Raw genomic sequence first — 57,671 nt, forward strand, 5'->3', positions numbered from 1 at the left:
GGATCAAATATATGTACTGGATGATGGCGTTGTGAGCCAGGCTGGAGACCATCATAGCCTGGTTGCGGAGCAGGGGTTATATCGGGTGCTATTTGGTCATCAGAGCTGAATGTAAAATTAACAAAAAATTCCTATTTTGTGTTAAGTAAATATTAAGACATAATCTACTATTATTACTGCAAATATCAGATTGCATTATTATTTTAGAGAGGGAAGGATGATGAAACTACGAATGCTAAGCGTTGTTGTAACAGCTTTGATGGCAACCAGTGCGTATGCGGATGACCACCAAGAAGGCGTTTATTTGGGCGTTTTTGGTGACTACTATAAGGCTGATTGGGAAAACAGCCGGGATGCAGCTGGCGTCACCGTTGATGATTCAATGGGGTGGGGTGCCGAGCTGGGATATCGTTTTAGCAAATATTGGAGTGCTCGTCTTGAGTATGCTGACATGGACTTTGATTTATCAGGGTTACGTAGCGACTCTGCAGACGGTGATAGAATTGGTATTGATGGCCTTTACCACTTTAATGGTGGCCCTTTCTATGCACTATTTGGTCTGAAATCGATCGATGTGTTGGACAATAATACCTTTGCCAATGTAGGCGCAGGTTATCGTCATCACTTCAGCGACAACTTTGCTGCTAACTTTGAAACGGCTATTTATCAGGGGATTGACCGGGGTTACACCGATGTGGGTGCAAAGCTTGGTATTAACTACTTCTTTGGTGGTGTGAGTAGCAGCAAACCTGTTGAACCTGCACCGGCGCCGCAACCTGAGCCTGTTGTAGCTGCGCCTGTTGATACGGACAAAGATGGCATTTATGACATGGATGACCAGTGTGCCAATACACCAATGAGTGATGCAGTTGATGCACAAGGGTGTACTCTGTACGAAGATAAAGAGGTGACTGTCAGCCTGTTGGTACGTTTCCCGAACAATAACTCAAGCGTATCACAGCAGTATCTTAATGATATTCAAGCTGTTGTAAGCTTCCTGAAGGAGCACCCAGAAACCACAGTGGTACTTGAAGGGCATACTTCTGCTGTGGGTAAAGCCGACTATAACAAATGGTTGTCTAAGAAGCGTGCCGATGCTGTTGCAAAACAACTTGTCGAGAAAGGCATTGATGAAATGCGCATCACAACAGTGGGTTACGGTGAAGAACGTCTGAAAAATACCGATGACTCCGCGCAAGCGCACGCTGAAAACCGTCGTGTTGAAGCAAAAGTAAAATCTGTCGAGCGTGTTAAAGTAAAGCGCTAATCCCTGTTTATTCTGCTCTGGCCCGGAATTATCCGGGCCTTTTTGTCTCTTTTCCTTGCTTTAAGCCATTCATGTAAACGTTGTTTTAAACTCTGTGTATTCACAGAGGTTATAATCAATATAAGACGGCAAAGTGGCCGTTTGATTTTCATCTATACTCTAAGACCTTATAATAAATCATCATATTTTACATATAAGCAATTTTTTTTAGGGTTTTTAACCCTAAAAATTAATTACCTGTTCACGTCACCAAGAGGGCATAATTGTGCTTCAAGAATATCGTAACCATGTTGAGGAGCGCGCAGCGCAAGGGATTGTTCCCAAACCGCTGGATGCGCAGCAAACCGCAGAACTGATCGAATTATTGAAAACGCCACCAGCAGGTGAAGAAGAGTTCATCGTCGATCTGTTTATCAATCGTGTACCACCCGGTGTGGATGATGCAGCCTACGTTAAAGCGGGCTTTTTAGCGGCAGTTACACAAGGCAAAACGACCTCTCCCCTAATCTCTAAAGCTTATGCCGCAGAACTGCTGGGCACTATGTTGGGTGGTTACAACATTGAGCCGATGATTGAATTGCTGGACGACGCAACATTAGCGCCTATCGCGGTGAAAGGCTTATCACACACCTTGCTCATGTTCGATGCCTTCTATGATGTTGAGGAAAAAGCCAAAGCAGGTAATGCATTTGCTAAGCAGGTCATTGAATCCTGGGCAAACGCCGAGTGGTTCCTGGAAAAGCCAGCAGTCGCAGATAAAATCTCTGTGACGGTCTTTAAGGTGACGGGCGAAACCAATACGGATGATCTATCTCCGGCACCGGATGCCTGGTCACGACCCGATATTCCGCTGCATGCGCTGGCTATGCTGAAAAATGAGCGGGATGGTATTACGCCTGACAGAGCGGGCGAAATTGGTCCGGTCACCCAATTAGAAGTGCTGAAGCAAAAAGGCTTGCCGCTAGCCTATGTCGGTGACGTTGTTGGAACTGGTTCTTCGCGTAAATCAGCAACTAACTCTGTGCTATGGTTTATGGGAGACGATATTCCGTTTGTGCCAAATAAGCGAGTGGGTGGTGTGTGCCTCGGTGGCAAGATTGCGCCTATTTTCTTCAACACCATGGAAGATTCGGGCGCTTTACCTATTGAGCTGCCAGTTGATGATCTGAACATGGGTGACCAGATTGATATCTACCCATACGAAGGGGTCGTTAAGCGCCATGGTAGCGATGAAGTGATCACCACATTTAGTTTGAAGTCAGAGGTGATCCTGGATGAAGTACGTGCCGGTGGCCGTATTCCTTTGATCATTGGCCGTGGGCTGACTGACAAAGCTCGGCATGCGCTGGGATTGCACCAGGAAGATATTTTCTGTAAACCTAAATTGGTCGAGGACTCAGGTAAAGGGTTCACATTGGCGCAGAAAATGGTTGGTCGAGCCTGCAATATGCCAGGGGTACGCCCCGGTCAGTATTGTGAGCCAACAATGACGACTGTGGGCTCGCAGGATACCACAGGACCAATGACACGAGATGAATTGAAAGATCTGGCATGTCTGGGCTTTTCGGCGGATCTGACTATGCAGTCATTCTGTCATACCTCGGCTTATCCTAAGCCTATTGATGTGAATACCCACCATACTCTGCCGGATTTCATCATGAATCGCGGTGGTGTATCGCTGCGTCCTGGTGATGGTGTGATCCACTCATGGCTGAATCGCATGTTGCTGCCAGATACTGTGGGGACAGGTGGTGACTCCCATACCCGCTTCCCATTGGGAATTTCATTCCCGGCCGGATCGGGTGCCGTGGCATTCGCAGCAGCAACCGGTGTGATGCCACTGGATATGCCAGAATCCGTATTGGTGAGGTTTAAAGGTGAGATGCAACCCGGGATCACGTTACGCGACCTGGTTCATGCGATCCCCTACTATGCGATTAAGCAAGGCTTACTCACGGTCGAAAAGAAAGGCAAGATCAACGAGTTCTCTGGCCGTATTCTTGAAATTGAAGGGGTTGAGCACCTGACCGTAGAGCAGGCATTTGAATTGTCCGATGCTTCGGCTGAGCGCTCGGCTGCGGGTTGTACGGTTAAGTTATCCCAGGAGTCGATTGAAGAGTACCTGAATTCCAATATTGTCATGCTGAAGTGGATGATTTCTGAGGGGTATGGTGATGTCCGTACCATCGAGCGCCGTATCACCAAGATGGAAGCATGGTTGGCGGAACCTGAGCTGATGGTGGCAGATGCCGATGCAGAATATGCGCACACTATTGAGATTGATTTGGCTGAAATTAAAGAGCCTATTCTGTGTGCGCCAAACGATCCGGATGATGCGCGTCTGTTGTCCGAGGTAAGCGGTGAAACAATTGATGAGGTGTTTATCGGTTCTTGCATGACCAACATAGGTCACTTCAGGGCCGCAGGTAAACTGCTCGACAATTTTGGTGCCCGGTTACCCACACAGCTTTGGGTTGCACCGCCGACTAAAATGGACAGAGATCAACTAACAGACGAAGGGTATTACGGTATTTACGGCCGTGTTGGCGCGCGTATTGAAACGCCGGGATGTTCTTTGTGTATGGGTAACCAGGCTCGGGTCGCGGACAAAGCAACCGTGGTTTCGACCTCTACACGTAATTTCCCTAACCGTTTAGGGACCGGTGCCAATGTTTACCTGGCTTCGGCAGAGCTTGCTGCGGTTGCGGCAATTTTGGGTAAGCTGCCAACCCCGGCGGAGTATCAACAATACGCAGAGCGGATCAACGCCACAGCTGCGGATACCTACCGCTATCTGAATTTCCACAAAATGCCTCAGTACACTAAAAAAGCGGATGATGTGATTATTCAGCAGGCCGTTTAATCAGCGCCCGATTCTTCAAGCCGGTACAGCTAACGTACTGGCTTGTTTACGAACTTTGGTCTGGCTAGTAGAAAATCGTACCCAGTTAATAGTCTTTTCTGCATGATTTTTATGAGACCTTTTATTTTTTAATCGTCTTTTTACCTTTTATTGGGCGTGTGTTAACCACTTGACTATCAATCCAATTGATTTAAAATTGTTCATAAATGTAAGAAGCTGTAACCAAGGAGTGGTGAGTCAGTCCTTGTGTTGCTTTCTTCCCTCTCTGCGCAAGGTTTAACTTATGAAAAAATTGCTCATTATGGCGTGCTGTGTGATGACTGGCACGGCTGTAGCTGCACCTAATCCCTCTTTTAGTGAAATTCGCCTCGGTTTCGAATCAATCGATTACAGCGAAGCGCTCAATGATTTGAGTGGGTTGGGCAGTTTGTCCCAGGATGCAAAGGTACGCAACCCAACGATCCGACAACTTTCCTACTCAGGTATCAACGATGACTGGGGTATTTATATTGGCAGTGCTGCAACCATTTACTCAGGCCTAGATACAGAAACTTGGTATGTGAATGGGTTTACCGACCCGAATGATAGCTCAGTGACACATAATTTTGGGGCTGTACAGCATAACGATTTTAAAGCGAAGTCAAATGAGATTGCAATGAGTGCCGCCTATAACATGACGCGCGCGTTGCAGGTCACTTTTGGTGGTCGGGTATTTACGACCAGCTTTACTCGCTCAGACTTTCGATTTGCACAACCTGGAGCAGAGCAGTTTGATCAGGTATTGCAGTCGGCACCTCGCGGCGAAAATGACCCGGTTGCGCGATTTAACCTGCCTGGACAGAACGCAACAGGGGCAGGAGCGTTAGAGGGTTTACCTGGCAATTTACAGTCTGTGATTTCAACAACGGAAGATCAGATGAGCATTATTGCCGCAGCAGGTGTTCGCTACGACAGTAAGTTACAGGATGCCTTTAGTGACTTCAGCTGGTATGCCGATGCGGAAGTCACCGTGCCTGTGTACACTCGCGTGCAAAATACCCGAACCATAGAAAGCTCACTGAGCGAAACCTTTAACGGCTGGGGCCTTCAGGCTCGCGCTGGTGTGCGTTATCAGGTTTTTAAAACCATTGCAGTTATGGCAGGTGTGGATGCAGTGTACAAAGAGCGTGACAGCATCTCAATATCTGATGGTGTTCGTCGTACCGTTCCGGATACTGAGTATACAAATCTGTCTTTTTCAGCCGGGATCCAATGGAGTTATTAATGTACAAACAAAGCAGTATCGCCTTATTACTGGCAGTAACCTTACTAGGCGGGTGTAAAACGCTGGATTCAGTGAGTAATATTGTCAGTAGTGATAAGGCAACCCCGGAGCAGATCCAGGCGGCGTACAGTAAAGCTGAGGCCGCTTATCAGGAAGCTCAGCAGGCAATGTCGTTGTCTGCTGAAGAGGCGTTAGCAGACTATGATATCGAGCGAACATCTGATGCCAACAAGTTATGGCAGTCCCTGCAGAAAGACTTTGCGGAGTTACAGGCTAACCCTGCGGAGTCACTGGAAAGTGCTTCATTGTTCTCTTCTGATACGAAAGCGGATGAGGTGATGGAAGGCAGCCAGGAAATTGTTGCGCTTATTTCCGCGGCGCACAGCGCTAAGCAAGCGATCATCAGTGTACTTGAACCAATTCGCTCTCACTTTGCCGTACTGGATAAGCTGGAGACGCAAACGCATTTCGAAAGCCGTTATGAGCGCCTGGGTGAGCAGCATGACAGACTTAAGCGCATGCTGGTGGAGGGTAAGCAGCCACAGGTGGAGGAGTACCTGCCGGAATTGCAATCACAACTTCATACTCTGGAACAGGACGCCGCTGAGCACTATTTTCTGGGTCAAGTACTGGATAAAGTTCGTACACTGGCAAACTCAGAAAAAGCAGACAGGTTACCAAGGGTCTACCTGGACGTGAAAACACTGACCGAGTCGACTCAGGGTTTTATTCGCCAAAACGTGCGTGCGTACGATGACATCAAAGGTCAGGTCAAGCTGACTGAGTTACAGATCCAGAGAATAGACCAATTGTTCAATGAGTATCTGAAGAGAAAGGCCGCCGTGGATGACAAGCAAATTGAAGCGCCACTGTTAGAGCTGGAAAGCCAGTTATTCAACATGACGCAAAAAGCAGGATTAGGTGATCTACGCCATCTTAGCTTTAGTGAGCAACTGGAGGCAATTAGTAGCAAGTTGTAGTAACCAGCCTATTATGTGCTCCGGCAAGTGGTTGCCGGAGCCTGTTCAACAAAAAACTAAAAGTTCTTAATGAGGGCATCGACCTCAATCGGGAAGACAATATAAACTCAATAGGGAATACAATGACATTACTTACTCAAGGGCGCTGCATAAAGCTTTCGCTTGTGACTGCGTTATCACTGGTATTAGCTGGATGTGGAGGGGGCAGTGATGCACCTGCACCCGTTACAGATAAAGCACCAGATCCAATACCTTCAGATAAAAACAATCCGCTTCCAACTGTGAGCATTGCGGATGTTGGAGAACAGCTTGAGCAGAATGCATTTTCGCTGACTGCCAATGCCAGTGATGATGGCTCGATTGCGGGTTATGCCTGGACGTATAGCTCTTCTTTACAGCTCACCGAGGCAGACACAAACTCCGCCACTCCCACCTATACCGTGCCGGACATAACGCAAGATGCCACCATCACGTTTACTGTTACAGTCACCGATGACAAGGGGGCAACTAATAGTGCCAGCAAAGACGTGCTGATAAAACGCAAAGTGAATTCAGTGACATTGAATGGCATCGTAACGGATCAGCCCATCAGCAATGCCAATGTGGTGGTCAGTGCGGGGAGTGCCCAGGCAGAGGTGACGGCCTCTGGGGAAGGCCTTTACACTGCTACCCTGACTGTAGACGAGAGTGAAGTAAACAGTCTGGTACGTGTTTCTGCTACTGGGGTGGGGGCACAGGACGTGGTTGAGTTTGTCTCAGTATTGAACTCAGTCGCGACACTGACAGAGCAAGCCGGTGAAGATGGTATTCTCGACAAAGAAGAGAACTTTGGCGTTAATATTACCAATGTGACCACCGCCGAGTATGCCCTGATGACACGGACCGGTGCGCCGCTGACGACCGATGTCGAGCTGGATCAGGCGTTGCTTAATGTGGATGCCGACGAGAAAATCACTTTGGCGTCTCTGATCAAGATTGTAGTTGATAACGACAACTACTCCTTGCCTGAGGGGGTGAGCTCGACCTTAGATCTGGTTGATGATGAGCAAACGGCCCAGGCGTACGAAGATGATGTGAATGCATCGGACCCTAACCTTATCGAAGACACCAAGAAAGAGATCAAAGAGGACGATGACCTGATTGACGACTCAGTTGCCTCACTTAATGGTGACTTCATTCTGCAGGCAGTGAAAAACTATGACGCACGGCCTTATCATGTCAGCCTGAATGAAGATGGAACGGGCTCTGTATCGGCCATTAACACAGTTGACATTGAGAGCTGGAAGCAGGAAAACAGTACAGTCTCGATCACGCTGAAACAGCCGCTACACATTTCCACCTGGGAAAATAATCATGACGTCTCTGTGTTCATCAACTCACTCGAAATGACCATATTGGCAGAAAATGACGTATTCAGAACGGTCGATATCGTAGAACTGGGGTCAACAATCACAGCCGGAGATATGCCAGGCACGGAAACGTACGAGCGGAAGTACACCAGTAACCTGCTGAGTAAGTTGAAGACGGCGCAACCCACCACGGAGGAGTTGGTGGGTGTATGGTACATGGATATCACCGACGCCGATGGTAATACAGAAAAGGATCCCCCACAGCACTTTGAGTTTAAAGCGGATGGCCAAATCGTTGCGCTGGACGACCTGGATGTTGATGAGGAGATAAACTGGCGTCTGGACGGCAACACCCTGGTGATTGATTATCAGGATCCAGAAGAGTCGGGCACTATTACATTCTGGTTTACCAAAAAACTGGGGGCAGGCTATCAGGTGGTGACTCTGGATACCAGTGACGTTGAGTGGCCGGATACTGAATTTGGATTATTTGTTAAGGCACAGCCTGACGCACGTTGGACTGAAGAAACTGTGGCAGGGCGCTGGCATGGCTTTATCGGTAAAGAGCAGGAACGCTTCTATACAGATCAGTTCAGCACCGGGGAGTTGTACATTAATACATTTGATTATGCGTACACATGGAACCTGGCTGAAGAAGGAAAAGTGTTTTATCGTAACCGCTACTGGCAAGGCGACCAGTGGGTCGGTCATTGTGATGTGGCTGCAAGTAACTGCTCTGTCGAAGCGCGTGTTGCGCACCGTCTCATTGCCATTGCGGATGACCACTACTATGTCACACGTATCTTTGAACGCTTTGACCGCGAGGGAAATCCAACGTACTTTGATTCAAGCTTGTTTATTTACCAGTACAATCCAACCATCTCACAGACAGAGTTTTTACCCCGAAACCTGGAGCACAGTCGCACAATGTGGGCACGGGATGAGGAAGCCAAATCTTGGGTGTCTGTCGATTTCGGCAGAGTAGAAAAGCCGACAGAGCCAGGAGAGTGGCATAACCAATTGGTCATCGGTTATGAAAGTTATACCTACACTCTGAGCGATGGCAAGTTGGCCTTTACCCGAGACGAGCAGCCTCATTATGTTGAGTTACTGGATTACAATGCCGAAAGAATGCAGGTGTGTGTCTATGAGGCAAGCAAAGGCTGTCAGGAAGCCAGCAAACAAGACTGGTACTATCACCCTACTGTATTTGAAGTACGCACTGAAACAGACGGCAACGGGTATCTGTCACCGGACTGGCAGCAAGTGGTTGAAGGACACAGCACCATATTAAATGTAGAACCTAACTCGGGTTATAGACTGGATACTATTGAAGGCTGTAACGGTGAGCTTGCGGGGTATGACTACATGATCCCAGCGGTGACTGAGTCATGTCAGGTATCCGCGACGTTTAAAATACGGGAAAGCTTAGCAGCTGAAGCCGGGATCACCGATCCCGTATTAGCTAAATGTGTTGACGATAGTGATGCACCGGATCTGAGCTCGGTGCGCCAATTATTCTGTGGCTATCAGAATGTTGTTATGTCAACGACAGGACTCGATAAACTGACTAATTTGCATTCACTCTCCCTAACACTGGATTTGGACGGTGCACTTGATCTGTCTGCACTGACACAGCTTAACTACCTGGAGTTATTTAATATTGAGTCCGTTGAGTCCATCGTTGGGATAGATCAACTCACTAACTTGCGGACTGTACGATTAACGATGAACTCGCCCGGTGAGCTGAACTTGTCTTTGCTGGCGCAGTTGCCCCAGCTCACTGAGCTGACAGTACATAACAGTGATATGATCAGCTCAATTGCTGGATTAGACCAGCTTACCAATGTGCAGTCATTGTCCTTAAGCGTGCAGATGGACGGTGAATTGGACTTATCTGTCCTGACGCAACTCACGCGTTTAAGCATCGAATATAGTCAATATCAGTCACTGGTTCTGCCTGAAGCCGAACAGCTCTACGCCCTGGCGCTTATCCAGGTTCAGCTGAGTGATACTGAACTTGCCGGGCTCAATTTGTCTCGCTATGCAAATTTAAGCGAACTGAATTTATCAGGGAATTTACTCACTAACTTTAGTGGAGATGATTATCCTGGGTTGACTGACCTGACTATTGAAGGCAGCAATATCGAGGGGCAGCTGGCAACACTTAAGGTGGATCTCAATGCACAGCTGCGGTACCTGGATGTCAGTGAGAACCAGTTAACGGAACTGGATATTTCAGCTAACTCGTTATTGGAACGCGTGCACATTGAGAACAACCGCTTAACTCAGCTGGTGACCGGATCTCACCCTGAGTTAACCTCACTGGGGGCCTGGAGTAACCAACTGACGGAGTTAACGGTGGCGGGTATGCCGCAGCTTGTATATCTGGATATTGAATATAATCAACTTTCACAGCTGGATGTGTCGAATAACCCTAATCTTGACACTTTGTGGTTGAACTTCAATAAACTGACTGCACTGGATTTATCTAAAAACACGCAGCTAAATAAGTTATATGCTAGTGAGTTAAAGCAGCTAAGTCATTTAGATTTGAGCCAGAATAATCTACTTGAGGTACTCTACCTCTCCAATAATGAGCACTGGGAGAGTTTTACCGTTGCCGATTTATCTATGCTTCAAACCTTAGCGGTAAACGGCAGTCCGCAGCTATATAGTGCGATCACTCAACAATCTTTACCGGCTTTAATTGAGTTGGATGTCAGTGACCTGCCTGCTTCGTTGGTCAACCTGGCAGATTTCCCGATGCTGAAAACGCTTAGCTGGCGTTCAGGCGGGTTAACAACGATAGATTTGGCTCAGCTCCCGGAATTAATCTCCCTGGATTTATCGGATAACCCGCTGGAAACACTTGATGTTAGTCAGAGTAAGCGCCTGGAATGGCTGACTCTGGAAAATACATCACTAACCAGCCTTGATACCGGCAATCTGAGTGAACTTAGCTGGTTGGCAATTTCCCGCTCACAAATAACAGCGCTGGATCTGCAGCAAAATCACAAGTTAGATAATGTGAATGCTGATAATGGGGCTCTAGAGTCTGTGACGGGTCTGGAAGTGCTGGAGAACCCTACGGCATATCTGAGTTTCTATAATAACCCGCTGAACATGGAGACAGTTACTTACTTTACTCAGCTTCGGGAGCAGGGATATAGCAATCTTTATTTTAATCAGCAATATACTGCCAGAATGGAGTCATTGGGTAACGGCGGATTTAGCCTACTCGAAATAACGCTGCAATTCGGAGAAGTGACGTATGTTGACCTGTATCCGGATACGGGCTTTCAGGTTGGCGATGCGACCGGTTGCCCCGGAGAGTTGTCAGGAACCAGCTTCTTGCTGGGGCCATTAGTAGCCAATTGCACGCTGCAGGTAGAGTTTGTGCCAGTGCAGTAAAGTACCAGCCTTTTCAGGCGAATTTAAGTGCCTTTGATGGCACACGTGTTTAAAAGCAGAGCTTTGTTTTCAAAGCTCTGCTTTTTTCTCACTGGTTAGAAGCATACCAGACTCGGTGTGTTGGACGGTATAACTGGTTTTTAGCCTTTTCAATGTTTGTTCTGTAAAGGGGGGCGTTATTTGTTCTATCAGTCGGTTGGCTGTTTGATCTACTAAAGAGAATTATCTAAATGCCCTATTTAGGTATCGCATTTGGAGAGCTGTGGGACCTGCCTTTAACCGAGTTAGATCTGCCCAGGGCTTACTACTGGACATGGCATACTGGCTCGGTCCACTGCAAGGCGACTGTGTGTTGCAGGTGGAATTTGTGCCCTTGTTATAATCGTCTGGTATTGCGGTTCTTTGAAATGTAAACGACATTGTCACAGAGCTGATGCCAAAACCAGGCATTGCTCACAAAGTCCAGTTTTTTGCACCAGCCCTTTCCCTTCATCATAGTATTATCAATAGGTTACATTGTTAATCACCCGCAATAAAAAATAATTGCCTTTTATGCATCTGTTGAAAAAATAGAAACGGTGTTAATATGAATGTTGAAAATGCGCTACAACAGCGATTAGACACAACATAATACTACGAGGATGGATAGCCTCGATGCAGGAAGTATAATAATGATTAGAATTAAGGGGTTAATGGCTACAGGCCAAAGTGGGTGGCCACTTACTGTGGCTTTAGCGTTCGCACTGAGCGGGTGTGGAGGGGGCAGTGACAACACGGGGTCAAACTCAGGTTCTGACTCTGACTCAGGTCAAGGCACTGTCATACCTAAACAGAATCAGGCGCCGGTGGTGAGCATCGCAGCTTTGTCTGAACAAAAAGAGCGCCTCGCATTTTCACTAACAGCCAGTGCAAGCGACCCGGATGGTAAAGTGGCCAGTTACGCCTGGTCTCACAGTTCGTCGCTTTCTTTGACAGAAGTAGGCACGGACACGGCCACGCCGACTTACACGGTACCAGATATCCACGAAGATACGACTATTACCTTTACGGTGATGGTGACTGACGATCAGGGGGCGACTCAGCAATCTAGTCAAAGTGTGCTGATCAAACGTAATACAGCGTCAATTACCCTGAATGGACGCGTGACGGATGAACCGATTGCTTATGCTGATGTGGTCATGTCTGCGGGCGGTTCTGAGGTACAGGTCAAGGCAAACGGAGAAGGCCTGTATTCTGCAACATTGGTTGTCGATGAGAGTGAGGCAAACTACCCGGTCATGATTTCAGCAACCGGTGTGGATGCACAGAGCCAGGTTGAGTTTGTTTCTGTGCTGAATTCCATGGCACAGTTGGTGCAACAAGCGGGTGAAGATGGCGAGCTTGATAAGACAGAGAACTTTGGCGTTAATGTCACGAACGTTTCGACTGCGGAATATGCGTTAATGACGCGCGCAGGCGCTGCGCCGACCAGCGATGCCGAATTAAACCAGGCGTTATTAAATGTCGATGCCGACGAAAAAATGTCGCTGGCTTCGTTGATTAAGATTGTTGTTGATAATAGTGATTATAGCCTCCCAGAAGGCGTGAAGACGACATTGGATTTAGTCGACGATGCGCACACAGCTCAACAATTTGAGAATGACATCAATGCTGCAGATCCCGCGTTGATTGAGTCGACGAAGACTGCAATAAAGCAAGATGTTGACTTGATTGACGATACTGCAGCCCCTGTTGAGGGCGAGTTCATTCTGCAAGCGGTGAAACACTTCAATGCTGCTGCATATCATGTCAGCTTGAGTGATTCTGGAAAAGGTACGGTGTCCGCAATCAATACCGTGGAGATCAAAAGCTGGAAACAAGACAACAACACAGTCCAGATCACCCTGGCGGAGCCGTTACACATCTCAACCCGGGAGAGTGATCCAGAGCACTCTGTCTACATTGATTCATTGGAAATGACGATCTTGGCGGAAAATGCCGTGTTCAGAACGGTCGACATTGTTGAACAGGGCATCGCTGTGTTCGGCGGGAATGACCCATATACAGAACCATATGAAAAAGCCTATACCAGTAATTTGCTGCATAAAGGGATGACTCTGGCCCTGCCTGATGACGAAGAGATGCAGGGGGTGTGGCATATTGAGGTGCGCGAAAGCGATGGTCAAACTGGTCGTGGTTTCCCGGATCAGTATCAACTAGAGCAGAATGGAGAAATCTCTACCCCCATTGTGGATCCCAAGCGAGAGGTACTGGCCTGGCGGGTAAATGGCAATACGCTTGAGGTCGACTATCGAGCGGGCGAGCACACTGTGACAGAGGTGTTCTGGATAACCAAAAAGCTCGGAGCGGCTTATCAATATGTCAGCCTGGCCAAGGGGGAGGCTGGCATGGCAGATACGCGCTATGGGATCCTGGTCAAACAGCAGCCGGAGGCGGTATTCACCGACAGCAACGTGGTTGGCCGTTGGCAGGGTTTCATTGGCATGAACCAGGCTGCTTTCGATATGGATCTATTTAGCAGCGGTGAGCTGTATATTGATACTTTTGATTGGGAATATGCCTGGCATGTCGACAAGGGTGAGTTAATACGAGAACGCTACAGATATGACGAAAATTACGGTATAAGCACCTCAGAGTGTAAGCCAAATATGCCAGACTGCACTTTGCAGGCTAAAGTTACACACCAGTTAGTAGCACAATCTGATGATTACTATTATGTAAGTCGTCAGTTTGAGCGGTTTGATAGTGAGGGTAACACAACCTCTTTGTATCATAGTCTGCTGATCTATCACTATACCCCTGAAATAGTACAAACAGAGTTTTTGCCAAGTAACCTGGAAGATATTCACGATATGTGGGTAAAAGACGAGGATTTGGGTTGGTACAAAGTCATGTTTGGACCTATGTTTTGGAGCATAGAATATCCAGATAGTGTTAAAAACCAGTTGATTATCAATGATGTCGTGCATCAGTATGAATTAGAAGATGGCAAGTTAGCGTTCATGCTCGACGAACAACCGCATTATGTGGAGCTCCTGAATTATGACGTTAGGGGTATGCAGATCTGTCTTTATGCTGCCAGCCAGGGGTGTCAGGAGTCTGATAAGCAACAGTGGTATTACGATTTTGATGGTTACGAGATCACGACTCAGACAATAGGTCAGGGCAATTTTTATCCCGCCTATCAGGAAATCCCTGAAGGACACTCTGCGCATGTCTATGTTGAGTCCGAGGCAGGTTATATGCTGCAGAGCATCACTGGCTGTGGTGGTGAGCTATCCGAGCCGCATTATTACATTCCAGCACGTGATACGGATTGTGAAATTACCGCCACTTTTGTTGAAAAACCTAATCTGGCAGAGCTGGCCGGCATCACGGATCTTCGTCTTGCTGAATGTGTAAACCAGATGTCAGTGCAGTCTCTTCAAGAAATTACCTCACTATCTTGTGCACCGGATGAGGCTATCCAGTCACTGAACGGATTGAATAATTTGAGTGGGTTACAAGACCTGACACTTGGCCTTGTGGCTGTCACCGAGTTCGACCTGTCTGGTTTGAGTCAACTGACATCCCTGAGCATTGAGGGGAGCGAACACGGTATTTCTGCCTTGACTGTGCCTCATCCTGAACAGCTACTGGAGCTGAAATTGCAAGGCGCCGGGCTGAATGATGAGACGCTTGCATCGCTAGGTTTAGCACGTTTCACCGCACTGCATCGACTGGATTTATCCGGCAATGCGCTAAGCACGTTCAATGCACAAAGCTGGCCTGATTTGACAACCCTGATATTGTCAGGCAACCGGCTTGAAGGACTTAACCTTGAGCACAATCTTCAGTTACATGACCTGAATGTCAGCATGAATTCGCTGAGTGCGCTGAGTATTGAAAACAATGTGCAGCTGCGTTATTTGGACGCCGGTTGGAACGCGTTAGCGCAGTTGGATATGACTGAGAATGCTGCACTGTACAGTGTGGAGCTTTCTGAAAACCAGTTAACACAAGTGTTGACCGGTGAGCACCCCATGCTGACCAGGTTCCGCGCTGAGTTTAATAACCTGGCTGCAATGCAGTTGAGTGGGATGCCACGATTAAATGAGCTAGAGCTGGCCTATAATAATCTCGCACAGCTGGAGCTCATTCATAACCTTGAGCTGGAAACGCTTAACATTAGCAATACACCGCTTGAACAGTTGGAGTTGTCCGCTAATCGCATGCTGAAAGTTCTTCACGCAAGCCGCATTTCGTTGGCGAGTGCGCTGGATTTGAGGAATAATTCGCAGCTTACAAGCCTGTACATTAACGAAAATACCCACTTGCAGTCTGTTATGCTGGCTGACGGGTTACAGCTTGAACATCTGGGTATATCGGATAGCCCTTTACTCGTGAGTCAGCTTGAGCAGTTTGATGGTGAGCGTCTCTCCTTCTTGAGTATCGATGGGGTGGACTCGCGTTGGGTCGATTTGGCGGAGTATCCAAACCTGACATCATTAGCCTGGCAGGGGGCTGCACTGGGGCAGATTGATTTGTCCAGCCTGACCAAACTCCGGACTTTGGATCTAAGCCGTAATCCGCTTACGGGAATTGACCTGAGTCACAATACTTTATTGGAGGAATTGATTTTTGCCTACACGTCCATTACCGAATTAGATTTACAGCATAATCCGCACCTACAATATGTCTATGTGTATGCCAATGCACTGAACTCAGTCTCCGGGGTTGAGGCGATACAAAATAGAGATGTACGGCTGGAGTTTGACTTAAACCCGCTCAGTGATGACACGGTCTCTTACCTGTTACAGGTTCAGAGCAACGGCTATGATAACCTGACTTACAGTCAGTCCTCTCTGGCAGAGATTGCTATCATAGGGCAGGGCAGCGTCGATGGATCAGTTGTAGAGCTTGAAAACAATCAGTCTCTGGAACTTATCTTGCAGCCAGATGCCGGTCATCAGGTTGGTCGTGTCACAGGTTGTCCGGGCGAGTTACTGGGCACGATTTATCGACTTGGTCCGTTGCAAGGTTTCTGTGTGTTGCAGGTGGAGCTCGTGCCGCTACCATAACCCTGTATTCACCCAGCGCTTTGCAATATAACCAGGATTGCCACAATGCTGACGCTAAAACAGGACTTTGCACGCAAAGTCCTGTTTTTGTATGCAGCAAACACTGAGCTTATGGTTTATGTATTTTTGATTTAAAAAATTGCAAAAAAAAGGCTAATTCTTCTTTTAAACCGACTAAATAAACAGATTCAAAATCACAATTCCCCTTTAAATGGATTAAGATCTCCGCCAAATTGTCATCCCTAGGCGAGAGCAAAATGACCGCAGTAAACAACCAGAATTTGCTACAACTTCGTTTTATTCAACAAACGCACATCGATGCGGTTAAACCTTCGTTTAACCGTCTGCCAGATAACCCTTATGCGGACGGCGCATTCCGTAAACGTCGCTATTCCGTATTGAAATTTGCCAATGGTGAAGTGGCTTTACAGCCGACTAAAGCTTTTGTGCAGGACGACTCAATCAACACCTTTCAGGGCAACATTGAGCGTGTTTATGAAAATCTGGAAGCAGACCTGATCCACAGTGAAGGCTTTAAGCACCTGCTGAATGAGTTTAGAGCAATGACAGGTATCAGCGATGAGCGTGATATCGAAGTGCATCAGTTCCGCATGCTGGCCATTGAGAGTGATACACCGCCAGCACCAGAAGGCGTGCATCAGGATGGTTTCGACCATGTATGTGTATGTGGTGTGTCGCATGAGAACATCGCGGGTGGTGAATTACTGGTATACGAGCACAAAGACGCTGAGCCTTGCTTTAAGATGGAGATCAAAGATGGCTTGTTTGCCCTGGTCAATGACCGTGAGGTTTGGCACAACGCGACGCCAATGAACAAACTGGATGCCACGCAGACCGGGTATCTGGACTGTTTTGTGTTTACCGCGTAAGAGGTCATTATGAATCTGAATCAAGTGCGCCGTCAGTTTCCTGCTCTGATGCAACAAGTGGCAGGCCGTTCCCCTATTTTCCTGGATGGCCCGGGTGGCTCGCAAGTGCCGCAGTCTGTGCTGAGTGCTATGTCTGCGTATCTGGGTTACTTTAACTCCAACCTGGGTGGAGCCTTTTTCTCCAGTGATAAAACCGTCGAGCTGATGGACAATGCGCGTCAGGCGGTGGCGGACTTACTCAATGCACCAGCCAAAGAGCAGATTGTTTTTGGTGCCAACATGACCAGTCTGACGTTTAGCTTTAGTCGCGCGATTTCACGCGACTGGCAGGCCGGTGATGAAGTCATTGTTACCAATGCAGATCATTACTCCAATGTTTCGTCATGGCGTCAGGCTGCCGAGGACAAAGGGGCGAGTGTGCATGCCGTGAAGGTGAATGAAGCCGATTGCACGCTGGATATGGATCATTTCCGTAGCCTGCTCAACAGTAAAACTAAGCTGGTGGCAGTGACTTATGCGTCTAATACCACCGGCTCTATCAATGACATTAAACAGATCGTTGAACTGGCGCACCAGGTTGGTGCACTGGTATATGTTGATGCCGTGCACTATGCACCCCATGAGCTGATTGATGTGCAGGCACTGGACTGTGATTTCCTGGCCTGCTCTGTCTATAAGTTCTTCGGTCCACATGTCGGAGTGGTATACGGAAAAATGGCCCATCTGGCTGGTTTTACACCGTACAAAGTCGAACCTGCAAAAGACGTGGTACCGGGCCGCTGGGAAACGGGCACTCAAAGTTTTGAAGGGCTGGCTGGGGTTGTGGCAGCCATTGACTATATTGCCTCGCTGAGTGAATTACCTGAAGATACCCCGCGACGGGAACGCCTGAGCGTGGCTTTTGCCAATACCAAAGCCCATGAAATGGCGTTAAGTGAGCACTTCTTGTCACGTCTGCAGGCATTTCCGCAAATCCGTTTGTATGGGATCAAAGACACGGCGCGCCTTGCCGAGCGGACCCCGACGTTTGCATTAACCTTTGATGGCATTGCACCGCGCACTGTGTCTGAATACCTGGGTAAACAGCATATTTGTGTGTGGGACGGTAACTTTTATGCGCAGGGCTTATGTGAGCAGCTGGGTGTGATGCAAAGCGGTGGCGTTGTACGTATCGGCTGTATGCACTACAACACAATTGAAGAGCTGGACACCTTGTTCGGACACTTCGAAGCATTACTGGCACAGTAATGCTAAAGAGGCGCCTGAGGGCGCCTTTTTTGAGCGCTCATAAATGGTCTTCAATATAATGATTGAGCTGACAGATCCGCGCGCTCATCCCTTCAATGATCTTATCTTTGATTTTTTCTCTGATCACATTGGGCAAACGTGTCAGTGCATCGGGTGTAATAGCCAGCAGAATAGTGTCTTTGCATGCCAGTGCGCTGGTGCTGCGTTCCCGGTGAGAAATAAAAGCGCCTTCGCCGAGAAATTCACCAGGGCCGACCCGGCCAATGGCATGATGTTGATCCTGGTTGTAGATAGACAGCTCACCACTGAGCACAATGTACAGTCTATTGTCTTTATCAAAACGCCGAAATGCGTGTCTGTCTTTGCTGACCAGATACAGGTGACTAAAAGATTCGAGCAGCACCTGGCGCTCGGACAGCGTAAACTCTTTGAAAAAGGTGAGTCTGTTGAGAATTTCCAACTGTTTGATCAGTGGGATATGCTCCAGTAGTTTCATGGTATAAAGTAAGTTCGGATCACTATGACTGCATAGTGCTTGCTTTTTACAATGGGGTCAAGGCAGAAGCCAGTTCAGAAACTGCCGGGCTGTCGCTCGGCAGTTAGATGCATATTTAGCAGCCCGGATCATACGGAGAGGTCGGGCAAGTTAGTCCCTGATAGGTCATACATCCAGGGTTGTACGGCGAGCTGGCATACATACCACCTGCGGCTTGTGGTGTTAGCTCCTGAGCTAATGGGGTTTTGTTATTCAGGCGTTTGAGCGATTTTTTCTGTAAGCTGATTTTCATAGTCGTTCCTTAAACGTTGTAGTTTTAGTGTGCAAAGTGCACCTATTAAAAGTACGAGCCCAAGCTTTTAGGAACAAGTGATGTTTTTTCATACAGACGACGCTTCTCTCAGGTAAAATTACGTTCCTTCAATTTACGGGTCAGGGTATTACGGCCCCAGCCAATTTTCAGTGCCGCTTCTTGTTTGTGACCATGGCACACAGCCAGCGCCGTTTTGATCAGGCGGGTTTCCAGCTGAGCCTGTACCTGAGGCCAGATGTCTTCTTTGCCCTGATGGAGTTCCTGTTCCAGCCAGTTTTGAAAGGCATCCAGCCAGTCTCCTTCGATGGTGTCCACTGCGGTGGTTTTGATTGGCTGGTTCAGTTCTTCTGGCAGATCGGCAACATTGATGACATCACCGGGTGCCATCACTGTTAACCAGCGACAGCTGTTTTCAAGCTGACGCACGTTACCTGGCCAGTGAAATGCCTGCATTACATGCAGCGCTTCGGTTGTCAGTATTTTGCAAGGGACTTTTAACTCTTTGGCACTGCGTACGAGAAAGTTCTCACTCAGTTTGGCAATGTCTTCCCGGCGTTCACGCAGCGGCGGCAGCTTAAGTCGAACGACATTCAGGCGGTGGAATAAGTCTTCACGAAACTCCCCCTGTTCTACTAGGCGCTCCAGGTCCTGATGAGTGGCCGCAATGATCCGCACGTCGACCTTAACACTGTGATGGCCGCCGACCCGATAAAACTCGCCATCAGCCAGCACTCTGAGCAGGCGGGTTTGCACATCCAGTGGCATGTCGCCGATTTCATCCAGAAACAGCGTACCGCCATTGGCCTGCTCAAATCGTCCGCGGCGTATGCTGTCTGCACCGGTAAAGGCGCCTTTTTCGTGACCAAAGAGCTCAGATTCAACGAGGTCTTTGGGAATAGCTGCCATATTTAGTGCGATAAACGGCTGCTCCCGGCGCGGACTGTGGTTGTGCAAAGCGCCTGCCACCAGTTCTTTACCTGTGCCCGATTCTCCATTGATCAATACGCTCATGCTGGAGACAGAGAGTTTACCAATGGCGCGGAAAACTTCCTGCATGGCTGGCGCCTCACCAATGATATCGGGCTGTTTTGCATTGTTGCTGGGGCGCTTCGCTTTGTTATTTTGTGAGCTGGCCTGATAAGCGCGTTCTACCAAAGAGACGGCTTCGTCTAGATCGAACGGCTTGGCAAGATATTCAAACGCCCCTTTTTGAAAGGCATTGACCGCAGAGTCGAGATCGGAATGGGCGGTCATGATGATCACCGGCAGGTTGGGGTGTTGCTCTGCGATTTCTTCCAGTAAAGCCATACCATCGATGCCGGGCATTCTGACGTCTGAGATCAATACTGCAGGCTGATCATAGGTCAGTGCGGTGAGTACATCCTGGCCATTAGAGAAACTCTCTGTTTGAAAGTCTGCACGCGCCAGCGCTTTTTCCAGAACAAAGCGAATAGATGCATCATCATCGACAAGCCAAACATTTTTCATGGTGTGATCCCACTTCTCAAAATAGGTTATGAACGCACGTCACAAGACGCGTTTATGCTTCAAAGGGCAGGTAGATGGCAAACTCAGTATGGCCAGGCCAGCTGTCGCAATCGATGAAACCATGGTGTTGCTCGACCAGTGTTTGGGCAATAGACAAGCCTAATCCAGAACCGCCTTCCTTGTTGGTTACCATAGGGTAGAACAAGGTGGCCTGCATTTCCTGGGCAATGCCCGGGCCGTTATCTGTCACTCTGATCTGCAACGCTTTTTTCATCAATTGCTTACCGCGTCTGATACGATGACGGATCCGGGTGGATACTTTTATCTCGCCTTGCACACCCAGTGCCTGTTGTGCGTTGCGGATAATGTTTAATACCACTTGCTGGATCTTCGCCTCATCCATAACCACATCCGGAATGCTCGGGTCATAGTCTTTGACCAGACGGATCCCGGCGGCACCATCGAGTTCACTGAGCCGGATCACCGATTCCAGCATACGGTGGACATTACAAGGTTCTTTGTGGGGCAACTCATTGGGGCCCAGTAGCCGGTCTACCAATTCGGTCAGGCGATCCGCTTGTTCAATAATTAACTCTGCGCACTCGTCCCGTTCTTCCTGCTGCACTTCATACTGCAATAATTGCGCCGCTCCTCGGATCCCGCCCAACGGATTTTTTATTTCGTGTGCCAGGCCACGGATCAGGTTGCGGGCAGCCTGATATTGATGGGCCTGATTAAAGGCCTGATCGAATCGCAGCTCTTCATCGATACGGCGACACTCCAGTTGGATAAATGCCCGGTTTTGCAACATAAAGCGGCGTGCAAACAGGTTCAGTGTACTGGCGCGATTATCGATGAAGACCACGTCAACCTTGTGTTGCTGGCAATCGACACCGTCTTCCAGTACGTAACGCTGGAGTCGCTTCATGTCGATCATATGATGATGAAAAATCGCTTCGAATGGCTGATTCAGTAAGCGTTTACTGCCCAGGCCAAGGAGTTCGCTGGCGCTGTTGTTGGCAAAATAGATGGTCAGGTCTTCGGTCAGTAAGATCACTGCAGTGGATAGATTTTGCCATAATTCATGTATTAATTCTGAGGAGGGTTGTGCCATATTGGATCGCCTTGCACCAAGTTGGTGCACAGCAGATTAGCACACCTATTATTATAATCAACGGTTGAGCACGCTGGCGCGGTGCAGAAAAAAGGTGGTTACTGCACTTTGGGCAACCAGCATGCCTTTGTCATCAAATACTTTCATTTGCAATTTGTGTTCCCCCCTAGGCACATCACGTAATGCAAAAGATGCGGTGCTTTGTTTGGGCCCGGTTGCTTTACCATCAAGAAACAGCTGAACCTGAAAACCGTTTGCAAAGCGCGGGGTCACCAAGCCGTTCACATACACGCTGCCACTGTTTTCACGCAGAGTTTGCTGATCGCTGGGGGCCGTAATTTTTGCCTGATAAGAAACAGTGGGTGTGGATTGCGTGGGCGTTAAAATGCTGGTGTCGGTCGCTGGCATGGTGAGCATATTGGTGTCCAGTTTTACTTTCTCAGAGCCTTTTCTTGGCACGTCTGAGTAGACCCAGTTGCCGTTTTCGTCTTTCCAGCGGTAGACTTTTTGATCTGACACCGCACTTGCGCTGAACACCAAACAGAGAATCACCCAATAAAGCCGCAACACGATTTCACCTTGCTTAAAAGACGCACATTACCAGCTATAACTTTAGTGCTTTTAGCGCAAGTTTACCATTGCATCGGCATGAAAAAAGCCCGCATTGCGGGCTTGAGAACACATATGATTTAAGAGCGCAGAGTCAGCCTGTTCTTTCACTGTCAGCGGACTGATCAGTGAGCGAATGCAGCTGAAATAAGTATTCCGGATTGCGCAGTGTGTCAGCTATATCAGCTCACACACACCAGAACACCGAAAACCAGCTTATACGCTGTAGTACATTTCGAACTCAACCGGGTGAGTTGTCATGTTTAGCTTCTCAACTTCCTGAGATTTCAATGCGATGTACGCGTCGATCAGGTCGTTGGTGAATACGCCACCCTGGATAAGGAACTCACGGTCTGCGTCCAGAGAGTCCAGTGCTTCTTGCAGTGAAGAGGCAACGGTTGGGATCTCTGCTGCTTCTTCAGCTGGCAGGTCGTATAGGTCTTTATCCATTGCATCGCCAGGGTGGATCTTGTTTTTGATACCATCAAGGCCAGCCATCAGCATGGCAGAGAACGCCAGGTAAGGGTTGGCAGTTGGATCCGGGAAGCGGACTTCAATACGACGTGCTTTTTCAGACGGTACAACCGGAATACGGATGGATGCTGAACGGTTACGTGCAGAGTACGCCAGCATAACAGGTGCTTCGAAGCCAGGTACCAAACGCTTGTAAGAGTTAGTTGAAGCATTGGCGAAAGCATTGATGGCTTTAGCGTGCTTGATGATACCACCTATGTAGTAAAGCGCGTCTTCTGACAGGCCGCCGTACTTGTCGCCAGCAAAGATGTTTTTACCATCTTTACCCAGTGACTGGTGACAGTGCATACCTGAACCGTTGTCGCCAACTACTGGCTTAGGCATGAAGGTTGCCGTTTTGCCATAAAGGTGCGCCATGTTGTGGATAACGTATTTCATTTCTTGAATTTCGTCAGCCTTGATAACCATCGTATTGAAGCGCGTTGCGATCTCGTTCTGACCTGCTGTCGCTACTTCGTGGTGGTGTGCTTCTACAACCTGACCCATTTCTTCCAGAACAAGACAGGTTGCACTACGCCAGTCACCTGACGAATCAACTGGTGCAACCGGGAAGTAACCGCCTTTAACGCCTGGACGGTGGCCCATGTTGCCTTCTTCGTAGCTTTTGTCTGAGTTCCAGCTCGCTTCTTGTGCATCAATTTTGTACATAGAGCCAGACATATCTGTTTTGAACTTCACGTCGTCAAACAGGAAGAACTCAGGCTCAGGACCGAACAATACTGTGTCGGCAATGCCAGTAGAACGCATGTAGTCTTCAGCGCGTTTTGCAACAGAACGCGGGTCACGCTCGTAACCTTGCATGGTTGAAGGTTCAAGCACGTCACAACGTACAATCAGAGTGGTCTCTTCAGAGAAAGGGTCCAGCTTAGCAGTCGTTGCATCTGGCATCAGTACCATGTCTGATTCGTTGATGCCTTTCCAGCCTGCGATAGATGAGCCGTCGAACATTTTGCCATCTTCGAAGAAGTCTTCATCGGCCTGGTGATGAGGAATAGAAACGTGTTGCTCTTTACCTTTAGTATCTGTGAAACGTAAATCAACGAATTTAACGTCATGTTCTTTAATAAGATCTAAAACCGATTGTGACATGTGTCCTCCGACTCGTAGGGTTATATTTTGTTGCAGTGCTCTGCATTTGCGCACTACTAAGCGTTATTCGTGCCAATTTTTTAACTGCATGTTTATAAAGGGTTTAGTTCATGCCCAAACAAATAAAAAACAGTTTTGCACTAATTTGGTGCGTTAAGAGTGCGGTTGATGCACCACATGGGTGCGTTATGCACGATTTTAATCTAGCATAGTTGAAACCGTATCTGGCGGGTGAGCGCGTATTTTATTTTTCGCCGAGGTGGCAAGTTATATGGACAGAATCAAGGAGCCTGACCGGCAGTGCACAGACCCGGTGAGTCGTATCTTATAAGTACATAGTGCCGTAGCTTGCTGTGATATGTCAGAGTGCAACCTGCATGAGCAAAGGCGGTGAGCAAGGTTTCAGATTATCTTGGCCTGAGCTGGGTTTTCGACTCAATAGTCAACTTCTTTCAATATGATGCGAGCCGTCATACTGACTTCACGCTTGTCTGTCAGGATTAATATTTTTGGCCAGATTCGGGGCAGGAGCTCTGGTGTACACTTGTTGCGTTAATGACTCTCCTTACTACGTGTTCTCTGCTGAGTCGGTTCATTGGACGCTGACAATTGCGTGTTTAGGCATACTGAGCAGAAAAAAACGCTGGATAAACTTTCATCTGTCACATTATTAGGGGATAATACGCGACCTTTAATTGTGGATCGGCATCTTAGGTGCGCATTTTTGCGCGATTCGACTAGGATCACTGAGGGCCAACTTCTCTGAGTAAAAATATGAGCATTGAAAAGTTAAGAAATATCGCGATCATCGCGCACGTTGACCATGGTAAAACTACCCTAGTCGATAAGCTGCTGGAACAATCTGGCACATTAGAGACACGCGGTGGCAACGAAGAGCGTGTCATGGACTCGAATGATATTGAAAAAGAGCGTGGCATCACCATCCTGGCGAAAAATACCGCCATCGAGTGGAATGACTACCACATCAATATCGTAGACACTCCGGGACACGCCGACTTTGGTGGTGAGGTAGAACGTGTACTTTCAATGGTTGACTCAGTATTGCTACTGGTTGATGCCCAAGAAGGTCCAATGCCACAAACGCGTTTCGTAACGCAAAAAGCATTTGCACTGGGTCTGAAGCCTATCGTTGTTATCAACAAGATCGATAAGCCAGGCGCACGTCCTGATTGGGTTATGGATCAGGTATTTGACCTGTTCGATAACTTAGGTGCCACTGACGAGCAGCTGGACTTCCAGGTTATCTACGCATCAGCGATTAACGGTTGGGCGACATTGGACCTGGACGAGCCGTCTGACAACATGCAGCCTATGTTTGAAGCTATCGTAGAGCAAGTTGGCCAGCCGGATGCAGATCCAGAGGGTGACTTCCAGATGCAGATCTCTCAGCTGGACTACAACTCATATATCGGTGTAATTGGTGTAGGTCGTATCAAGCGCGGTACGGTTAAAGTCAACCAGCAGGTGACCATAGTTGGTGCTGATGGCACGACACGTAACGGTAAAGTAGGTCAGGTTCTGACTTATCTGGGTCTTGATCGTCACGAAGCACAAGAAGCACAGGCGGGTGACATCATCGCTATCACAGGTCTGGGTGAGCTGAAGATCTCTGACACTGTGTGTGATGTAAACGCAGTAGAAGCGCTACCGGCACTGTCTGTTGATGAGCCGACGGTAACCATGACCTTCTCTGTAAACACGTCACCGTTCTCAGGTCAGGAAGGTAAATTCGTTACTTCACGTAACATTCTTGAGCGTCTTCAGGCGGAACTGGTACACAACGTTGCATTACGCGTTGAAGAAACAGATAACCCGGATAGCTTCCGCGTATCTGGCCGTGGTGAATTGCACTTAGGTATCCTGATTGAAAATATGCGTCGTGAAGGTTATGAGCTGGCAGTATCTCGTCCGGAGGTAATCTTGCGCGAAGTAGACGGTCAACTGGAAGAACCATATGAAACTGTGACTGTTGACGTTCAGGAAGAGCACCAGGGTTCAATCATGGAACAACTGGGCCTGCGTAAAGCAGAAATGACGGACATGGCACCAGATGGTAAAGGGCGTATCCGTATGGACTTCGTGATGCCTTCTCGTGGCCTGATCGGTTTCCAGACTGACTTCATGACGCTGACTTCTGGTTCTGGTCTGATGTACCACACGTTTGATCACTATGGTCCACACAAAGGTGGCAACATAGGTCAACGTAAGAACGGTGTACTGATTGCAAACGCAGCGGGTAAAGCGCTGACTAACGCCCTGTTCAACCTGCAGGACCGTGGTAAGTTGTTCATCGGTCACGGTGTAGAAGTGTACGAAGGGATGATCATCGGTATTCACGCACGTGATAACGACCTGACTGTTAATGCCCTGAAAGGTAAGCAGCTAACCAACGTACGTGCATCTGGTACTGATGAAGCGCAGAACCTGGTTCCGCCAATCATCATGACGCTTGAGCAGGCTCTTGAATTCATCGATGATGATGAGCTGGTAGAAGTAACGCCAGAAAGCATCCGTATTCGCAAGAAGCTACTGACAGAGAGCGAGCGTAAGCGCGCGAGCCGTCAGGCTAAGTAAGCAATTACTTGTCGAATACTAAAAAACGCCGCATTAGCGGCGTTTTTTAGTTGCTGCAGTTGGCAAGATCAGAATAACCCATAGGCTTCTGTTTCTTCCGGTTCATAGTCTTGTAAGTGATCCGGACGGAAGATGGCGCTGGGGTCCAGTACCAAGCTGTGATGCTCTCCTTGTTTAATCAGCCCTTTCATCATTTTGCGTGTTTGCGGGTCAATCTCAAATCCCATACTGGTCATTTCCTGCAGGGACTTGATGTCTGATTCATCACAGTGAATATTGTCTTCCACCTGATCGACCAGCAGGCCAATGTGTGGGCGCTGACCATCTTGCGTAGTGAAGACGATGATGGGCTTATGGTCGAGAATGATTTGGTCGCGAGCCGATTCAAACAGGCGGATCAGCTTCATAAAGGTGGTGGATTTTTCTCTTTCCAGTAATCTCAAAGCCTCTGTTTTATCGCCCTTGGCATTGATAGTGAGCAGTTTATCAGCCAGTGCATGCAGCTGATTGTGTGGTTCCTCAAAGCGCGCCAATAGCGTGCGTAAGTCATCGTTGTCGGTTTTAAAACTGTAATACCACCTACCAAAAGCGGATTGTTTTGGATCCTTGGCCTGGGTAAAAGGCTGATCGTTGTAAATGCAGCGCTCCAGCTCGGCCAGCCAGGCTTTTTGATCTTGCTCTCGCTCCTGCAGCATAGTGACCAGAGACTTGTTAATGTCGTAGGAAGACTGGTTATTTAAGATTAAACCCAGATCAAAAATGGGGGTGGGTGTGCCCATGTAGTCTTTGACGCCCATAAAGCTGGGGTTATCATTGGGCAGAGAGGTGAGGTTACCTTCATAGCGCTCGGTCAGAAGGATATCCAATATTTTTAATGAAATGATTTTTTTCCCTACCCGAAAATTGATTAAGTCCATGTCTGCCTCTGTACGTTAACTTGATGTCCTAAGCATAGACATTATTGAAAGTAAGATCGATACACTCGGGGTTTATTCTCTGTGTCAGAGAGGCCAAAAATCGTGCGTATCGTCGGGTCTTTTTTCAATACCTGCTGCATTGCGCCGGGCAGGCACGCGCGTGTGACTGGCCTGGGGCAGTAGTCGAGCGCTGAAATAAAAATGGCGGCGTTGAGAAACCCTTCAAAGATCTGCGGGCTGGTTGCTAAGTTTTGTTTGTGGATCAAAGAGCGAAATAACTCACATAATTGCGCCTGGCACTTGCTTGGGTCGGGTACCACTTCACTGATCATCAGAGCTGATTTGCTGGTCAGCTTGGCAAACAGCGCGGTGGAAGAAGTGAAAGAGACACCGGTAAAGGTGCCTTTAAACCCCCGGTGCATCGCCTTATCAATAAAAAGTGAGAGGGGCTGATAAGTGCCTATCATCGCCACGGCTGTGACTTCATTGCGCATGATCAGTTTGAGGGCTTTGTTGATATCGGCACTGTTGCGCCGAAAGCGGGCCGTTACTTTGGGTTTGAGGCCCCTGGCGGTCAGTGCTTGACGAAAGCTTTTTTCCAGCGTCAGGCCAAATTCGTCGGCTTGGATCAACAGGGCAATGGCTTTATGTCCTTGCTCATCTACCAGGTAGCGAACCTGCTCATTGGCTTCATCCAGATAGCTGGCCCGCCAGTTAAACACCGGATAGGGAGTGTTGGAGCGTAGAAAGTCAGCACCGGTAAAGGGCACCAGTAAAGGGAGTTGATGATGCGTCAGGATTGCCTGAATAGCGTGTGCCGTAGGTGTGCCCATGTTGCCAAAGAGCGCCATGACTTTGTGTTGATCAATCAGGTAACGGGTATTTACAACGGTGCGGGCGGGCTCATAGCCATCATCTAGCACCATCAGCGACACTTTGGGGTGGGACCTGTCAGGCAGGTTATTGGCATACTCAAAGTACAGCTGGGCACCTTGTCTGAGTTGTTGGCCAATGTCTTTGGCCGGTCCGCTCAGGGCAACCGACATGCCAAGCTTGAGCACCTCGTCAGCGATGAGCTTAGGGCTGCCCAGCAGGGCGATGCAACAACTCAGGATTGAGATTAATTTCAGCATGTACTTCCGCCACTATTGACCGCAAAGCGGTTTGTCGTTGTTTTTTTGTAGCCAGAACCAAAGCATCATCTAATACTTTTGGTGGGTGACGTTGTAATAGTAGCTGAATCGTAGTGACTTGGGAACTGGCTGATAATCGGTCCAAAAGCACAGGATGATTGTGACACAGTGCACTGATCAGGGCCGTGATCTGTTGCTCTCCCGCTGCGGTGTGTGCAAAGTAATTCAATTGTTGCACCAGCACAGGATCTGGCTCGTTTTGCGGCAGAGTTTTGCACAGCTCAGTGACCAAAGTGCACGAAAAGTCACGATATAACTCATTGAGCTGATTGAACAGCAGGTGCTTAAACCACTGTTGTAGTGGCTCAAGCGCGATGTTTTCAGTACAGGGTTTGACCACCAGAACGGCAAACTCACCGCTGGCTTTATCTTGTTTAAACCCCAGCTTGACGGGCCGATACTGGTGGTGCTGCCAGAATCTGAGCAATTGTGTGTTACAACCAAAACTGCTGCCGAAATAGTCAACCTGGTCACTCAGTTGCTGCTCGGCAAAGCGCAATAACTGGCTGCCAATCTGTTGTCCTTGTTGGTGTGGTGACACGGCGATCCGCACCACCCGCGCCCCGCGCTTTTGTGCCAGCTGTGCATTACCGGTTAGTTGCGCAAGTTGCTGTGCCATTAAATGCCCGGCAGGGCGTCGTGTTGCTGCCGCAATATCCTGACTGAGTGCGGCCTCAAAGCCACCTTCCAGTTTGAGCAGACACACCGCCACCACAGTCCCTTGCTGTCGGGCAAGGTATAAACGGTTATGGGGGCTGTCGAGCAGCTGACGCAGATCGTTCACAGATGTTTGATAATGTGCCAGTACCAACAAAGCAAATACCTGAGACAGGGTATCTTCATCCGCTGCTAATTGTGCGCCCGAACAAGCGCTGAACGCTAAAGAGGCCGTTGGTGTGAGCGTACGTTGATAATCACAATCCAGAGCAAATAGCTGACGTAACTGGGCTTCGAGCGGATCCCGTTCGGCATAACGGATCGGCTGGTTAAGGGATAAGCTCAGGTGCTGTGGGTAGGAGTGTGTAAGTTGTCTGGCAAAGCGCAACGTATAGCCCCGGCCATTGCCTTCATATCCAATCAAGGTACTGGAAAACACCACCTTAGGATAGGCGTTAAGTAACGCCATGAGTACCGGTACCGGAATTGCGGCAGCCTCATCAACTAGCAGCACATCACAGCCTGGGCGCTGTGCAAGCACTTGATCAGGCGGTATAAAGCGCAGATTAGCAAGCTGATTGAGTTTGTCAGTGACCGGCTCATTCAGTGCAGCACCGAGGTGAACAAAGCTATTGTGTACGGCACGGCGTTGCTGCGCGCATAAAACAAAGCTCAGCTCGGGCAGGCCAGCCGCCAGCTTGCCAAGCAGCGAGGACTTTCCCCGGCCACGATCGGCACTCAGTAATACGGGCCCGGCAGTCGATTGTTGCAAATGAGCTGCGAGCTGAGTGAGGGCGCACTGTTGTTCACTGATATCCAAAGTGGCGTGCGGTGCATCATAGCGTGGTGGTAGTAAGTCGCCCTGTGATTGGCTGATCTGCCATACAGAAGCGCGGTTTAGCAGTGTCTGCCAGCGTTGCAGGTAGGGGCTGGAGTGCGCGGTCTCGTTATAGGACAGCCAGCGCTCAAGCGCCGGATCACACCAGCTATGCCACTGTGACAGCGCCGGGGCGAGCACAATCAGCAGGCCACCTGCTTGCACTGTGCCTGCGGCGGCGGCGAGAGTATTTGGTACTAGCCCACTGTAAAGGTCATAGATGACAAAAGAGTATTCCTGGCCCAGTACCTGATGCAAATGTTCTGGCCAGCAAGCCCCGGGCAGTGTTGTGTGCTTACTCAGCACTAACGCTGTATTTTGCATGGCAGGGAACAGGCGCTGTACTTCAGTGTAGGCCCACTCCTGCTCGCCGCTGATCAGCAGCAGCTGACGGTGTCGAGCCTGCCCAAGCTGTGAGAGCAGGCGCGCAAGCTTAGAGTTCTTGCAGTCTGGCATAGGCGGTGACCAGCCACTTGCTGCCGACATCGTCAAAGTTTACCTGAATGCGTGACTGAGCACCGCAGCCCTCATAATTGAGTACTGTGCCAGCGCCAAATTTGGCATGTAAAACGCGCTGACCCAGATTAAAGTTGCTGTCCTCAAAGACGGCATGGCTCACTGACGCACTGAAGCGGCCACTTGCTACGGGTCGTGAAACCTGTGTCTTAATGCGAATTTCTTCCAGACAGTCTTCGGGAATTTCACGTAAAAAGCGTGACGGGCTATGGTATTTTTCCTGCCCATACAAACGGCGGCTTTCCGCGTGACTGATGTAAAGCTTTTCCATGGCCCGGGTCATTCCGACGTAACACAGGCGGCGCTCTTCTTCGAGACGGCCCGATTCTTCGTGGCTTTGCTGCGAGGGGAACATGCCTTCTTCTACGCCTACCATAAAGACCAATGGGAATTCCAGGCCTTTGGCTGAGTGCAGCGTCATCATCTGCACGGCATCTTCATGTTCGTCGGCCTGGCCTTCGCCAGATTCCAGTGAGGTATAGGCTAAGAACCCTTGTAGTGGCGAGGTGAACTCTTCTTCCACGGGTAAATCAAACTGACCACAGGCGTTGATCAATTCCTCGAGGTTTTCTACCCGGGCACGGCCTTTTTCACCTTTTTCAGCCTGATACATGGCCAGAAGACCGGATTGTTCTATGGTGGTTTTGGCTTGCTCGGCCAGTTCGAGTTCCATCAATTTATCGTCCAGCTGTTCGACCAGTTCAATGAAGCGACGAATGGCGGTAGCGGCACGGCCTGCAAGGTGCCCTTGCTCCAGCACGGCTTTGGCCGCGTACCACAGGGGGAGTGACTCGGCTCGGGCACAGTCTCGAATATGGCTCAGGGTTTTGTCGCCGATACCGCGTGCCGGAGTGTTGATCACTCGTTCAAACGCGGCGTCGTCATTGCGGTTGCTGATCAGGCGCAGATAAGACAGAGCATCTTTGATCTCCTGACGTTCGAAGAAGCGCATACCGCCGTAAATGCGATACTTGAGGCCTTCCTGCAACAGCGCTTCTTCCAGCACCCGAGATTGGGCGTTACTGCGGTAAAGCACGGCACAGTCGCTCAGTGCGTTACCACCCTGGAGCCAGGACTTGACTTTACCGACCATAAAGCGGGCTTCGTCCAGCTCGTTAAAGGCGGCATACACGGAAATAGGTTCACCCTGATTACCGTCGGTCCAGAGGCTTTTACCCATACGCTCAGCATTGTTCTGGATCAGGGCATTAGACGCTTTCAATATGGTGCCGGTGGAGCGGTAGTTTTGCTCAAGGCGAATCGTTTGCGCGTCGAAGTCGGTTAAAAAGCGTTTGATATTCTCAATCCGTGCGCCTCGCCAACCGTAAATACTTTGGTCGTCATCGCCCACTATCATGATGTTGCTGTCGCTGCCGGCGAGTAGTTTTAGCCATAAATACTGAATGCTGTTGGTATCCTGGAATTCGTCGACCAGCATATGGCGGAACCGCTGCTGATAATGGCGCAGTAGCGTGGGATTTTGTTGCAGTACTTCATAGCAACGCAGCAAAATTTCGGCAAAGTCGACCAGACCGGCGCGATCACAGGCATCCTGATAGGCTGTATAGACCTGCAACATCAATTGCTCGTTGACGTCATGAGCGGTGATGTCTTTGGGGCGCTGACCTTCGTCTTTGCGTGCGCTGATATACCAACTGAGCTGCTTAGGTGGCCACTTTTTATCGTCGATGTTCATTGATTTCAGCAGGCGTTTGATCATTCTCAGCTGGTCGTCGGAATCCAGGATCTGAAACGACTCTGGTAGCCTGGCTTCGCGATGATGGGCGCGCAAAATACGATGGGCCAGGCCATGGAAGGTACCGATCCACATACCACCGACCGGGTTTTGTAAGGTCTCCTCGACCCGGGTACGCATCTCTTTGGCGGCTTTATTGGTAAAGGTTACGGCAAAAATGCTATACGCAGAAGCTTGCTCAACCTGCATGAGCCAGGCAATGCGATGCACCAGCACCCGGGTTTTGCCCGAGCCTGCGCCTGCTAATACCAGCATATTTTGTAGCGGTGCGGCAACCGCCTCACGTTGTTTGTCGTTTAAGCCATCGAGTAATTCTGATACGTCCATCTTTGCGCCCATCGTCTTTATTCAGCGCAAAGTATACCTAGGGCAGGGCACAAAGCCCAGTTTGGTGCAGGTATTTTGCACATGGTTAAAATTAACCACATGAAAAATATAAGGTTTAAATTTTACTTAACCTGTTTTTATATACAGTTATTGATTCAGTACGTCTTTCAGTCGGCGTTGCATTTCATCAACCAGTCGGTCCGGCTGAAATTTAGATAAGAAAACATCACACCCCACCTTCTCTACCATGGCTTTGTTAAAGCTACCACTGAGCGAGGTATTGAGCACGATATAGAGGTCTTTCAGGCGGCTGTCGTTACGTATTTCGTAGGTTAAGCGGTAGCCATCCATAACCGGCATTTCAGCATCGGTGATCACTGCCATGAGTTCTTTGTTAACGTCTATACCCTCATCTGCCCAGTGTTGAAGTAGCTTTAGGGCTTCGTGGCCATCGGTTGCAGGTAGCACTTCGATGCCCAGCTGAGCCAGCGTATCGGAGACCTGGCGACGTGCCGTGGGAGAGTCGTCCACATGCAAAATCTTGCGGCCCTGAAATTCATTGATGATAGTTTTGTCGAGGATATTTTCGGGGATCACCACGTCGTACGCGATGATCTCGGCCAGCACCTTCTCGACATCAATGATCTCTACCAGTAACTCCTGGTCGCCGCGTTTGAGCTTGGTCAGTGCGGTGAGGTAATGGTTGCGACCCACTGAGCGCGGGGGCGGCATGATATCAGACCAGGTGGTGTTGACGATCTGGTCGACTTTACCCACCAGAAATGCCTGAATGGTACGGTTATATTCGGTGATCACTAAGTTGCTGTCACTGTCGTATTCACAATGCGGCATGCAGATCGCCTGACGTAAATCGATCACGGGAATGGACTCACCCCGAATGGTAGTGACCCCGGCTATTTTTGGATGGGCATTGGGCATCTTGTTAAGATGCGGCAACTTAACGACTTCTTTGACTTTAAACACATTGAGTGCAAACAGATGTCGGCTGTGCAAATGAAACAACAGTAGCTCGAGGCGGTTTTCTCCCACCAGTTGTGTGCGTTGATCAACGGATGCTAATACTCCGGCCATAAAGCTACCCTAATATATGTACCTTCCCTCAGTATATACTTATTAGTAAATAAATTAATACTTTCTGTGTGCACAAATTGAGCCCAATCAGGCTGAGTCAAACAATGGCGTCTGGCAAGTGTCGCACAGGGGGCTATCTTAGTTGCATAATCCTGATTATTCAGTATGGTAAATCAGAGACTTGCAATATAGGAATGACAATGCCTTTGCTATTTAAGCGTTTGTTGTTGGTATTACAGACGCACATTGATCAGGCCAGTTGGCCGCTGATTGGACTGGCGACTGTGTTGCATATGTGCGTGACCTGGGCATTGCTCTGGCTGGCACAGGAGCACGCATTATTGCCTGTTAGTACCTATATCTATTATTACGTCGTGACTACGTCGACAGTGGGTTATGGTGATTTTAGTGCCACGACCGATCTGGGGCGCTGGGTTGTGGCCTTATTTCAAATCCCGCTGGGTCTGGCGTTGTTTGGCATTTTGCTAGGCAAAGTTGGGCAGTTAATTACAATTTGGGTAAAAAGAGCAATGAAGGGCGATAAAGACTATTCACATTTGAGCGATCATATCATCATCTTTGGCTGGCACACGACACGCACTGAGCGCATGATTGAGTATATTTTGGCCGACAATAAACGCATTGAACGACGCATTGTGTTGGCTGTGTGTGACGAGATGGAGCACCCACTGCTGCGTTTTTCTGAGGTGGATTTTGTGCGTCTGCTGAGCTTTACCGATGATCAACAGTTGGCGCGCACCGGGCTAGCCAATGCGGATAAAATCATTGTTGATGGTCAGGACGATGATCAAACCTTTACCACAGCGCTGAAACTGAGTCCGATGGTGAAAAAGGCTGCCCACATCAGTGCTCATTTTAATGATGAAACCAAGGCACAGTTGTTACGCCAGCATTGCCGTAATGTGGAGTGTTCGACAGCGATGTCGGCTGAGATCCTGGTGCGTTCGATGCAGGACCCGGGCTCAAGTCGTATTCAGGAAGAGCTACTCTCTACCCTACATGGCGACACGCAGTTTAGTTTGCAGTTGCCGAAGTCGCTGACAGCTTTGACATTTGGTCAGCTCTTTATGTATTTCAAAACGCATCATAATGCGATTTTATTGGGGGTGGCGCGTGACCTTAGTGGCCGAGATATGGATTTAAATCCACCGCTGGATTACGCATTACAGGGAGGCGATGTGTTACATTATATTGCACCGCAACGCGTACTTCACAGTGAAGTGAACTGGGAGCGAGTATGACAGATCAATTGCTGCTATTAATGGGGGCCTTGTGCTTGTATTTACTGCCAATAGGACTGGTTGCTGGCAGCAAACGCACCCGGGGTCATGAAAAAAATGGCTGGCTGATCGGCACTTTGCTGTTTTCCTGGCTGGCGCTGATCTTGTACTTTTCCATGATCCCTAAAGGGGGAAAGCAGAAAAAGCGCTGACAGAGCTGCTTCCCGGTCCGGCATTGTTACTCAGTGCCACCGAGCTGGCAGATGTGCGTCCACTCAGCGTCGGTCACAGGCATAATGGACAGGCGACCGGCCTTTTTTAGCGCCAGCTCTGTGATGGTATCATCGGCTTTAATGGCTTTGAGTGTCACTGGTCGGGGCAAATGCTGTTGGTAGCATAAAGTGACACCTACCCAGCGTGGGTTGTCTGTACTGGACTTGGCATCATAATAATCGCTGCTCAGATCAAACTGATGGGGATCGGTCTCTGCTCCTTTGGTAACCGTGGCGATGCCGACCACTGCTGGAATTTTACAGCTTGAGTGGTAAATAAAGACCTGATCGCCCACCTGTACATCATCGCGTAGAAAGTTACGGGCCTGATAATTGCGTATTCCTTCCCAAAACGTACTTTGTTGTGGTGCCTGCTGTAAATCGTCGATGGAAAATGCGTCGGGTTCGGTTTTAAATAACCAGTATGCCATGTCAATTACCTTGTCAGAGAAAGCCAACCCACAGTGTATCGCACTCTTGTCCGGCCTGCTACGTGCCTGAGTTAAGCACCTGATTTAACGTGTGATGCCTCTCTTTACTTGCACAATAGTGTATAATTATAGGATTAGCTATGCAGTGTAAGAGGTGTGCAATGAGTCAGGCATTACAGGGGTTGCTGGAGCTGCTTCAGCTCGAAGAAATCGAACAAGGGATTTATCGGGGCCAGAGCCAGGATCTGGGCTTTCCGCAGGTGTTTGGCGGCCAGGTTATGGGCCAGGCACTCTCCGCAGCTAAATATACTTTGCCAGAAGGGCGCTACGTGCATTCGCTGCACTCGTACTTTTTACGTCCCGGCGATGCGGCTAAACCGATTGTGTACGATGTTGAGAATATCCGTGATGGGCGCAGTTTTAGTACTCGCAGGGTCAGCGCCATTCAGTACGGTAAACCCATTTTTTATATGACCGCGTCTTTTCAGGGGGATGAACCAGGTTTATCCCACCAGTCAGAGATGCCTGAGGTTCCGGGTCCGGAAGCGTTGCGATCATCGCTGGAGTTCTATCAGGATAAAGCAGACTTAATTCCTGAGCCACTGCGCGCTAAATTTACCCAGCCGATGCCTATCGAAATGCGTCCGGTGGAGTTTCATAATCCGTTTCAGCCTGAGGTGATGGAACCCACACGCCATGTCTGGTTTAAGGCCAATGGTGCCATGCCTGACGATCGTCGCATTCACAACTACCTGCTGGCCTATGCGTCGGATTTTGAGTTCCTGCCCACGGCGCTGCAGCCGCATGGGGTGTCCTTTATGCAAAAAAACATGCAGGTCGCGACCATAGATCATGCGATGTGGTTCCATCGTCCATTTAGAATGGATGAGTGGTTGCTTTACAGTGTAGACAGTCCCAGTGCCAGCAATGGTCGTGGACTGGTCCGAGGCCAATTCTTTAACCGTCAGGGCGAGTTAGTGGCGTCGACTATTCAGGAAGGGGTTATGCGTCAGCGCGCAGCGCGCTGACGCTACAGATGATACCTTATATAGCGTGGCGTCTTCTATAAGGTATCGCGGATGGACTGCCAGATCCTCGCTGGCAGTAAATCATTGAGGTGATCAGACAAAGTGCTGAGCGTTGGCATCGCTGTGATGGTCTGCTGCTCAGAAATACTGATAAAGCCTTGTGTTTGTAACACGCTGATCAGGTTAGTCTGCACCTTCTTATCAAAGAACTCAGGGCTCTTAATGCCGTGTAAGGTACCCAGTCGCTTAGCCAACACTTCACTTTCACTCTCCAGTGTGGTGCGGGCAATGCCTTGATCACGTAACAACAGGCTGACACTGATGGCGTAGCGTTCCAGTGTTAGATGGATCACCTTACCCAACATCTCCAGTTGTGCCAGTGCTTTGTTGTCTTTAACGACGGTCGCCAGGTGACCATCAAAGTCTATCAGGCCCTCCTGAGCGAAACAGTTTAATACGTCCTCAATGTAGTCTTCGCGTAACTCATGCATAAACCACTCTTTGGCAAACAGCGGATATAAGGTCCCCAGGCTCGCCTGACACTCAGTGACCGTGACGCTATAGCGGTTAAACAGTATTTGCGCAATAACGCTGGGAACGGCAAACAGATGCAAAATATTGTTGCGATAATAGTTAAACAGGGTGCGCTCTTTTTCCTTGATTGTAATGATCTCACCCAGTTCATCCGCCAGTACATCGAACTTATCCAGCTTAAGTGCGTGATTCAACAGTGCCTCGGCATCTTCATTTGGCGCTGTGACATTGGCGTCATAGCGTGCTTGGCTTTGCAAGGTGAGATAAAAGCGCATTTGTGTCAGCAGTTTTTGTCGGCTCAGCGCAAATTGTTCATTACACAGCAATATTATGGCCAGCAGGTTGATGGAGTTCAGTGCCGCGCTGGCATTGATGTTGGTCATGATCCGATCCGCCACCAGAGCCACCTGACCATTGAGCCACTGCGGTTTGGCGCCCTCACCCTGACCAATCGCGTCGCGCCAGTCAGCCTGATGTTCATTGAGATATTGATTGAGGTGAATGGGTTCACCGAAGTTCAGGTAACCCCGGCCATAGTTTTTAAGGTTTTTAATGGCCTTAAAGACCCCTGCGACGGATTCATTCTTTTTGCTGTTGCCTGCCAGCTCTTTGAGGTAGGTATTGATCTCCATGACATGCTCATAGCCAATGTAAACCGGTACTATAGAAATGGGTCGATCGATCCCGCGCAACATAGATTGCATCGTCATGGCCAGCATACCCGTTTTGGGCGGCAACAAGCGGCCTGTGCGACTGCGGCCACCTTCAGTGTAAAACTTGACTGAATAGCCTTTGATGAACAGCTGAGTCAGATACTCTTTAAAGATGGTGGAGTAGAGTTTGTTACCGGCAAAAGAGCGGCGAATAAAGAACGCGCCACAGCGCCGGAAAATGCCACCGGCCGGAAAAAAATTCAGGTTCACCCCGGCTGCAATATGCGGCGGTACCAGACCTTGGTGATAAATCACGTAGGTTAGCAGCAGGTAATCCATGTGGCTGCGATGGCAGGGCACGTAAATTATCTCGTGGCCTTTATCGGCCAGGTCATGCACCCTCTCGGCATTTTTTACTTCGATGCCGTTATAGAGTTTATTCCACAGCCAGGTCAATACGCGATCGCCCACGCGAACCATGGCTTCTGAATAGTTGGCGGCAACTTCCTCCAGTAGCTCCAGCGCTTTTAAGCGTGCCTCATCATGACTCAGCCCTTTAGATTTGGCTTCATCGGCGATGGCGCGTTTGACTGTGGGAGCAGCCAGCAGGGAATTGAACAGAGCTTCGCGCGACGGTAATTTGGGTCCGGTTGCAGCCAGCTTCTGACGATGAAAGTGCACTCGAGCTACGCGTAGCAGTTTATGAGGTAATTCGTCGACGTCCGATTTGTCGGTCATAAGCTGGTCCAGAGCGATGGGGGCAGAGAAGCGCACCAGGTTGTCGCGACCAGAAAACAGCACGACCATAGCCTTGCGCAACCAGCTAGGGGTCAATGAGTGGCTGAATAAGGTGCCTATACCTGGCTTTTCTTTACCAGGGTTACGGCCCCACAACACAGTCACCGGGATCACTTGTGCTTTGATGTCCGGGTGGGCACGCAATGCAGAGAAAATCGCTTTACCCTGATCAATGGCCGGGCTGGGTCCCGCGGTTTTGCTCAGCAGGGGCGTTGGATTTTTGATACCAATAAAGCGCGGCAGTGTTTTACTTCCTAAAACCTGATCTTGCATGGGGCTGGGCAAGCCCAGCTTCTTACACATCGCGTTGAGTGCAGCCAGATCTGCCCGAGAGTTGAGTCGGGCAACATAAAAAGTGGGTAAGCTCGGGTCCAGGTTGAACTGCGACACGGGGTCAGCCGGCAACAGTTTGCTTCTGACCAGTAAGCAGTTGGTCCATTGGGCCACTCGGTTGAGCCCCTGAGAAAGTAAGCGCATAGCAGTACCAGATTCGTATTTTTGCTGTATAGAATATCAGGCTTTAACTGGACTGACCATTTGTGTCAGTACAATGACAAGGACGGTGTAGGCAATCCTTTGTATAAAGTATAGACGCCCTGTGCCACTTACAGTGAGGACGAGGCATGCAGCAAATAATTTTGCAATAATTGTTGCATTTATCGCCAGTCTCATTATAATGCACAAACTTTCTGTGATTCGTCACAAGAAAGTCATACATAGGCCTGGATTTCAGGCACGTAAACAGGAACTCCGATTTGGAGTTCAATGGTAGAAATAGAAGAACAACCGACCTCTTATATTTTGAGATGGCCTCGGGGGTTTTTTTATGCTCTTTTTAAATGCTCTTTTAATTGAGGTTTAAGAATGTCAAATCAACGCATTCGTATTCGCCTAAAAGCTTTTGACCACCGTTTGATTGACCAATCAACGGCGGAAATCGTGGAAACTGCGAAACGCACTGGCGCTCAGGTACGTGGTCCAATCCCACTTCCTACTCGCTTTGAACGTTTCACTGTATTGATCTCTCCGCACGTAAACAAAGACGCGCGTGATCAGTATGAAATCCGCACCCACAAACGTCTGATCGACATCGTAGAACCAACTGACAAGACTGTAGACGCTCTAATGCGCCTAGACCTTGCTGCTGGTGTTGATGTTCAAATCAGCCTGGGTTAATCGAAAGATTAGAGAGGTTTTAGGAAAATGGCATTAGGTCTAGTCGGTCGTAAAGTGGGTATGACACGCATCTTCACTGAAGATGGTGTATCTATCCCTGTGACAGTTATCGAAGCGACTCCTAACCGTGTTACTCAGATCAAATCTGACGCAACAGACGGTTATAACGCGCTTCAAGTTACTGCAGGCGAGAAAAAAGCAAGCCGTGTAAACAAACCAGAAGCGGGTCACTTCGCTAAAGCTGGTGTTGAAGCGGGTCGCGGCCTGTGGGAATTCCGTCTTAACGGCGGTGAAGGTGAGTTTGAAGTAGGTGCTGAGCTTACTGTTGAGCTATTCAACGAAGTAAACAAAGTAGACGTTACTGGTACTTCAAAAGGTAAAGGTTTCCAAGGTGGTGTTAAGCGCTGGAATTTCAGCACGCAAGACGCTACTCACGGTAACTCTCTATCTCACCGTGCTCCTGGTTCAATCGGTCAAAACCAATCACCTGGTAAGGTGTTTAAAGGTAAGAAAATGGCTGGTCAAATGGGTAATGTGCAAACAACTACTCAGAACCTAGAGCTAGTACGTGTTGACGCTGAGCGTAATCTGCTTTTAGTTAAAGGTGCAGTACCTGGCGCTATCGGCGGCGACGTTATCGTTAAACCAGCTGTTAAAGCTTAAGTCCTGGAGATTTAGTGATGGAATTAGCAATTAAAGGCGCTGGTGCGCTTGAAGTTTCCGAAGCTACTTTTGGACGTGAGTTTAACGAAGCATTAGTACACCAAGTAGTTGTTGCTTTCGCAGCAGGTGCTCGTCAGGGTACTAAAGCTCAGAAGACACGTTCTGAAGTTGCTGGTGGTGGTAAAAAACCATTCCGCCAAAAAGGTACTGGCCGTGCACGTGCTGGTACAATCCGCAGCCCAATCTGGCGCAGCGGTGGTGTGAGCTTTGCAGCTAAGCCGCAAGATCACAGCCAAAAAGTTAACCGTAAGATGTATCGCGGTGCGATCAAGAGCATTCTTTCTGAGCTTGTTCGTCAAGATCGTCTAGTAGTTGTTGAAGAATTTGGTCTAGAAGCACCAAAGACTAAAGAACTAGTAGCTAAGCTGAAAGAGCTTGAGCTTAAAGACGTATTAATCGTGACTGAAGAAGTAGATGAGAATCTATTCCTTTCTGCACGTAACCTGTACAAGGTTGACACGCGTGATGTAGCTGGCATCGACCCAGTAAGCCTAATCGCTTTCGATAAGGTACTGATTACTGCTGCTGCTGTTAAGCAACTTGAGGAGGCGCTAGCATGATCCGTGAAGAACGTCTTTTAAAAGTAATCCTTGCTCCACACATCTCTGAGAAAAGCACCATCTCTGCTGAAGAGAACAACACGATTGTTTTCAAAGTAGTTAAAGATGCAAACAAAGCAGAAATCAAAGCTGCTGTTGAGAAGCTTTTCGAAGTAGAAGTAACTGGTGTTCGCACGCTAAATGTTAAGGGTAAAACTAAGCGTACAGGCATGCGTTTCGGCCGTCGTTCAGACTGGAAGAAAGCCTACGTTACTCTTAAAGAAGGCAGCGAGCTAGACTTTGTCGGCGGCGCCGAGTAATAAGGGGAGTTAGAATTATGGCACTTCAAAAGTGTAAACCAACTTCTGCGGGTCGTCGTCACGTCGTTAAAGTGGTTAACCCTGATCTGCACAAGGGTAAGCCTTACGCTCCGCTATTAGAGAAAAACTCTAAATCAGGTGGTCGTAACAACAACGGTCGTATCACGGTTCGTCACATCGGTGGTGGTCACAAGCAACACTACCGTGTAATCGACTTTAAACGCACTAAAGATGGCATCCCAGCTAAAGTAGAGCGTCTAGAGTACGATCCTAACCGTAGCGCAAACATCGCTCTTGTATTATATGCAGACGGTGAGCGTCGTTACATCATCGCACCGAAGGGTGTTAAAGCAGGTGATGCAATCCAGTCTGGTGTTGATGCACCAATCAAAGCTGGTAACGCAATGCCTATGCGTAACATCCCAGTAGGTACAACGGTACACAATGTTGAGCTTAAGCCTGGTAAAGGTGCTCAGATTGCCCGTTCTGCTGGTGCATATGTACAGATCCTAGCGCGTGAAGGCCAGTACGTGACTCTACGTCTACGTTCAGGCGAAATGCGTAAAGTTGAAGCGGATTGTCGCGCAACTATCGGTGAAGTAGGTAACGCTGAACACATGCTACGTTCACTAGGTAAAGCTGGTGCAACTCGCTGGCGTGGTGTTCGTCCTACAGTTCGTGGTGTTGCCATGAACCCGGTAGACCACCCACACGGTGGTGGTGAAGGTCGTACATCTGGTGGTCGTCACCCTGTGTCTCCATGGGGTAAGCCGACTAAAGGTGCTAAGACACGTAAGAACAAGCGTACTGATAAATTTATCGTACGTCGTCGTACTAAGTAATAGTTGAGGAATTGCCATGCCACGTTCTCTCAAGAAGGGTCCATTCATTGACCTACACTTGCTGAAGAAGGTAGAGAAGGCGTTGGAAAGCGGTGACAAGAAGCCTATCAAGACTTGGAGCCGTCGTTCAATGATCATCCCTAACATGATCGGATTGACCATCGCTGTCCATAATGGTCGTCAGCACGTACCTGTATTCGTTACAGACGAAATGATCGGTCACAAACTAGGTGAATTTGCACCTACACGTACTTACCGCGGTCACGCTGCGGATAAGAAAGCTAAAAAGCGTTAATCGGAGGGTATGATGGAAGCATTAGCTAAACACAAATTCGCCTCTGGTTCGGCGCAAAAAGCACGTCTAGTTGCAGATCAGATCCGCGGACTTCCGGTTGATCGCGCGCTAGAAATCCTAGCGTACAGCCCAAAGAAAGCGGCTGTATTAGTTAAGAAAGTACTTGAGTCTGCTATCGCTAACGCGGAGCACAACGAAGGTGCTGACATTGATGAGCTTAAAGTGGCTAAAGTATTTGTAGACGAAGGTCCTACAATGAAACGTATTATGCCACGTGCTAAAGGACGCGCAGACCGCATCCTTAAGCGTTCAAGCCACATCACTGTTGTGGTTTCAGATAGCTAGGAGATATAAGTAATGGGACAAAAAGTTCATCCTACTGGTATTCGCCTAGGTATCTCTAAACCTTGGGTTTCTACCTGGTACGCGAATTCAAAAGATTTCTCTGAGCAGCTTTTTGGTGATCACAAAGTGCGTCAATACCTTACTAAGGAATTGAAAAACGCTTCTGTGTCTAAAATCGTTATTGAGCGTCCAGCGAAATCTATCCGTGTAACAATTCACACAGCTCGTCCTGGTGTTGTTATCGGTAAAAAAGGTGAAGACGTTGAAAAGCTTCGCCACGCTGTAACTAAGCTTGCTGGTGTACCTGCACAAATCAACATTGCAGAAGTACGTAAGCCAGAGCTTGATGCACAACTAGTTGCTGACGGTATCTCTTCACAGCTAGAGCGTCGTGTTATGTTCCGTCGTGCGATGAAGCGCGCGGTACAGAACGCAATGCGCCTGGGTGCAAAGGGTATCAAAGTTGAAGTTAGCGGCCGTCTAGGCGGTGCTGAAATCGCACGTTCTGAGTGGTATCGTGAAGGTCGTGTACCTCTACACACTCTACGTGCTGACATCGACTACGCAACTTCTGAAGCTTTGACCACTTACGGTATCATCGGTGTTAAAGTTTGGATCTTCAAAGGCGAAGTTATCGGTGGTCTTCCACTGAAACAAGAAGCTGAGAAGCCAGCCAAGCGCGCTCCGAAGAAAGCTAAAAAAAGTGCTAAGTAAGAGGTAGCGACTAATGTTACAGCCAAAACGTACAAAATTCCGTAAAGTGCACAAAGGCCGCAACCGTGGTCTTGCAACTAGCGGTAATAAAGTTAGCTTCGGTTCTTTCGGCTTGAAAGCGACTGGCCGTGGCCGTATGACTGCTCGTCAAATCGAAGCAGCTCGTCGTGCTATGACACGTCACATCAAGCGTCAAGGTAAAATCTGGATCCGTGTGTTCCCAGACAAGCCAATTACAGAAAAGCCGCTTGAAGTTCGTATGGGTAAAGGTAAAGGTTCTGTTGAATACTGGGTTGCTGAAATTCAGCCTGGTAAAGTACTTTACGAGATGGAAGGTGTTTCAGAAGAGCTTGCTCGCGAAGCATTCAACCTAGCTGCTCGTAAATTACCTTTCAAAACCACTTTTGTAACTCGGACGGTAATGTAAATGAAAGCTAGCGAACTTAAAGACAAAAGCGTAGAAGAGCTAAATGCTGAACTTCTAGAGCTTCTGCGTGAGCAGTTCAACCTGCGCATGCAAGCGAGCACTGGTCAGCTGGCTCAAACTCACGAGCTGAAAAAAGTACGTCGCAATATTGCGCGTGTTAAAACGGTTATCAACCAGAAGGCAGGTGCATAATGAGCGATAAGATCCGTACTCTTCAAGGTCGTGTAGTTAGCGACAAAATGGACAAGTCAATCGTTGTTGCTATCGAGCGTCAGGTTAAGCACCCGATCTACGGTAAATTCATCAAGCGTACAACTAAGTTGCACGCACACGATGAGAGCAACACTGCGCAAGCAGGTGATACTGTGACTATCCGTGAATGTGCGCCGATCTCTAAGAAAAAATCTTGGACTTTGGTAGACGTTCTGGTTCGTCCTAAGAAAGCTTAATTTTAGTTTTTAACTAAATTAAACTTTTGAAAAGCCCCGGCCTTTTGGTCGGGGCTTTTGCGTTTGGGGCGATCAGGTTATTTTAGGGGTCGTCTGAAGAGCGCGACGCTCCGTGAATGTGCGTCACCACCAAAACCCCTAAGAAAACATCCTGGACTTTGGTAGACGTTCTGGTTCGTCCTAAGAAAGCTTAATTTTAGTTTTTAACTAAATTAAACTTTTGAAAAGCCCCGGCCTTTTGGTCGGGGCTTTTGCGTTTGGGGCGATCAGGTTATTTTAGGGGTCGTCTGAAGAGCGCGACGCTCCGTGAATGTGCGTCACCACCAAAACCCCTAAGAAAACATCCTGGACTTTGGTAGACGTTCTGGTTCGTCCTAAGAAAGCTTAATTTTAGTTTTTAACTAAATTAAACTTTGAAAAGCCCCGGCCTTTTGGCCGGGGCTTTTGCGTTTGGGGCGGTCAGGTTATTTAGGGGTCGTCTGAATAGAGTGGTCATCCGTGAATGTGTGTCACCACCAAAACCCCTAAGAAAACATCCTGGACTTTGGTAGACGTTCTGGTTCGCCCTAAGAAAGCTTAATTTTAGTTTTTAACTAAATTAAACTTTTGAAAAGCCCCGGCCTTTTGGTCGGGGCTTTTGCCTTTTGGGGCGGTCAGGTTATTTAGGGGTCGTCTGAATAGAATGGTCATCCGTGAATGTGCGTCACCACCAAAACCCCTAAGAAAACATCCTGGACTTTGGTAGACGTTCTGGTTCGTCCTAAGAAAGCTTAATTTTAGTTTTTAACTAAATTAAACTTTTGAAAAGCCGCGGCCTTTTGGTCGGGGCTTTTGCTTTTGGGGCGGTCAGGTTATTTTAGGGGTCGTCTGAATAGAATGACTATCCATGAATGTGTGCCATTCCTGGGGGATATTCTTGAAGAGGTACTGTAGCGATGCGTGTTACGTTACTAAATCAAGGTATTGGTGTTGGTCGTTTTTTGAACTGTGTTCGGTGGTACAATTCACTTTGTTATTAAGGAAAATTCAATGAAACTGAAACTCAACAAAAAGCCGATGAAGGTGTTATCCCCAAGCACAACCACAATGCCTGTTGATATGACTCCAAAAGTTGCGGGTGGCTCACTGCTGGCTTGTTTAGCAATCGGCACGCGCGGTTGTCGAACCAATGACTCCTGTGATCACTTCTGTTTTATTTCCGATCCAGAGGTTCATGGCTGTTAATTGAAGCACCACAAAACGGAGTGTGCGTATTAGGTGCTTCCCTGTTATTGTCAGTCGTTAAATCACCCGCGAAAAGCGGGTGTTTTTGATCTGTTGTTGCAGATAGGCATCAAAGCACATGCAGATGATGCGGATAAACAGATTACCCTTAGCCGTGACTTCAATGCGTTGCTCGGTGAGGTCCACCAGGCCATCTTCAGCCAGGGGCTTAAGCGCCGTCAGTGCTTCGGCAAAGTAGTCGTCAAAGTCGAGATCATGCTCTGCGGCAAAGGTCGTTTTGTCGAGCTCGAAGTGGCAAATAAGCTGCTTGATCGCAGCTGCACGAATTTCATCATCAGGGGTGAGCTTGACGCCTTTATGAATGGCGCTATGGTGCTCAGTGACGGCCTGGTAGTAGGGCTTCAGATCTTTTTCATTCTGTAGAATGGCATTGCCGATCTGTGAGATAGACGATACGCCGAGACCGAGCAAGTCGCAGTTACCATGGGTGGTGTAGCCCTGGAAGTTACGGTGCAGATGATTATGTCGTTGAGCCACAGCCAGCTCGTCATTGGTTTTAGCAAAATGGTCCATACCGATAAACTGGTAACCGGCATCGCTCATCTGTGTCAGTGTTTGCTTAAAGATCGCAAGCTTTTCTTTTGCGTCGGGCATATCGGCTTCTTTCAGCTTGCGCTGGGCGGCGAATCTGTCCGGCAGATGGGCATAGTTGAACACCGAAACCCGATCTGGGGCTAGTTCAATGAGCTGCGCTATGGTATCGCGATAGGACTTGACGCTCTGATGAGGCAGACCGTAAATCATGTCCATATTAATGGATTTAAAGCCCAGCTCGCGGGCTTGTTTTAAGAGCAACAGCACTTCTTCAATTTGTTGCGGGCGATTTACTGCGGCCTGCACCTGATCATTAAAATCCTGCACCCCGAATGACACCCGGTTAAAGCCAAGCTTTTTCAGTGCTGGCAGCATGTCTTCGGCCAGTGATCTGGGGTCGATTTCTATGCCGCGCTGAGCCGTCGGTGTGAAGGTGAAGTGCTGTTCCAGCATGGTGATCAGGCGCGTCATTTGCGATGTGGTCAGAAAAGTCGGTGTGCCGCCTCCCAGATGCAATTGCTCAACCTGATAAGCTTTAAACAACGGTGCCTGAGCGGCGATTTCCAACTCCAGATGGTCGAGGTATACGTCGGCCTTGGACTGGTGTCGGGTGATAATCTTATTACAGCCGCAGTAATAGCAAAGCTGGTGACAGAATGGGATATGAATATACAACGACAGCGCACGGGTATCTGAGTGTGCAATGGCATCAACCAGATCGGCCTGAGTATAACCCGATTCGAGTGACAGGGCTGTTGGGTAAGAGGTATATCTGGGGCCTGAAATATTGTATTTATTGATGAGGGAGTCATCCCACTGAGGTAGTTTAATCACGATCGCACTCTCTTTGCTATTGAGAAGGCTAGTGTAAGCAAAGTTGTGTTTTGGGGCGTTGATCTAAAGCAAAAGGAAGGGCAGGTGATGACGGTCACTGCCCCATCTTGTTGGTTTCTACAGCCTAAATTGGTCTACCAGGGTGTTAAGTTCGCGGGCAATATGGCTCAGTGCCTTGGCGTCCTGGGACACCTGCTGTGCCCCTTGCGCTGTTTCCGCGGCACTCTCACTGACATGGGTGACACTTTCAGATATTTGCATTGAAACTGTATTCTGCTCCTCTGATGCGCTGGCAATTTGCAAATTCATTTCGCGGATGGTGCTGATTGAGCCACAAATTGCTTGCAACGTTGCGCCGGCGTGTTCGGTTTGCTCCGCGGAGTTCTCCGCATGGTCAACATTGCGCTGCATATGCTCAACTGAGCGTTTAGCCTCGTTTTGTAAGCGCGAGATCATCGCCTGGATCTCTTCGGTACTTTGCTGCGTACGGCTGGCCAGGCTGCGTACTTCATCGGCCACCACAGCAAACCCCCGACCTTGCTCGCCAGCCCGTGCGGCTTCGATCGCCGCATTGAGTGCCAGCAGGTTGGTCTGGTCTGCAATACTGCGGATCACATCTAAAATGGAGCCAACCGACTCCGTCTCGTTTTCTAACTGGGTAATGGCCTCACTGACTTGTTGAATACTGCCCACCAGTTCACTCATGGCTTCACGGGAAGTTTGTACCACCTGGATCCCGCTCTGGGATTGCTGGTCAGCTTCTGTGGCCGCGTCGGCAGCCAGTTGCGCGCTCTGCGTGATCTCATGTACGGTCGCACTCATTTGTTGCATCGCCGTCGCACTTTGGGTCAGTTGATCTTGTTGTTGATCGGTTTCACTTTTGGTTTTCTCAGTGATTGAAATCATTGCACCAGTTGTGTCATTTAAAGTGGTGGTAGCAGATTTGATTTTACTCACTATGTCCCGCAGTGTGGTTGTCATTTCAGACATCGCCCGATATATGCCTGTGGTATTCGTGGTCGAAAATTGGTAACTGAGATCGCCTTTGGCGATGGCTTTGGCCAATGCTTCGATTTCTCTTGGCTCACCGCCAATAGGCTCGCGTAGCAAATTGCTGACATACCAACTCAGGAACGCGCCTGCGAACACCACAAACACCGACACTGTGGCAACCAGCATCACCGCCTGCTCACTGGTGCTTTGTGCTTGAGGGCCGAGCTCGTCCTGACGGGCTTTAACATCCAGTTTAATCTCTTCCAGAGTGTTAGCTACCTGAGGACCAATGACATTGAGTTTTTGTGAGATTAACTGGTTACGCTGCAATATGGTTTGGTTCACGGCTTTGACGGCAGCAATGTAATCAAGTTTGTACTGCAAGAACTCAACGAGCATGCCCTGAGCTGGTTGCCATGCAAATGCCCCGGCCTGCTCATCCAGCAGGGCTGCCAGTTGGCTAAACTCCTCAATGGCGCGTTGGTAATCCTTGTCTGTGTTTGTCACCAGGAATTTGACCACATATAAACGGCCGAGCAACAGAGTTTCCTGCAACCGGGCCGCTGCGAACAAGGCTTCATTATTGTTTTGTTGATATGCATTATTGATCACATCGCTGAGTATGGTGCGCATTTGTACGCCTTTGACATCCAGCTGGTTGGTTACTATGTCATTGCGTTTAGCGTATAACTGGACAATTTGCTCGAATGCCCGCCGATATTCTTCAATGTCGCTCGCACTGTTATTGAGTTGGGTCTGATAACTGGTATCTGAGATACTCGTCTGGGCTTGGTCCATGAGCTCCTTGAGCAAATCAAAACGCTCATTAAATTCATTAATGTTGATTGTGCTCTGCTCTTTCAGGTATTTGAGTGCGTTGAGGCGTACCATCAGTAAATTCGCCTGCAGACGGCCGCTTAAGTTGGCATTGCGTGCCAATGTACGATATTCGACGAAGTTGTTATAACCGGTATTAAGCCCAAGGTAGGCAGAGATTGAAATCACCGTCATCAGAGCGATGAGGGCGCCAAATGAGTACGCAAGCATCTGCGCCAGCTTGAGGTTTTTAAACATAATTAAGCACTGATCCGCAAAGAGTCACCTTATAAGTGATCGTCTGCAACTGTGCATTAGTCAAGTTTTGGCAAGATAGAAATAGTGGGGAATGTGTTGTCAGGCGGCCCGGGAGCCCGGGCCGCTCAGACGTTACAGTTTAAATTGATTTACGGTGTTGTTAAGTGCTTTTGCCAGGCTATTCAGATCTCGGGCTTCATCAGCCAGCAAGTGTGCGTGGCTCGCTGTGCTATTGACCAGGTCATTAATGGCGTTGAGGCTATTATTGATATCCTCAGCAACGACTGTTTGTTCTTCCGTTGAGGTCGCAATCTGATGACTTTGATCTTGTACCGTACTGACTGACTCAGTGATATTACGCAGTGCATCCAGCACTTCCTGCGTTTGTCCTACAGACCCCTCTGCACGCTCCTGGCCCTGCTGCATCATCACTGAGGCTTGCTGAGCAATCTGTTGCAGGCGAGATATCATATTACGGATATCATCTGTGGACTCCTGGGTACGACTGGCCAGGCTGCGGACTTCATCAGCTACCACGGCAAAACCGCGACCTTGCTCACCTGCGCGGGCAGCTTCAATGGCTGCGTTAAGTGCCAGCAGGTTGGTCTGCTCTGCAATGCCATTGATCACGTCTATCACGGCCCCTATGTTGCTGGTTTCCTGTTCCAGACCGGCAACCACTTTGGCCGCCTCACCAATGTGACCAGCCAGCTGAGTCATGACTTCCTGTGCCTGACCAGAGCGAGCAGCACCGTCATTGGTCATGCTCTGAACCAGATCAGCAGCCCGGTTTGTTTCATGGGCATTACGGGAAATTTCGGTGACTGTGGCTGCCATCTCTGTGACTGCTGCACTCACACTGTCAACTTGTTCTTTTTCCTGTTGGATCTCGTTGTTGGTGTTGGTCGAAACATCCTGTAATTGTGCGGCAGCACCACTGAGTTGCTGTGCTTGTGCTGCTGTGTCGAGCATCATACTGCGTAGCTTGTCGATAAAGGTGTTCATGTGGTGAGCCAGCTGGCCGACTTCGTCCTGACTGTTGATATCGATGCGACGCGTCAGGTCACCTTCACCTGAGGCAATATCCCGCATGGTATTGGTCAGCGTGGTGATCGGTGCAGCAATCATTTGTGTGGCCCATAAAATCATGGCAACAATAATGGCCAGAATAATGATCACAGCGGTCACTGTGCTCATGACCGCATCATTGACAGGCTCTTCAATCAGGCTGACCGGGATCAGCAATCCCAGGTGCCAATCCAAGATCGGTTTATCAAGTTTAACTTTGTTGAATACCACATAGTAATCAACACCTTTGAGGGTAACCATCGCGGCACCTGCGCCCTTTGAGCGCATTGCGCGATTGAGCTCAGTAAATCCTTCGGTATCTGCAAATTGTCTTTCCAGCGCTTCCAGGCCTTCTTTGCCGTTCGGGCCCTCATCTGTAATAGAGAGTGTATGCCCGGTTCGTTTGGACAGATGGACCACTTTATAATCGTGGTCGAGTAAGAAGCCATAACCCTGACCGTCAAACTGGATCTGCTCAACCAGTTCACTGATCTTGTTAATTTGCAGGTCAACACCACCTACCGCAACCAGTTCGCGTTGGGCATTGTAGACCGGTTGCTGAACGACGGCAGAGACGGCACCCGTGTTGATATCAACAGACACTGCACCGACATACAGACCACCATGACTCAGGGCATCCTGCCACCAGGGGCGCTTGTACGAGTAGTAAGGGCGGCCATCAGAGTAGTTTGAGGTACGCTCATTTTCTTTGAAGTATTCACCTGTGCGTGCCGATGCCATGAAAGCGGAAAGGATATTCTCATCGCTGGCTGAGACGCGGATAAAGTCCTGATTGACTTCCTGATAACCAAGGTCGGCACTCAGCTGCTTTTCTCGCTGGGTATAGTCGTCAAACCAATTAACATTGTGCGGATTAGTAACAAAGGTTTCTACAATTGCACCGTAACGCGTAAAGAAGGATTCCATGGAGAGCTTCTCGGCATATAAGTGACTTTCTGCTTCTCTCTCTATGCCCTCTCGGGAAAGTTGGGCAATGTGGTTAACGAAATACCCTGACGCAGCAACCAACAAAATAGAAATGGTACCGCCAATCAAAAAGAGAATTTTTTTTCTAAGGGATAAATTTTCAAGCATGCGTTTTTCTTTTTCTTGGGATCAGGCAAGCTTCAATCAAACCATATCTCATGCAATAAGGCTACAAATTACGGTGGTTGATTGATAACACTTGGCGAATAATCTTTACATCCCTAATCGGCAATAGGGACAGATACTTTAACTTTTAGCAATAAATCAGTCGTTTTTATTACTTCCTATGTCATCGCAGATTTTTGCCAGTACACAGTGTGCTGTTGCATGATGTCTAGAGCTGATCAAACTACAGGATAATGATATGCACAAAAAACTCGTTGTTGCCGGTGCGGGCTGGTTGGGAATGCCTGCGGCCGAAGCCGCGGCAGAACAAGGGTGGCAGGTACAGGCAACCCGACGACAGCCGCACAGCTGTGCCCTGTCTCGACAACTGGTTCATGATGGTACAAGACTGGTGCATGACGTATCGTTACAGCATGCTTTCTGGCTTTGTGCTATGCCACCGGGTGCGCGTCGTGAAGACAGTAACTATCTGGTGACATTAGAAGCGACGCTGGTGTTGGCGACTGAGCTGCAAATGCAGGGCTTTTTACTGTGCTCGAGTACCGGGGTTTATGCCGAAGCTGATGGGGTTTATAGCGAGCAGGGAGCACTGGCTGCAAGCGATTCACAGCGTCAACGCATTTTGCTGCAGGCAGAGCAGTTGGTGCTGTCCCATGGCGGCAAGGTGCTCAGACTGGCAGGCTTGGTCGGGCCAGGACGGGAACCAGGACAATTTATCGCTGGAAAGACCTTACGTAGCAGCGCTCAGGAGCGGGTTAATATGGTCCATCAGGCAGATGTGGTTTCGGCCATCATGTCAGTACTGACTCACTGGCCGCAGGCGAGATCAATTTACAACGTATGCGCTCCTTCACATCCGTTTAAGCAGGATTACTATCAGGCGCATTGTGCGCAGGCGGGCACCCAACCCCCAAGCTTTGCCGGCGATAACAGCAAAGCGCGGATCATTGACGGCGCGGCCATCAGTGAGTTGGGATTTAGTTATCAGCACGCCATCTGAGCAGGTTCACTTCTTAAAGGTCAGGTGGCCGCCTAGGCGATACTTACTGCCCGGTGAGATTAACCGGGCAAAGCTGACAATGCCGCCTTCAGACCAGGTTCTGCGGATCAGTTGTAAGCAGGGCTCTTCATGAAACATATTCAGCCACTGGCAAATATCCGAGCCGGGCATAATGGCCTCAACGGTATGGCGTGCCTCTGTCAGGGGGGCTATCTGGACTAGGTACTCATGAGGGGTGATTTGCGTGAAGTCCTGTTGCAGGTAGTCAGGTGCCAACAGAGGGTTAACGAAGCGCTCCTCGACTTGCAGAGGTTGTTCATTGTCATGATGCACGAGCACACTACGGTACACCTGTGTGTCGATCTCAACACCCAGTGCAATAGCGATTGGGGCGATGGCCGCCATGGATTCAAGAGACAGGACGACACAAGTGTAGTTACCACCGCGTTCTTTGACCTCATCGGCGATATTACGGATTTCAAGCAGTGAAGACTGGGATTTGAATCTGGCGACAAAGGTGCCCAGGCCCTGGCTGCGGGTCAGGATCCCGGCGTCGGTCAGTTCACTGAGTGCTCGTCTGGCGGTCATGCGGCTTACCCTGAATTGCGCGGATAAGGCGTTTTCAGATGGAACTTGTTGATCTTCTTGCCAGATACCACTGCGGATCTGCGTGATGATATGTTGTTTTATTTGTGCAAATTTGGGTTGCGTTGTCACAATCTCATGCCATGGTTAGTAAAGTAAACCCAACTGTAGCGTCAGGTTGAGCGGACATAGCTCACTGATAAACATGGCACAGCTCTATTGTATATACAAGTAATCTTGCTACACTCAAAGCAGTAAGTTAGAGATGAGGAATTGACTGGTGATGGAAGTAGATTTAGTGGTTCTGGACGTCAATCTGGCGACCATGGACCCGGATATTGAGCGCCCTTATGGGGCCATTGAGCATGGAGCGATGATGGTCAAAGATGGGGTAATCTGTTGGCTTGGGGCACAAGCTGAGCTGCCGGAGTTTGATCCGGTGACCACGCCGACTATCTCAGCAAAAGGGGCTTGGATGACGCCGGGCCTGATTGATTGTCATACCCACATTCTGTTCGCCGGTTCACGCGCTCAGGAGTTTGAGCAACGCCTTAATGGCGTGTCTTATCAGCAAATTGCACAGCAAGGCGGCGGCATTGCAACGACTATGAAGGCAACCCGTGCCGCGGATCATGAACACTTGTTTGTGGCCGGTAAAACGCGACTGAATGCCTTGCTGAGTGAGGGTGTCACCACAGTGGAAAGCAAATCGGGTTATGGCCTGGATTGCGAAAGCGAAATTAAGCTGCTGGAAGTCAACCGTATGCTGGATGAGCATCACCCGATCAGTGTACAAAGTACGTTCCTGGGCGCCCATGCGCTGCCGCCGGAGTATCGTGATGACGCCGATGGTTATATCGATCTGGTGTGTGAGCAAATGTTACCTCAGGTAGCCGAACAATCCCTGGCCGATGCGGTCGATGCGTTTTGTGAAAATGTTGGTTTCAGCAATGCGCAAACGCGCCGGGTATTTGCCACAGCCACAGAGCTGGGTTTAAAAGTAAAGTGTCATGCTGAACAGCTGTCAAATCAGCACGGCAGTGAGCTGGTGGCTGAGTTTAATGGGTTGTCCGCCGACCACATTGAGTATCTGGATGAAGTGGGTGTTAAAGCGATGGCCAAAGCAGGCACTGTCGGAGTGGTGCTGCCGGGCGCATTTTATTTTCTTCGTGAAACCCAGTTACCCCCGATTGAGCTACTGCGCGAGCATAATGTACCGATTGCACTAGCCAGTGACTTTAACCCGGGAACTGCGCCATTGTGCTCACTACGCCTGATGTTGAATATGGCATGCACCCTGTTCCGCATGACACCTGAAGAAGCCTTGCTGGGCGTTACGCGCCATGGTGCTAAAGCGCTGGGTTTGTCGGATCGGGGGATGCTGAAAGTCGGCATGCGCGCCGATATGGTACTGTGGCAGGTCGGTCATCCGGCTGAGCTCAGTTATCAGTTTGGCGTAAATGACCTGTTAAATACCTGGATTTCGGGTAAACTTGTGCAATAGTAAGAATTTCACAATGGTCCGCCGATGACGAAAAAAGCGCTGCTAAAACATTGTAACAAAAGCATTATCTTACTTCTGACTGTGTTCCCCGCTGCTGTAATGGCTGCTGTTGGGGGTGTGTCGGTGGCCTCTTTCTGGCAAGGGGCTGGTCAACACTCTCCAATGCTGATGGCCTTTGTGGCCGGTGCGCTGCTCAGTGCCAGCATCGGTGCGATTATGGTGAGTCAGCAGCCATTGCATCGCATTGTGTATGCAACCACAACGGCGGTGGCGCTGGCTTTCCTGGCTGACACCGCACATCTTTTTAGCTATTTACTGGCGCCTCTATTGGTATTGCATATCTGGCTTGCGATTCGCTCTGAGCAACTAAGGTATCAAGTAGTCACCTGTTTTAGTGTCTGTGCCGCTGCTTTCGCACTGGCTGGCATATTGTTCTGGCAGCTGTCCCCTGGTTTACTGGTACTGGCGCTGTTACCGATGTTTTTGGCCGAGTCAACATTATCCAGAGCTTCTCTGGTACCGCTACCCTCCGCGGGCAGTGAGGAAAGCAAAACGGCGGACATTCTCGAGTTGCCGGACAGAGCAGGGTTTCGCAGTGCGTTTTATGAGTTTCGTCAGCGTGACCCCAGTGAAGCCATGCTCGTTATGATCCGCCTTGAAGGCTTCCAGCAGGTGAATTTTCATCTCGGTCGGGAGTTTGGCGATCTCTTGTTAGCCCAGTCTGCCAATCGAATTAAACAGCATTTGCAGCATCCGGATGTGATGCCAATCCCGCTTGGCAATGAAGTATCCCGGTTGGCTCACCTTGGCGGTTTGCATTTTGTGTTTGTATGTAGCCTCGTTAATCAGCATCACCTACATGAGCAGGTGATCGGTGAAATCATTGAAAGCACCCTAAAACCCTTTAATGTGGGCAACTGCACCATTGAAGTTAAGGCGCGCGCCAGTTATGTGAACTGTGACGAAGAGCAGGGGCTGTTCGAGAATTTATTAACCTGTGCCTTTTTGGCGCTGGATAGTCAACCTGACAGCCCGATAGCACCTTATCAGCAGCAGATGCAAATCAACCGGCTGGAGCAACAGGCGCGTCTGGCTGAGTTGGCACACATTGATTTTCGCCAGGAACTGGAGTTGTATTTTCAGCCTGTGGTACGCAACGAAGATGGTGATATTGAGTTTCTTGAGTTGCTGTTGCGCTGGCAACACCCCAAGCAGGGGATCCTGGCGGCTGGTAAATTTATCGAAGATATCCGTATTGCAGGCCTGGCATTGCCTGTCGCTCAATATGTGATTGAGCGCGCTGCAGAGATCGCACTGGCATTGCGTATGGAAGGTATTGCTATGCCACTGAGCCTGAACCTGTTTGGACCAGAAATGTTGCACGAGGAATTTATCGAGTTTATCGACCACGTGTTACTGGAGCATCAGCTGAAGCCGGGTGACTTAATCATAGAGTGCCCTGCCAGTTTGTTTACCAGCCTCGAGCCTCAGGGCATTGCCATGGTATCGCGGTTGCGTTCAATGGGACTGCGCTTATGTATCGACAGCTTTGGTGAAACCCCGGTCACTTTGTCTAAATTGCCTCAGCTGACCGTAGATTATGTCAAGCTGGGCCGTTCGCTGACCTCAGATCATGGCCATCAGGGCACCTTCAAGAGTGTGGTTCGTGGGATTGTGGAAATGCAGCAGATCCAGGAATGCAAAGTGATTTGTGAAGGAGTGGAGTCACCGGAGCAGCTTCAGTTCGTGAAAAGCCTCAACACGTTCGCGGCGCAGGGATATTATTTTGCCAGACCCCTGAGCAGCGTGGGCATGATCAGCTGGCTGAAACAATGGCGCTGGGAGCATCCGGAAGACACTCCTGAAACCTTTCAGCCAGACTCAAATTAAGCGCCGGGTTTAGGCGCAGCCTGCAAATAGCTGCAGACCAGGGAAGCCAGAACCTGACCTGCATCGCTGATCCCTTGTTGTACACCTTGCGGGTGATGTTCAGGGGCCGCTTCGCACAGATGCAGATAACGAGCGCGCTCCTGACTCGCCGCTAAGTGGACGAAGTGCTCGGCATCATTCACGCTAAAACCACAGTTGGTATAAGCGCTCACTGGCATCTGAGATATCGCATCGACATCGACTTCAACACCCAGAGGTGCTTGTCCGGCAAAGCGATTCAGCCCGATCTGGCAGGCTTCAGTTAGTGTCAGTGTGCGGCGTACCAGAATATCTTGATAACTGGCGTAACTGAATCCAGCATTATCCAGTGCTGAGATAATGGTGTGGTTGTTTTTCTGTTCATGCATGCCAACCACATGATAATCAGACAGATAGCTCTGATTGTGAGCATAACTGAAGCCATTACCAGAATGGCGGCCTTCCAACGCGCGAAAATCGGCATGTGGGTCGAAGTTTATGGCATGGCATGCCTGCTGAGTGCTCTGGGACAACGCCTGTAGCAGACCAAAGCAGTTATTATGGCCACCACCAATCACTATGGGAGCCAGGCCTGCATCAAAGATGGCCTTCATGACAGTGCTGACGCGTTCATCAAGTTGACCGTTGAGCTCGCGCAACTGAGTCAGCTGCTGCGGGTCTCGATTATCCAGATCGGCACCTTGCTGTTGCAAATCATCACATCGAACTTCGCCTAACAGTAAGACATCATCCGGGGTTAAAAAGCGATTACAAGGCAGGTTTAAGAAGCGCTGTAAAAAAGCCTGCCAGCCCAGGTGGGCGCCACCCCGGCCACAATTAGCCCGAGGTCCCAGATCCTCGTTAATGGCAACCAACACATACTTAATACCAAACTGCGCAGCATCGCGCAGCGCCTGGGTTAAATCGTTTTTGGGTTGCAGGAAAGCCAGGGTTTGCCAGAAGCGTTGTTCATTTTCACGGCTGTGACAATATGCGGTAATGTCCGCTTCGGTGTAAATATGAAGCCAGTGGTTACTCATAATTCAGGTCGATCTATGGGGTTGTGCCAGGCAAAGACG

46 protein-coding genes (1 of these 46 only partly in view) are annotated in these 57,671 nt (G+C 49.1%); 28 read left to right on the plus strand and 18 right to left on the minus strand.

Going from position 1 to position 57,671, the window contains the following annotated elements; genetic code table 11:
• The 9 genes from AT705_RS12745 to AT705_RS12785 all read left to right on the plus strand — a co-directional run.
• Positions 1–109 carry the end of an ABC transporter ATP-binding protein gene (locus AT705_RS12745; protein WP_058796876.1) on the plus strand. It extends 1,679 nt beyond the left edge of the window, so the window shows 109 of its 1,788 coding nt (coding positions 1,680–1,788); the start codon falls outside the window, past its left edge; its stop codon occupies positions 107–109.
• 111 nt (positions 110–220) lie between these two features.
• Positions 221–1,267 (plus strand): OmpA family protein, encoded by a 1,047-nt coding sequence (locus AT705_RS12750; protein WP_058796877.1) that lies wholly within the window; start codon positions 221–223, stop codon positions 1,265–1,267.
• Between the two features lie 265 nt (positions 1,268–1,532).
• Positions 1,533–4,130 (plus strand): bifunctional aconitate hydratase 2/2-methylisocitrate dehydratase, encoded by a 2,598-nt coding sequence (gene acnB, locus AT705_RS12755; RefSeq protein ID WP_058796878.1) that lies wholly within the window; start codon positions 1,533–1,535, stop codon positions 4,128–4,130.
• A gap of 283 nt (positions 4,131–4,413) precedes the next feature.
• A complete protein-coding gene (locus AT705_RS12760; RefSeq protein ID WP_058796879.1) occupies positions 4,414–5,394 on the plus strand; it encodes a hypothetical protein in 981 nt (326 codons plus the stop codon).
• Positions 5,394–6,374 carry a hypothetical protein gene (locus tag AT705_RS12765; protein ID WP_058796880.1) on the plus strand — a complete coding sequence of 327 codons (981 nt, stop codon included), beginning with the start codon at positions 5,394–5,396 and terminating at the stop codon, positions 6,372–6,374. The genes AT705_RS12760 and AT705_RS12765 overlap by 1 nt, the downstream gene beginning before the upstream one ends.
• Before the next feature lie 122 nt (positions 6,375–6,496).
• Positions 6,497–11,137: a leucine-rich repeat domain-containing protein gene (locus AT705_RS12770; RefSeq protein WP_058796881.1), complete on the plus strand. Its 4,641-nt coding sequence runs from the start codon at positions 6,497–6,499 to the stop codon at positions 11,135–11,137.
• Between the two features lie 671 nt (positions 11,138–11,808).
• Positions 11,809–16,197 (plus strand): leucine-rich repeat domain-containing protein, encoded by a 4,389-nt coding sequence (locus AT705_RS12775; RefSeq protein WP_157576784.1) that lies wholly within the window; start codon positions 11,809–11,811, stop codon positions 16,195–16,197.
• Between the two features lie 257 nt (positions 16,198–16,454).
• Entirely contained in the window at positions 16,455–17,087 is a 633-nt protein-coding gene (locus tag AT705_RS12780) for a 2OG-Fe dioxygenase family protein (protein WP_010386136.1), read from the plus strand.
• Between the two features lie 9 nt (positions 17,088–17,096).
• Positions 17,097–18,335: a cysteine desulfurase-like protein gene (locus AT705_RS12785; RefSeq protein ID WP_058796883.1), complete on the plus strand. Its 1,239-nt coding sequence runs from the start codon at positions 17,097–17,099 to the stop codon at positions 18,333–18,335.
• A gap of 37 nt (positions 18,336–18,372) precedes the next feature.
• Here AT705_RS12785 and AT705_RS12790 read toward each other — a convergent pair whose 3' ends face one another.
• From AT705_RS12790 to glnA, 6 genes are all read right to left on the minus strand, one after another.
• Complete coding sequence (locus tag AT705_RS12790) at positions 18,373–18,831, minus strand: cyclic nucleotide-binding domain-containing protein (RefSeq protein WP_058796884.1); 459 nt, start codon at positions 18,829–18,831, stop codon at positions 18,373–18,375.
• Between the two features lie 115 nt (positions 18,832–18,946).
• Positions 18,947–19,123, minus strand: coding sequence for a hypothetical protein (locus tag AT705_RS25290; protein WP_155946308.1), 177 nt, complete (start codon positions 19,121–19,123; stop codon positions 18,947–18,949).
• A gap of 108 nt (positions 19,124–19,231) precedes the next feature.
• Positions 19,232–20,632 carry a nitrogen regulation protein NR(I) gene (gene ntrC, locus AT705_RS12795; protein ID WP_058796885.1) on the minus strand — a complete coding sequence of 467 codons (1,401 nt, stop codon included), beginning with the start codon at positions 20,630–20,632 and terminating at the stop codon, positions 19,232–19,234.
• Positions 20,633–20,684: 52 nt separating this feature from the next.
• Positions 20,685–21,746 (minus strand): nitrogen regulation protein NR(II), encoded by a 1,062-nt coding sequence (gene glnL, locus AT705_RS12800; protein WP_058796886.1) that lies wholly within the window; start codon positions 21,744–21,746, stop codon positions 20,685–20,687.
• A 57-nt stretch (positions 21,747–21,803) separates the two neighbouring features.
• The gene (locus AT705_RS12805; RefSeq protein WP_237113729.1) at positions 21,804–22,316 is read right to left on the minus strand and encodes a DUF4124 domain-containing protein; all 513 of its coding nucleotides are present in this window, start codon (positions 22,314–22,316) and stop codon (positions 21,804–21,806) included.
• A 255-nt stretch (positions 22,317–22,571) separates the two neighbouring features.
• A complete protein-coding gene (glnA, locus tag AT705_RS12810) occupies positions 22,572–23,978 on the minus strand; it encodes a glutamate--ammonia ligase (RefSeq protein WP_010386144.1) in 1,407 nt (468 codons plus the stop codon).
• Between the two features lie 774 nt (positions 23,979–24,752).
• Between glnA and typA the strand changes: the two genes are divergently transcribed.
• Entirely contained in the window at positions 24,753–26,573 is a 1,821-nt protein-coding gene (typA, locus tag AT705_RS12815; RefSeq protein ID WP_049863695.1) for a translational GTPase TypA, read from the plus strand.
• Between the two features lie 68 nt (positions 26,574–26,641).
• Here the strand turns inward: typA and AT705_RS12820 are convergent, their stop codons facing one another.
• The 5 genes from AT705_RS12820 to AT705_RS12840 form a co-directional block, all read right to left on the minus strand.
• Positions 26,642–27,490, minus strand: a complete 849-nt coding sequence (locus tag AT705_RS12820; protein WP_058796887.1) for a chemotaxis protein CheW — start codon at positions 27,488–27,490, stop codon at positions 26,642–26,644.
• A gap of 41 nt (positions 27,491–27,531) precedes the next feature.
• Entirely contained in the window at positions 27,532–28,623 is a 1,092-nt protein-coding gene (locus AT705_RS12825; RefSeq protein WP_058796888.1) for an ABC transporter substrate-binding protein, read from the minus strand.
• Entirely contained in the window at positions 28,568–30,703 is a 2,136-nt protein-coding gene (locus AT705_RS12830) for a GNAT family N-acetyltransferase (protein ID WP_058796889.1), read from the minus strand. Before AT705_RS12830 ends, AT705_RS12825 begins: the two co-directional genes overlap by 56 nt.
• Positions 30,651–32,816 carry a DNA helicase II gene (uvrD, locus tag AT705_RS12835; RefSeq protein WP_058797997.1) on the minus strand — a complete coding sequence of 722 codons (2,166 nt, stop codon included), beginning with the start codon at positions 32,814–32,816 and terminating at the stop codon, positions 30,651–30,653. Before uvrD ends, AT705_RS12830 begins: the two co-directional genes overlap by 53 nt.
• 147 nt (positions 32,817–32,963) lie before the next feature.
• On the minus strand, positions 32,964–33,908 hold the full coding sequence (locus tag AT705_RS12840; RefSeq protein WP_010386153.1) for a chemotaxis protein CheV: 945 nt from the start codon (positions 33,906–33,908) through the stop codon (positions 32,964–32,966).
• Positions 33,909–34,108: 200 nt separating this feature from the next.
• Between AT705_RS12840 and AT705_RS12845 the strand changes: the two genes are divergently transcribed.
• Positions 34,109–35,170, plus strand: coding sequence for a potassium channel family protein (locus AT705_RS12845; RefSeq protein ID WP_058796890.1), 1,062 nt, complete (start codon positions 34,109–34,111; stop codon positions 35,168–35,170).
• On the plus strand, positions 35,167–35,361 hold the full coding sequence (locus AT705_RS12850) for a hypothetical protein (RefSeq protein WP_010386157.1): 195 nt from the start codon (positions 35,167–35,169) through the stop codon (positions 35,359–35,361). Before AT705_RS12845 ends, AT705_RS12850 begins: the two co-directional genes overlap by 4 nt.
• A 26-nt stretch (positions 35,362–35,387) precedes the next feature.
• Here AT705_RS12850 and AT705_RS12855 read toward each other — a convergent pair whose 3' ends face one another.
• Positions 35,388–35,852, minus strand: a complete 465-nt coding sequence (locus AT705_RS12855; protein WP_058796891.1) for an EVE domain-containing protein — start codon at positions 35,850–35,852, stop codon at positions 35,388–35,390.
• A gap of 161 nt (positions 35,853–36,013) precedes the next feature.
• Here AT705_RS12855 and tesB point away from each other — a divergent pair, with 161 nt between their 5' ends.
• A complete protein-coding gene (gene tesB, locus AT705_RS12860) occupies positions 36,014–36,880 on the plus strand; it encodes an acyl-CoA thioesterase II (RefSeq protein ID WP_049863776.1) in 867 nt (288 codons plus the stop codon).
• A 35-nt stretch (positions 36,881–36,915) separates the two neighbouring features.
• On the opposite strand, the gene plsB is transcribed toward tesB, so the two are convergent.
• Positions 36,916–39,342, minus strand: coding sequence for a glycerol-3-phosphate 1-O-acyltransferase PlsB (plsB, locus tag AT705_RS12865; protein WP_058796892.1), 2,427 nt, complete (start codon positions 39,340–39,342; stop codon positions 36,916–36,918).
• A 387-nt stretch (positions 39,343–39,729) separates the two neighbouring features.
• On the opposite strand from plsB, the gene rpsJ reads away from it, so the two are divergent.
• The 12 genes from rpsJ to AT705_RS12925 all read left to right on the plus strand — a co-directional run bounded on the left by rpsJ (position 39,730) and on the right by AT705_RS12925 (position 45,919).
• Positions 39,730–40,041, plus strand: coding sequence for a 30S ribosomal protein S10 (rpsJ, locus tag AT705_RS12870; RefSeq protein ID WP_005495349.1), 312 nt, complete (start codon positions 39,730–39,732; stop codon positions 40,039–40,041).
• A gap of 27 nt (positions 40,042–40,068) precedes the next feature.
• A complete protein-coding gene (rplC, locus tag AT705_RS12875) occupies positions 40,069–40,704 on the plus strand; it encodes a 50S ribosomal protein L3 (protein WP_049863778.1) in 636 nt (211 codons plus the stop codon).
• A 17-nt stretch (positions 40,705–40,721) separates the two neighbouring features.
• Complete coding sequence (gene rplD / locus AT705_RS12880) at positions 40,722–41,324, plus strand: 50S ribosomal protein L4 (RefSeq protein ID WP_010386164.1); 603 nt, start codon at positions 40,722–40,724, stop codon at positions 41,322–41,324.
• Entirely contained in the window at positions 41,321–41,623 is a 303-nt protein-coding gene (gene rplW, locus AT705_RS12885) for a 50S ribosomal protein L23 (protein ID WP_049863779.1), read from the plus strand. Before rplD ends, rplW begins: the two co-directional genes overlap by 4 nt.
• A 17-nt stretch (positions 41,624–41,640) precedes the next feature.
• Positions 41,641–42,465, plus strand: a complete 825-nt coding sequence (rplB, locus tag AT705_RS12890) for a 50S ribosomal protein L2 (protein WP_049863780.1) — start codon at positions 41,641–41,643, stop codon at positions 42,463–42,465.
• A gap of 16 nt (positions 42,466–42,481) precedes the next feature.
• A complete protein-coding gene (gene rpsS, locus AT705_RS12895; protein WP_010367084.1) occupies positions 42,482–42,760 on the plus strand; it encodes a 30S ribosomal protein S19 in 279 nt (92 codons plus the stop codon).
• A 12-nt stretch (positions 42,761–42,772) separates the two neighbouring features.
• On the plus strand, positions 42,773–43,105 hold the full coding sequence (gene rplV / locus AT705_RS12900; protein WP_010386167.1) for a 50S ribosomal protein L22: 333 nt from the start codon (positions 42,773–42,775) through the stop codon (positions 43,103–43,105).
• A gap of 12 nt (positions 43,106–43,117) precedes the next feature.
• A complete protein-coding gene (gene rpsC, locus AT705_RS12905) occupies positions 43,118–43,819 on the plus strand; it encodes a 30S ribosomal protein S3 (RefSeq protein ID WP_010386168.1) in 702 nt (233 codons plus the stop codon).
• 13 nt (positions 43,820–43,832) lie between these two features.
• Positions 43,833–44,246: a 50S ribosomal protein L16 gene (gene rplP / locus AT705_RS12910; protein WP_049863781.1), complete on the plus strand. Its 414-nt coding sequence runs from the start codon at positions 43,833–43,835 to the stop codon at positions 44,244–44,246.
• On the plus strand, positions 44,247–44,438 hold the full coding sequence (gene rpmC, locus AT705_RS12915; protein WP_010376372.1) for a 50S ribosomal protein L29: 192 nt from the start codon (positions 44,247–44,249) through the stop codon (positions 44,436–44,438).
• Complete coding sequence (rpsQ, locus tag AT705_RS12920) at positions 44,438–44,695, plus strand: 30S ribosomal protein S17 (RefSeq protein ID WP_049863782.1); 258 nt, start codon at positions 44,438–44,440, stop codon at positions 44,693–44,695. The genes rpmC and rpsQ overlap by 1 nt, the downstream gene beginning before the upstream one ends.
• Before the next feature lie 1,029 nt (positions 44,696–45,724).
• Positions 45,725–45,919 (plus strand): hypothetical protein, encoded by a 195-nt coding sequence (locus tag AT705_RS12925; protein ID WP_058796893.1) that lies wholly within the window; start codon positions 45,725–45,727, stop codon positions 45,917–45,919.
• A 57-nt stretch (positions 45,920–45,976) separates the two neighbouring features.
• Here the strand turns inward: AT705_RS12925 and hemN are convergent, their stop codons facing one another.
• The 3 genes from hemN to AT705_RS12940 form a co-directional block, all read right to left on the minus strand.
• Positions 45,977–47,347: an oxygen-independent coproporphyrinogen III oxidase gene (gene hemN, locus AT705_RS12930; protein ID WP_058796894.1), complete on the minus strand. Its 1,371-nt coding sequence runs from the start codon at positions 47,345–47,347 to the stop codon at positions 45,977–45,979.
• Positions 47,348–47,464: 117 nt separating this feature from the next.
• Positions 47,465–49,414, minus strand: coding sequence for a methyl-accepting chemotaxis protein (locus AT705_RS12935; protein ID WP_058796895.1), 1,950 nt, complete (start codon positions 49,412–49,414; stop codon positions 47,465–47,467).
• 132 nt (positions 49,415–49,546) lie between these two features.
• A complete protein-coding gene (locus AT705_RS12940) occupies positions 49,547–51,577 on the minus strand; it encodes a methyl-accepting chemotaxis protein (protein WP_058796896.1) in 2,031 nt (676 codons plus the stop codon).
• Positions 51,578–51,833: 256 nt separating this feature from the next.
• On the opposite strand from AT705_RS12940, the gene AT705_RS12945 reads away from it, so the two are divergent.
• The gene (locus AT705_RS12945) at positions 51,834–52,595 is read left to right on the plus strand and encodes an NADP-binding protein (protein WP_058796897.1); all 762 of its coding nucleotides are present in this window, start codon (positions 51,834–51,836) and stop codon (positions 52,593–52,595) included.
• 6 nt (positions 52,596–52,601) lie between these two features.
• Here the strand turns inward: AT705_RS12945 and hutC are convergent, their stop codons facing one another.
• Positions 52,602–53,312 (minus strand): histidine utilization repressor, encoded by a 711-nt coding sequence (gene hutC / locus AT705_RS12950; protein ID WP_058796898.1) that lies wholly within the window; start codon positions 53,310–53,312, stop codon positions 52,602–52,604.
• Positions 53,313–53,463: 151 nt separating this feature from the next.
• Here hutC and hutI point away from each other — a divergent pair, with 151 nt between their 5' ends.
• Positions 53,464–54,684 (plus strand): imidazolonepropionase, encoded by a 1,221-nt coding sequence (gene hutI, locus AT705_RS12955; protein ID WP_208856736.1) that lies wholly within the window; start codon positions 53,464–53,466, stop codon positions 54,682–54,684.
• A gap of 24 nt (positions 54,685–54,708) precedes the next feature.
• Positions 54,709–56,574, plus strand: coding sequence for a GGDEF domain-containing phosphodiesterase (locus AT705_RS12960; RefSeq protein ID WP_058796900.1), 1,866 nt, complete (start codon positions 54,709–54,711; stop codon positions 56,572–56,574).
• Here AT705_RS12960 and AT705_RS12965 read toward each other — a convergent pair.
• A complete protein-coding gene (locus AT705_RS12965) occupies positions 56,571–57,632 on the minus strand; it encodes a formimidoylglutamase (RefSeq protein ID WP_058796901.1) in 1,062 nt (353 codons plus the stop codon). The genes AT705_RS12960 and AT705_RS12965 overlap by 4 nt on opposite strands.
• Between the last annotated feature and the right edge of the window lie 39 nt (positions 57,633–57,671).

It is taken from the genome of Pseudoalteromonas rubra, assembly GCF_001482385.1.
GTDB classification, from domain to species: Bacteria; Pseudomonadota; Gammaproteobacteria; order Enterobacterales; family Alteromonadaceae; genus Pseudoalteromonas; species Pseudoalteromonas ardens.

What these genes read in the sequence shown, in the direction of transcription:
- AT705_RS12750 (WP_058796877.1), top strand. Translation starts at nt 221, where the DNA reads ATGAAACTACGAATGCTAAGCGTTGTTGTAACAGCTTTGATGGCAACC.
- AT705_RS12760 (WP_058796879.1), top strand. Translation starts at nt 4,414, where the DNA reads ATGAAAAAATTGCTCATTATGGCGTGCTGTGTGATGACTGGCACGGCT.
- AT705_RS12765 (WP_058796880.1), top strand. Translation starts at nt 5,394, where the DNA reads ATGTACAAACAAAGCAGTATCGCCTTATTACTGGCAGTAACCTTACTA.
- AT705_RS12770 (WP_058796881.1), top strand. Translation starts at nt 6,497, where the DNA reads ATGACATTACTTACTCAAGGGCGCTGCATAAAGCTTTCGCTTGTGACT.
- AT705_RS12775 (WP_157576784.1), top strand. Translation starts at nt 11,809, where the DNA reads ATGATTAGAATTAAGGGGTTAATGGCTACAGGCCAAAGTGGGTGGCCA.
- AT705_RS12780 (WP_010386136.1), top strand. Translation starts at nt 16,455, where the DNA reads ATGACCGCAGTAAACAACCAGAATTTGCTACAACTTCGTTTTATTCAA.
- AT705_RS12785 (WP_058796883.1), top strand. Translation starts at nt 17,097, where the DNA reads ATGAATCTGAATCAAGTGCGCCGTCAGTTTCCTGCTCTGATGCAACAA.
- AT705_RS12790 (WP_058796884.1), bottom strand. Translation starts at nt 18,831, where the DNA reads ATGAAACTACTGGAGCATATCCCACTGATCAAACAGTTGGAAATTCTC.
- AT705_RS25290 (WP_155946308.1), bottom strand. Translation starts at nt 19,123, where the DNA reads ATGAAAATCAGCTTACAGAAAAAATCGCTCAAACGCCTGAATAACAAA.
- ntrC (WP_058796885.1), bottom strand. Translation starts at nt 20,632, where the DNA reads ATGAAAAATGTTTGGCTTGTCGATGATGATGCATCTATTCGCTTTGTT.
- glnL (WP_058796886.1), bottom strand. Translation starts at nt 21,746, where the DNA reads ATGGCACAACCCTCCTCAGAATTAATACATGAATTATGGCAAAATCTA.
- glnA (WP_010386144.1), bottom strand. Translation starts at nt 23,978, where the DNA reads ATGTCACAATCGGTTTTAGATCTTATTAAAGAACATGACGTTAAATTC.
- typA (WP_049863695.1), top strand. Translation starts at nt 24,753, where the DNA reads ATGAGCATTGAAAAGTTAAGAAATATCGCGATCATCGCGCACGTTGAC.
- AT705_RS12820 (WP_058796887.1), bottom strand. Translation starts at nt 27,490, where the DNA reads ATGGACTTAATCAATTTTCGGGTAGGGAAAAAAATCATTTCATTAAAA.
- AT705_RS12825 (WP_058796888.1), bottom strand. Translation starts at nt 28,623, where the DNA reads ATGCTGAAATTAATCTCAATCCTGAGTTGTTGCATCGCCCTGCTGGGC.
- AT705_RS12830 (WP_058796889.1), bottom strand. Translation starts at nt 30,703, where the DNA reads ATGTCGGCAGCAAGTGGCTGGTCACCGCCTATGCCAGACTGCAAGAAC.
- uvrD (WP_058797997.1), bottom strand. Translation starts at nt 32,816, where the DNA reads ATGGACGTATCAGAATTACTCGATGGCTTAAACGACAAACAACGTGAG.
- AT705_RS12840 (WP_010386153.1), bottom strand. Translation starts at nt 33,908, where the DNA reads ATGGCCGGAGTATTAGCATCCGTTGATCAACGCACACAACTGGTGGGA.
- AT705_RS12845 (WP_058796890.1), top strand. Translation starts at nt 34,109, where the DNA reads ATGCCTTTGCTATTTAAGCGTTTGTTGTTGGTATTACAGACGCACATT.
- AT705_RS12850 (WP_010386157.1), top strand. Translation starts at nt 35,167, where the DNA reads ATGACAGATCAATTGCTGCTATTAATGGGGGCCTTGTGCTTGTATTTA.
- AT705_RS12855 (WP_058796891.1), bottom strand. Translation starts at nt 35,852, where the DNA reads ATGGCATACTGGTTATTTAAAACCGAACCCGACGCATTTTCCATCGAC.
- tesB (WP_049863776.1), top strand. Translation starts at nt 36,014, where the DNA reads ATGAGTCAGGCATTACAGGGGTTGCTGGAGCTGCTTCAGCTCGAAGAA.
- plsB (WP_058796892.1), bottom strand. Translation starts at nt 39,342, where the DNA reads ATGCGCTTACTTTCTCAGGGGCTCAACCGAGTGGCCCAATGGACCAAC.
- rpsJ (WP_005495349.1), top strand. Translation starts at nt 39,730, where the DNA reads ATGTCAAATCAACGCATTCGTATTCGCCTAAAAGCTTTTGACCACCGT.
- rplC (WP_049863778.1), top strand. Translation starts at nt 40,069, where the DNA reads ATGGCATTAGGTCTAGTCGGTCGTAAAGTGGGTATGACACGCATCTTC.
- rplD (WP_010386164.1), top strand. Translation starts at nt 40,722, where the DNA reads ATGGAATTAGCAATTAAAGGCGCTGGTGCGCTTGAAGTTTCCGAAGCT.
- rplW (WP_049863779.1), top strand. Translation starts at nt 41,321, where the DNA reads ATGATCCGTGAAGAACGTCTTTTAAAAGTAATCCTTGCTCCACACATC.
- rplB (WP_049863780.1), top strand. Translation starts at nt 41,641, where the DNA reads ATGGCACTTCAAAAGTGTAAACCAACTTCTGCGGGTCGTCGTCACGTC.
- rpsS (WP_010367084.1), top strand. Translation starts at nt 42,482, where the DNA reads ATGCCACGTTCTCTCAAGAAGGGTCCATTCATTGACCTACACTTGCTG.
- rplV (WP_010386167.1), top strand. Translation starts at nt 42,773, where the DNA reads ATGGAAGCATTAGCTAAACACAAATTCGCCTCTGGTTCGGCGCAAAAA.
- rpsC (WP_010386168.1), top strand. Translation starts at nt 43,118, where the DNA reads ATGGGACAAAAAGTTCATCCTACTGGTATTCGCCTAGGTATCTCTAAA.
- rplP (WP_049863781.1), top strand. Translation starts at nt 43,833, where the DNA reads ATGTTACAGCCAAAACGTACAAAATTCCGTAAAGTGCACAAAGGCCGC.
- rpmC (WP_010376372.1), top strand. Translation starts at nt 44,247, where the DNA reads ATGAAAGCTAGCGAACTTAAAGACAAAAGCGTAGAAGAGCTAAATGCT.
- rpsQ (WP_049863782.1), top strand. Translation starts at nt 44,438, where the DNA reads ATGAGCGATAAGATCCGTACTCTTCAAGGTCGTGTAGTTAGCGACAAA.
- AT705_RS12925 (WP_058796893.1), top strand. Translation starts at nt 45,725, where the DNA reads ATGAAACTGAAACTCAACAAAAAGCCGATGAAGGTGTTATCCCCAAGC.
- AT705_RS12935 (WP_058796895.1), bottom strand. Translation starts at nt 49,414, where the DNA reads ATGTTTAAAAACCTCAAGCTGGCGCAGATGCTTGCGTACTCATTTGGC.
- AT705_RS12940 (WP_058796896.1), bottom strand. Translation starts at nt 51,577, where the DNA reads ATGCTTGAAAATTTATCCCTTAGAAAAAAAATTCTCTTTTTGATTGGC.
- AT705_RS12945 (WP_058796897.1), top strand. Translation starts at nt 51,834, where the DNA reads ATGCACAAAAAACTCGTTGTTGCCGGTGCGGGCTGGTTGGGAATGCCT.
- hutI (WP_208856736.1), top strand. Translation starts at nt 53,464, where the DNA reads ATGGAAGTAGATTTAGTGGTTCTGGACGTCAATCTGGCGACCATGGAC.
- AT705_RS12960 (WP_058796900.1), top strand. Translation starts at nt 54,709, where the DNA reads ATGACGAAAAAAGCGCTGCTAAAACATTGTAACAAAAGCATTATCTTA.
- AT705_RS12965 (WP_058796901.1), bottom strand. Translation starts at nt 57,632, where the DNA reads ATGAGTAACCACTGGCTTCATATTTACACCGAAGCGGACATTACCGCA.